We start from the raw sequence: 57671 nt of genomic DNA, 5'->3' as shown, positions 1-57671 counted from the left end.
ACTGGCTTGCCACGCTCGCGTGTGTACCGAGCATGATAAAACCCAACTGGGGTTACCGGAAGTGCAGCTGGGTCTGTTGCCTGGCTCTGGTGGAACGCAGCGTCTGCCGCGTCTGATTGGCGTTGCCAAGGCCTTAGATTTGATGCTGACTGGGCGCAGTGTACGGGCAAAATCAGCGCGTAAAATGGGGTTGGTGGATGATGTGGTTCCGCCGAGTATTTTACTGCAGGCCGCCGCAGAGTTGGCATTGCAACCGAAACCGAAACGCAGTAAACCGGGCGGTGCGATGGGCTGGTTGCTGGAAGGCAACAGCGCGGGGCGCAATCTGGTGTTCAATCAGGCGACCAAGCAAACCTTAAGTAAAACCCGTGGCAATTATCCCGCGCCTGAGAAGATTTTGGATGTGGTGCGGTGTGGCTTAGAAAAGGGCATGGCCGCTGGTTTAGAGGCCGAAGCGCGCGAGTTCGGTGAGCTGGTAATGACCCCAGAGTCTGCCGCACTGCGCTCGATTTTCTTTGCCACCACCGAGATGAAAAAAGAGCGTGAAGCGGGCGCTATGCCGCTGCCGCTCAAGAGTATTGGTGTATTAGGTGGCGGCTTGATGGGCGGCGGGATTGCCTTTGTGACCGCCAGCAAAGCCGGGTTACCGGTGCGCATTAAAGATGTGGCCAGTGCGGGGATTAACCATGCGCTGCGTTACAGCTACGATATTTTGAACAAACGGGTGAAGAAGAAAATCCTGCTGCCTGCGCAGATGCAAAAACAGATGCTGATGCTCTCCGGCGGGCTGGATTACACTGCGTTTGCCGAGCGCGATCTGGTGGTCGAAGCGGTGTTTGAGGATCTGAAACTCAAACAAAAGATGGTGGCGGATGTTGAACAACATTGCCGCGTCGATACCGTGTTTGCCTCCAATACCTCCTCATTGCCGATCGGTCAGATTGCGGCGCAGGCGCAGCGACCTGAAAATGTGATCGGGCTGCATTATTTCAGTCCAGTCGACAAAATGCCGTTGGTGGAAGTGATCCCGCATGCCGGCACGTCGGCGCAGACCATCGCGACCACGGTCGAATTTGCGCGTAAGCAGGGCAAAACCGCCATCGTGGTGGCGGATCAGGCCGGTTTTTATGTTAACCGGATTCTGGCTCCGTACATGAATGAGGCGGCGCGCTGCCTGTTGGCCGGTGACAGTATCGAGCATATTGATGCCGCGCTGATGGATTTTGGCTTCCCTGTAGGCCCGATTACGTTGCTGGATGAAGTGGGCATTGATGTCGGCGCTAAGATTTCGCCTATTTTGCAAGAAGCGCTCGGTGAGCGTTTTGCTGCGCCTGACGCCTTTAGCGCCCTGCTCAAAGATGATCGTAAAGGGCGTAAAAATGGGCGCGGTTTTTACCTGTACGGCAAAAAAATGCGTAAAGGGAAGAAGCTGCCGGATACCTCCGTGTACAAGGTCCTGGGTGTACAGCCGAGTACCAACCAAGATCCACAAGAATTGGCCGAACGCTGTGTGCTGATGATGCTTAATGAAGCGGCACGCTGTTTAGATGAAGGGATTATCCGCAGCCCACGCGATGGGGATATTGGGGCGATTTTCGGTATCGGTTTCCCTCCGTTCTTAGGCGGCCCGTTCCGTTACATGGATCGCATCGGCGCTGCACAGCTGACAACCCGTCTGCAGGAACATGCGAAACGGTTTGGCCAACGCTTTGAACCTTGTGAGCGCTTGTTGCAGATGGCGCAGGGGAATGAGAAATTCTATTCAGAATAATAAGATAACCTCCTTTAAAATCACTCCTTTTGTTAACCAGCCGTAAGGCTGGTTTTTTTATGTCGCCGCCACTGTTATGCTGCCGTTTTTCCCTAGCGGGTTGAGTCAAGCTATGCAAATTTGGGTGGATGCCGATGCGTGTCCAAAAGTGATCAAAGAGATTTTGTTTCGTGCCGCTGAGCGCGTGGGTGTTGCGGTGACCTTAGTGGCCAATCAGCCGTTGGCGGTGCCACCATCACGTTATATTCAAAGTATTCAGGTGGCGGCCGGATTTGATGTGGCCGATAACGAAATTGTGCGCCGTGCACAGGCGGGAGATTTGGTGATCACCGCCGATATTCCGTTGGCCTCGGAAGTGCTGGAGAAAAAAGCGATTGCCTTGAATCCGCGCGGCGAGCTGTATACCAGTGAAAATATCCGTCAGCGTCTGAACATGCGTGATTTTATGGATACCCTACGCGCCAGTGGGATCCAAACCGGCGGGCCGGCGGCCTTTAGCCAACGTGATCGCCAAGCGTTTGCCGGTGAGCTCGATCGTTGGTTAGTCAGCTATCAGCGCAGTTGTCGTTAATACTTTAAGCCGTTAAATCTTTATGCGTTGCGATACCCATAAAGATGCCAAAAGAATGACCGCGCGGTTAACGCGGTCAGAGTCAGCATCTGTGTTGGCGAGCTTGGCGATATTAGTGTTGATATCCGCTACGGCGTTTCCAGCTTGCGGCTTTGGCGCTGGAAGGCGCCCGCATCGGTAATCACATGCTCAACACGCAGTCGCTCTTGGTTTAAGTGCGCTTCGCCGTGGCTGCTCAAGATTAAACGGTCTGCCGTGCGCGGTTTGAGCTGGGTGACGATAAAGCGGATCACCTCGGCACGGGTGAGCGATGCCACCGCATGGGCAATTCGGCGGCGTTGATCGAACGTCCAATCTTTGTTGCCGATACTGACCCAATAACGCTGAGCGCGGGTGCGCAAGTTGGTATCTGGCTCGTTAATTTGAGCCAGCAGCCCTTGTTTACTGGCTTGCCATTGCTGCTCGGTCAGCTCCAGCAATACCAACGGGAAGGCATTGATAAAATCATCAATCGATTCCAGCAAGTGTGTCGGGCCAGCGACCGGTGATTGCACATAAAAAATCAGCCCCGGGAAGCGGTTGAGCGGCAGATTACCTGAGCCGAGCATGTAACCCAATTGCTGGCGAGTGCGCAGCTCATGGAAGAACGTGGCAGACATCAGGTGATTGGTGAAGATAGATAGCGCAATATCTCGCGGCGCGTAGTGCGCAGACTGGTAATACACCAGCAGCGCCGAATCGTGGTGTGCGCAATCGTATTGACGCAGCAGGCTACCGCGGCCTTGAATACTGACCAATTGACGCCGAGTTTCATGGCCCGGATTGCTGTCGGTCAGCAAATGGGTGGTCAGCATCTCGCCCAGTAACCGCGCTTGCGATTCCGGCCAGTCGCCAAACATCAGCATTTCGATGTGCACATGCGAGAACATCTGCTCAACAAAGGGCGGTAACTCAGCCAGCGTCACTTTTTCCAGTTCGGGTAACAGCTTGTTGTACGGCGGATTGTTCGGTTGCAGTAAGCCTGTTAGCTGATTGAACAGTTGGGAAATTGGTTTTTCTTCCGTCACATTCCGCCAGTTACGCAGCAGTTGCTGGCGGATGGTATCGAAACGCTCTTGCCGGAACTCGCGGTGACGAAAGCGATGCAAAATGGTTTGCAGCAGCAGCGGCTGTTTGGCGCTAAAACCGGATAACTGCAATGTCACGCCGCCTTGGTGGGCGTAAATGTTATAGCCGATTCCCGCCAATTCTGCCGGATAGGTCGCTTCAGTCAGCGAATCAATCAGCATCTCAACACACAAACGGGTCAGCGCCACATGTCGCGGCGAGCTGACGGCGTTTAGGCTGTCGATCGCAATATAGATATGCCCTTTAGGTAGTCGAAATTCTGGCTCTTGATAGTGCCACAAGCGAAAACCGGGCTGGTCTTGCAGCAAAGTTGGGTAGGGCTTGTCATCGTGCAACGGTTGCGGTTGCAGATTATCCACCAAATACGGGTTTTCTGGCGGTAAATACAGCGCCGGATTGCTCTGCGGTTGTTGCCACTGAGCCAGCCATTCGGCAGGCAGTGGGCGCACACTGTACGGCGTGAAATACCACTGCGCTTGGCGATCGGTAGGCAGATCGGGGGCGATCAACGTCAGGCGGCAACGATCGGGCTGCATTTGGCTGAGGAAGTGTTGGATCTGCGCTTCATCGAAAGTCTGCATCAGGTAATCGCCACACAGCAGATCTTCTGGTGGATACAAAAACAGATTCATCACCAGATGGCTGACCAAATCCAGCGGTTTACTCGGCTCTTGGAAGTGGAATGCCGTATCCAGCACGCTGCGCTTTTCCGCGTAGCGCCAAGCCTGCAAACCCTGTTGGCGAATCAGATCCAGATACGCAAAAATCTGGCTGACGATCTCTGGCACATGCGCCATCCCTTCTGGGGTGAGCAGTAGGCTAACGCTGAAATCTTTAAAATTGCTGCCGCTGATCCCGCCTCCGGCGGATAAGGTGTTCGCCCAACCTTGGCGTTTGAGCCATGACAGCAGGCTGCCTTGGCCTTCATAGCCGAGCAAATGAGCGATAAAAGAGAGCGGTTTTTGCCGATAAAACTGATCGCAATTGGGTAAACCAAAGGTCAGGGTTAATTTGCGGGTCTCTTTTTTCGGCTTGGCGTGGATCAAAATGCCTAAATCTTGCTCGCGATACAGCGGAGGCAAGATTTCTGGTACCGATGTAGGCTGACACGGAATGGCGCTAAAGCAGTGCTCGGCCAGTTGCTCTAGGCTGTCCAGATCGTGGGCGCTTAAAATGGTTAAGCACATGCGATCGGCGGAGTAATAGCGTTGATAAAAACGCAACAGATCATCGCGCACCGACGCGTGCTCGCGGTCGGCCAGCGTATCGAGAGAGCCGACTGAGAATTTGGCAAATGGGTGCGCGGGATTGACGGTTTCCTTATGCACTTGATACAAGCGCCGCGTGTCATCATTGAGTTTGAGTTTGTACTCGGCATCAATGGCTTGGCGCTCTTTATCCACCAATTCTGGATTGAATAAAGGTTCGGTAAAGAAACCGGCAAAACGCTGCAGCCCTTCCGGCAGATAATCTGGCACTATCTCGAAAAAGTAGTTGGTATGCTCGGTACCGGTCCACGCATTATTGCTGCCGCCGTGGCGGTTGATAAATTGCTGGAACTCTCCCGGATGCGGGTAGCTTTGAGTGCCGAGAAACAGCATATGTTCAAGGAAATGCGCCATTCCCTGACGGTCGATCGGATCATCAAAGTGACCGGCGCGCACCGACAGCGCCGCTGCCGCCCGTGCTGTGGACGGGTCATGGATCAGCAACACACGCAGTTGATTGGCTAATACCAGATGACGGTACTGTTTATGATCGTTCGGGCTTTGATACACGGCGGTGCCTCGTTGTTATCAGATGTATGGACGGCGCTCGTGACAGAGAATGGTCTTTCTGACTCCCATTATGGAGCGGGAATCAGTGTGGTGCAATTTTCTTTAGTCATACCTATATCCGCTCGCCGCAGGCCGCACTTTCACCGGTGAAACGTTTAGTTATTGAACGGATTAAGGCACAATGAGCGGGCAATGACAGGATCCGGTTGGGTTAAATAAGTAAAACAGACCGGATAATGCGATAAAAAACATAACATTACGGTTATCTATGTACATATTTATTATGCGCCACGGTGAGGCGGAATCCCATGCGGCCAGTGATGCTCAGCGTGCGCTGACCCCGCGTGGTCGTCAGGAATCCCGTCTGATGGCGGAATGGCTGAGCGGACAAACCGAAGGTGGCGTAGCAAAGGCATTGGTGAGTCCGTATCTGCGGGCGCAGCAAACCTGGGATACCGTGCGAGCGGTGTTGCCGGTGGCTCAGCCAGAAGAGGTGTGGGATTCGCTGATCCCAGAAGGTAATCCTCAGCCGGCGGCGGATTATCTGACCGCGCTGGCCGCTGATGGGGTGCCAAGCGTGCTGATTGTGTCCCACCTGCCGCTGGTGGGGTATTTGGTGGCCGATTTGTGCCCAGGCACCGTGCCGCCAATGTTTGCAACCTCCGGTGTGGCCTGCATTGAGCTAGATGCCGACACCGGTCATGGCAAGTTGCTGCAAATTATCCAACCAGCCAACTTACTGTAACGCGCACACCACAGCGTCGGGCTTACTGCATGTAAGCCCGTTATTCCTGCGTTTTCTTTGGTTTTTCTCGCATGTCAGCGCCAGTTATTCCACCACATCTAACAGAACCAGCAGCGCGGCATCGCCACCCCATTCTTTAGGAGCTTGATAAAAAGCGCGCACTAGTGGATGTTGCGCCAGCCACAGCGGCGTTTGCCGTTTCAGCACATGGCGACCATAGCCGTGCATCACGCAGGCGCAGGCTACGTGCTCGCGGCGACAGGCAGCCAGCAGCGCGCCGAGCTCTTGTTTGGCTTGTTCTTGCGTTAATCCGTGCAAATCCAAAAACAGCTCCGGCGTAAAATCGCCTCGGCGCAACTGTTTGAGCTCATAATGGCTGACATCCTCGCGCACATAGCGCATAGGGCCTTCTTCGCTCAGACGGGGCTGAAACTCGTCAGAAAAATAGAAGCTGGCATCACGCTGTTCCTGCTGTTCGCGCACCTCTACCCGCTCAGGGCGCTGGATGCGTGGCCGGATTATGGTATCCTGCTTTATCTTTTTCGCCCCCTGAATCGCGTCGCGAAACAGGGTGGTATCGTCTTCGGACAGTGTGTGTTTTTTCTTCATGTGATTGTCTGTGTCTGAACTCATTACGCTAATTATATGGAAATCAGCGGCAGATTATCGCGTTTCGGAGGGTAAATTGGATAAGATTTTTGTCGACGAGGCGGTCAACGAGCTGCATACCATTCAGGATATGCTGCGTTGGACAGTCAGCCGTTTTAATGCTGCCGGATTGTATTACGGTCATGGCACCGATAATCCGTGGGATGAAGCGGTAGCACTGGTGCTGCCGACCCTCTTTTTGCCACTGGATTTCCCTGCAGATATGCGTAACTGCCGTTTGACGCCGAGCGAGCGTCATCGCATCGTCGAGCGCGTGCTGCGCCGCATTAACGATCGCGTGCCGGTGGCATACCTGACCAACAGTGCCTGGTTCTGCGGCATGGAATTTTATGTGGATGAGCGCGTACTGGTCCCACGCTCTCCGATTGGCGAGCTGATCCAAAACCATTTTGATGGCCTGCTGCCACGCGAACCACTGCGTATTTTGGACATGTGCACCGGTAGCGGCTGTATCGCCATTGCGTGCGCCGCCGAGTTCCCCGATGCAGAAGTGGATGCGGTCGACATCTCTACCGATGCCCTGACGGTAGCCGAGCAAAACATCTATGCGCATGCGCTGGAGCAGCGCGTGATCCCGATCCGCTCTGATGTATTCCGCGATCTGCCACAGGACAAATATGACCTGATCGTGACTAACCCGCCGTATGTTGACGCAGAAGATATCGCCGACATGCCGGATGAATATCACCACGAGCCAGCCATCGGCTTGGCTTCGGGTATGGATGGTCTGAAGCTGACCAAGCGCATTTTGGCTGGTGCGCCAGATTATCTGGCCGAAGATGGCGTGCTGATTTGCGAAGTGGGCAACAGCATGGTGCATCTGGAAGCGCAATATCCAGAGATCCCATTCACATGGCTGGAGTTCGAGCACGGTGGTCTGGGCGTATTCATGCTGACGCGTCAGCAGATTGTGGATCATTACCACCACTTTGCGCCGTTTCGTGACTGATTGTTCACGCGATAGCCGCAGCTGATGCGGCAGAAAATGTGCAATTTCCCCTCGGGCAGCCTTGAGCTGCCCGAATTATTTGCGCATTATCAAGGATACTTTTCTTTCCGTCAGCCGAGCAGGCTGCCGGAGCACCGATGAACCAGATAAACACGGATTAACAGATGGCAGGGAACAGTATCGGACAACTTTTCCGCGTGACCACCTTTGGTGAATCGCATGGGCCGGCGCTTGGTTGTATTGTGGACGGCGTACCGCCGGGCATGCAGCTCGACGAAGCGGATTTACAGCATGATCTGGACCGCCGTCGTCCCGGTACGTCGCGTTATACCACGCAGCGTCGCGAGCCGGATCAGGTGCGGATTTTATCCGGCGTGTTTGAAGGGCAAACCACCGGCACCAGCATTGGGCTGCTGATTGAAAACACCGATCAGCGTTCGCAAGATTATTCGGCGATTAAAGAGCAGTTTCGCCCTGGGCATGCCGATTACACCTACCATCACAAATATGGCCTGCGCGATTACCGTGGCGGTGGTCGCTCTTCGGCTCGCGAAACCGCTATGCGCGTAGCGGCGGGCGCGATTGCTAAAAAATACCTGTATGAGCAATTTGGCATTACCGTGCGTGGTTATCTGGCGCAAATGGGCGATGTCAAAGCCGAGAAAATTGATTGGCAAGCCATCGAAGAAAATCCGTTTTTCTGCCCTGATCCAGACAAAATTGAGGCGCTGGATGCACTGATCCGCGATCTGAAAAAAGACGGCGATTCGATTGGTGCCAAAGTTACGGTCGTGGCTGAGCATGTGCCAGTAGGATTAGGGGAGCCGGTGTTTGATCGCTTAGATGCTGATCTGGCGCATGCCCTGATGAGCATCAATGCGGTGAAAGGGGTGGAGATTGGTGATGGCTTTGCGGTGGTGAATCAGCGCGGTAGCGAGCACCGTGATGAAATCACGCCGGAAGGTTTTCTGAGCAATCACGCGGGTGGAATTCTGGGCGGGATCAGCTCCGGTCAGCCGCTGGTAGCGCATTTAGCTCTGAAACCGACCTCCAGTATCACCATTCCGGGGCGTTCGGTGAATACCCGTGGCGAGCCTGTTGAAGTGGTGACTAAAGGCCGCCATGACCCGTGCGTCGGCATTCGGGCGGTGCCAATTGCCGAGGCGATGATGGCGATTGTGCTGCTCGATCACCTGTTGCGCCATCGCGCCCAGTGTGGTGGTGCGCGTACGCCAGCTCCGAGCTGGGATGGCTTACTGGCATGAGTGCGTTATCCCGCTTGGCTGATTATTTAACCCACAGTTATTCAACGGGCAGCGCACTGCTGGTGGCGCTTTGCATGGCCAGTAGCGCACAGGCATCGCCCTGGAGTGAATTCAGTGCACCGGTGGCCGGTGCCCCGCAAGCGGTGGGCGGCTACAGCAATGGCTGCGTGATTGGTGCGCAGCCGCTGCCGCTGCAGGGGAAAGGCTATGAGCTGATCCGCAGTCAGCGGATGCGCTATTTTGGTCATCCGGAGCTGATTGCCTTTGTACAGCGTCTGGCTAAGCACAGCCGTCAGGCTGGGCTACCGAATTTCTGGGTGGGCGATATGGCGATGCCTGCGGGCGGGCGTTTTAGCTCAGGGCATGCCAGTCATCAAAACGGGCTGGATGTGGATATCTGGCTGCGTTTTAGCCGTAGCAAACTTAGCGAGCACGAAAAGCAGTCGCCGCAAGCGGTCAGTCTGGTGGACTTTCCGCGGATGCAGGTAAAAAGTGATTTGTGGCAGCCGGAATATACCGAGCTGATTAAGCTGGCGGCCAGCGATCCGAAAGTGGCGCGGATTTTTGTCAATCCTGCCATCAAGCAGCAGCTGTGCGTGAGTACCGCTGGGCATGAGCGCAGCTGGCTGCGTAAAGTCCGGCCATGGGGAGGGCATGATTATCACATGCATGTGCGCTTAGCGTGTCCGCCTGGTTCGCAAGATTGCCAAGCACAAACTCCGCCGCCGGCCGGTGATGGCTGTGGCGATGAGTTAGCGTCTTGGTTGCAGCCGCCGGTAGTCACGGCGCAAACCGGTAAACCGAAGCTTAGCAAGCCAAAACTGCCGAGCTTACCGCCACCGTTACCCGCAGTTTGTCAGAGTGTCTTACTCAGTCACCAGCCGCTGAAAAATAACGCCAACGATGCGGGTATTGCGGGTAAGAGCGTAATGGGTACAGGAAATAGCGTAACGGTACGTAATACGCAGTAATCGCGCTGTTGATACTCAAGGCGTCGGCCTGCTGTGTGCTCAGAAAACCCAAGCATGAAGCCTTTGCATGACGTGAAGATGCGAAGGGAAAAAGGAAAAAAGGAAAAATAGGAACAGAAAAAGCCCCGCACTCTTATCGAGAACGGGGCTTTTTTATGGCAGAGACGTGTTGCTTAGGTGCTCAGTGCTTATACGTAGAACACCAGTGAGTACACGGTAGAAACCAGCAGCGCGCCCAGCATTGGGATAGCGGTACGCTTAACCAGATCAAACGGTGACACACCGGCTGCACCGGCAACCGCTACGATCACCCCAGTGATTGGGGAAATGGTACGGCCCAGACCTGCAGCCAGCTGCATTGGCAGCAGCATAGAGGCGGACGAGATCCCCACTTTGGCTGCGATATCCGGTACCATTGCCGCGAAGGAGAAGAACGGCGCGTTACCGGAGCCCATCAGGAAGGCCGCCACAGTAATGATGATCACCATCAACACCACCAGATACACTGGAGAGATGTTGGACGCGATAGCGCCGTGGATCACCATATCCAGAATGCCGATAGCTTTCAGACCGTGCGCCAGTGTTTGACCGGCGATGATCAGGCTGACTACGCGAGCAAAGGCTTTACCCATCGCATCGAAGAACACCAGAATGTCTTTAAAGACTTTCTTACCACCAAAGCGGATGCTTTCGACCGCCATCGCAACAGCGAAGCTGATCAGCATCGCGGTAACTACGTCGATTTTAACGGTGGTGATCACCATCTTGCTGAAGGTAAAGATCAGTACCAGAGGGATCATTGGGAACAGGGCATACCACAGCGGTGGAGTCACCAGCTCTTTGGTATCTTCCTCAGTAGCTTCATACGCGACTGGATTTTTCGCTTCACGTAGGTCGAACCAACGCTGTACTACCATGTGCAGCACGGCAATGGTGATCATCGAAGCGATAGCCACTGGGCCTTGGTAAGACAGGAAGTACTCGGTGACTGGCATGTCGGCAATCTTGGCTGCCAGGTTCACGTTACCAGAAGCTGGACCCAGATCCAGACACGCGGTGGTGGCGATAATCGCCGCCGCTGACATACGGCTCACACCCAGACTGGTCATGATTGGGTACATGGTCACCATCAGCAACAGACCCAGACCCGCAGCGCTTGGAATAAAGATATTCAGCAGCTGACCGAGAATATAGCCCATCGCCATAACCAGATACGGGTTACGGATCACAGACAGTGGGCGAGTTGAAATGGCCACCAAGGCGCGCGATGCACCAATGTGATCCATATACTTAGCGAAACCGCCAACCGCCATGATGATCAGGCCCAGATCGGCAACGGTGCTGCCCATCATGCCTTTGATGTAGGTGAAGATATCCAGCCACACAGAACCACTGGATTTAGCTTCTGGCAACGGGGTACCAACACCCAACAAAATTGCCGAAGCGAGTAAAACGATACCTGCGATAAATAAAACCATTTGCGGGTTGTATTTTTTTACGATCAGGTAACCGGTCACTAAAATAACGACTAAACTAATTAGTGCTACCATTGAGACGATGTCCTTGTAACGATAATGATATATTATCGACTATTGATGACCATTTTGTTTTGATAAACAGAGCGATCATTAATAGTCATATATATAACAAGTTATAGAGGGCACTTAATATAAGATGAACAGCACGGCAACGAGACATGGCTTAGCGATGAATCTAAGCGATGAATCACTTCAATAATTAATATTTCTTGTGCTTGTTTGTATTCAAATGCTTGTTTGCTGCGCTTTTGCGCTGCGCGACTTTCTCATAAAGCACTAAATAGCGTCAATCCGCAAACCTAGAGTAACGTGACATTGATCCAATCAACATGGATTAAAAAAGGCACTGCTCACAAAATAGTATTTTTACGCTATGCAAAGATGTGCATTTGTGTCGGAGTATTTTATTTGTGTGATATTAATGGCGATTGATTCATTTATTAAACTTAAAAATAATATCTATTCACGGCGTGAGTTAAATAGTGTGTGAAGCCTCTATTTATAGATTAAGACATAATGTCTTTATGTGAATGTGTCATTATTTTTATGCGAATAATAATAACAAAACAATTATAATTTTATATCTTACAGTAATGTACTAAATTCCGGATCTTGTGCTAGACGCGCTAATCCTTGCCAGACTTTTTCCCCTGCCGGATGTAAACGGCTTTCAAAACGGTATGCATACAGCCACAGCGGTACCGAACAGTGAGTTGGGTGTAATACCTGCAACTGCCCCTGACGCTGCTCTTGGTGCAGCGCATATTGCGGCAACCACGCCACGCCAGCACCTTGCAAGACCAACTGTTTAATCAAATCTGACATCGAGGAAGAAAAGACCGGTTGCAGCTCAACATGCCGCTGTACCGGCGCAATCGCGCGCGCCATATAGCTGCTCGGTGAATAGGCCAACCAAGGCATTGGTATCGGCATGGGCGATGCGGGCAGCTCGCTCTTGTCATCATCCTCAGGCGCGGTGTTGATGGGCGAGCTCCACGGCGCAGGCTGGCGACAAACCAAATGCAAGTGGCTGCGACCTAAACACAGAGATTGATATGGCGCGCTGGACAGATGATCGGCGGCAAAGGCCAGCAGGATATCGCACGCCCCTTCGCGCAAGGTTTCTACTGCATCATCCGCATCTACCGCTTCCACATTGAGCGTTACATTCGGGTGTTCGGCCGCCAGTTTGGGCTGAATATACGGCAGCAGGTGTGTCGCCAGCGAATGCGCCGCCGCGATGCGTACCGTTTGGCCACCAAGCAATGACAGACCGGCTAAACGCCCGATCTCTTCTTCCATCTGATTGAGCAGTGAGCGGGCGGTGGCGTGAAATTGCTTGCCACTGGCGGTCAGCGTCAATGGGTGGGTATCGCGGTTCACCAGTTCGGTATTCAGTGCGTGCTCCAAGGCACGAATGCGGCGACTGAACGCCGGTTGCGTCACGTTACGCAGTGCTGCTGCGGCGGAAAAATTACGCTTTTCGGCTAACACCAGAAAATCATGCAACCACTTGGTTTCAATGTTGGGCAGATGTTCGGCAGACATAGCGCGGGCTCCTGGGTCGGTATTGTCGGGTTCTGTTGCGTGCAGGCCTAATGAGTGCATCGCATCCTGTGCAGCATTGCGTTCAGGATGTATCGCGCATCTCACGGCATGTCATTATCGCGCATCGCGTTATGCTTTTCTTGCATAGCGGCAACAGAATCAGCATTTCATCCCCACTGACGAAACGACTAAGGTGAAAGCCAAGAGCCAGTACGGTTATGTCACACAAGATAGATATAACACACTGATTAAAATGGAGTTCGATAAGTTACAGGGGGTTGTTATGCAACAGCAGCGTGCACGCCGGTTAGGAATTTTAGGTGGCATGGGGCCATTAGCGACCGTCGACTTTATGCGCAAAATTATTCAAAGCACGCCGGCGGGACAGGATCAAGCGCATATCCCAATGGTGGTGGCGAATGTGCCGCAGATCCCCGATCGCACCCAAGCGATCCTCGATGCCGCAGAAGATCCGTTTCCAGCACTGTTACAACTGCTACGGCAGCTGGAGCAGGCTGGCGCCACGTTATTCGTGATCCCGTGCAACACCGCGCATTTTTGGTTTAAGCGATTAACGTACTACTCACGCATCGAGGCGATCAGCATTATTGATTGCGTGGTGGGCGCGATTCGCCGCCGCGGTTTACGTCGTGTCGGGTTGCTGGCCACCACCGCTACGGTGCGCGGTGGATTGTACCAACAGGAATTGCGTCCACTCGGCATTGAGTGCGTGCTACCGGATGCGTTAATGCAGCAAAAAGTGATGCGCGGGATTGCCGCCGTGAAAGCCGGTGATGTGGCGCTTGGTCAGCGTTGCTTGTTTGAGGCTTATCAAGCACTGCGCGAGCAGGGGGCGGAGTCCGTTATCTTGGGCTGCACTGAGATCCCCTTGGCGCTGGAAGCGCATGCCAACGCCCACCCAGAAACAGTGATTGATTCGTTAGCGGAATTAGCGCAAGCCTGCGTGCAGTGGTATCAAGCGCCGCAATTGAGTGAGCTAGCACCGGCACAAGCGTGTGTGGCCTGATGACGTCAGGCTTGTACGTGCCGATGGCTGCAAATACCAATCAATAGCTAACTCAATAATAGCTAAAACAAGAAATGTAAGGATACGACTTTTGATGAACGCTCTGACCCTGATTAAAAATGCCACCTTGTATGCACCTGAATTCCTTGGCCAGCAGGACATTTTACTGGCTGGCGGCAAAGTGGTGCAGATTGCTGCGCACATTGAAACTGGCAGTGTGCCTTGCACCGTCATTGATGCGCAGGGAAAAATCGCTACGCCAGGATTGATTGACCAGCACATTCACCTGATTGGCGGCGGCGGGGAAGGTGGCTTTGCCACTCGCACTCCGGCGGTAACCTTTGGCAAATTGGTGCAAGCGGGTCTGACTACCGTGGTCGGGGTAATGGGCACCGATGGCTCAACGCGATCACCGCGCGATCTGTATGCTAAAGCAATGGGGCTGCGTGCGGAAGGTTTGTCAGTCTACATGCACACCGGCTCCTATCAACTGCCGACCGTTACGGTAACCGGCTCGGTGCGCGACGATCTGATTTTGTTGGCGCCGGTGTTGGGCGTGAAATTAGCAGTTGCCGATCACCGCGGCTCTTTCCCTACTGCACAAGAGATGCTGCGGTTGGTTTCCGATGTGCGTATGGGGGGCATGTTGGCCGGTAAGCGCGGAGTTTTGCATATGCACATGGGCGGATTGGATGCACCATTTGCCGAAATTAACGCTGCACTGGCCGCCGGCATCCCCGCGCATCACTTCTCGCCAACGCACGTTGCGCGTACCCGCGAGTTGATGGATGACGCAATTGCGTTTTGCGCGCAAGGTGGCTACATCGATATCACCAGTGCCGGTTCGTGCGCGTTTGCTTCTCCTGCTGATGCGGTACTCTATGCACTGGAAGCGGGCGCTGCGCCAGAGCGCCTCACTGTCAGCTCTGATGGTAATGGCAGTTTGCCGGTCTTTAATGCGCAAGGCGAGATGGAGCGTATAACCGCCGCCGATGTGTCCGGCAACCTCGATTTGCTGGTCGAACTGGTGCGTCGTGATGTACCGATCACTACCGCACTGCGCCTGATGACCAGTAATGTGGCCGATTCACTGGGACTGCGCAAAGGTCGCCTTGCTACAGGGGAAGATGCTGATGTTTGCCTGTTTAACCCTGATTTTTCTCTGGATACCCTAATTGCTGGCGGACAGGTTTTACTGCAGCACGGTGAGATGCAAGTTACCGCTAATTTTGAATAAATCCTTCGTAACTGCCTGTTTATGCGGCGTCATCGTTTGCGGTGACGCCGTTGTTGCATTGCTGCTCAGCACATAACCCGTTACCATACAGCACTCTCATCCTCTGTCGCAGATTAAGGAAAATACCGTGGAATTGGCTCTGTCGTGGGAAATGCTGCTGCTGTTGCTAGCGGCGGCATCGTTGGCCGGATTTATTGATGCCATTGCCGGCGGCGGAGGATTGCTAACCGTACCGGCATTGTTGGCGGCCGGATTACCGCCCGCGATGGCCTTGGGGACTAACAAGCTGCAAGGCACCGCCGGTTCGTTTTCTGCGACTTGGTATTTTGTCCGGCGTGGCGCGGTGAATCTGTCGGATATCACCTTTATGATCATTTGTACCTTTATTGGCTCGGTCGTGGGCACGATTTTGGTGCAGATGATAGATGCCTCGGTATTGCGCCAAGTGCTGCCATTTTTGATTTTGGCCGTTGGCGGCTATTTCCTGTTTTCACCGCGCGTCGGCGAAACTGACCGCCACAGCCGCATCTCTGCGCGCCTGTTTGCGCTCACCGCCGGTGCGGGGATTGGTTTTTATGATGGCTTTTTTGGGCCGGGCACCGGGTCATTTTTTGCCATCGCGTTTGTCACGTTGCTGGGTTTTAATCTGGCTAAAGCCACCGCGCACACTAAGGTGCTGAACTTCACCTCAAACGTAGCCTCACTGCTGTTCTTTGCTCTGGGGGGCAAAGTGGTGTGGAGTGTCGGTTTGCTGATGATGGTTGGCCAATTTATCGGAGCGCGTCTCGGAGCGCGCATGGTGTTGACCAAAGGCCAGTCCTTTATCCGGCCGATGATTGTGACGGTTTCCCTGCTGATGACCTGTAAAATGGTGTACGACAGTCACGGCACTGAGATTTATCAGTGGTTGTCGGCGCTGGTCGCATGATGCGGCTTGCATGAGTTTGACGGGCGAAAAGAGATAGCGCTGCAAGCGAAGCCGTACAAACGAAGCGTTATAAACAAAGAGTGCCCTCATCAAGCTGCCTAAAAAAATGGCCGGAAGCAGTGTTGCTCCGGCCATTTTTGTGTGTGTTGTTTATAGCTGTGTTGCGGTGTGTTGTTGAAGGCGCGATGGGCGGACGATTACGACTCTTCGCTTTGGGTGTAGTTAAACACCGGTAAGCCTAATTCAAAGTGCATCGCCAGCAAACGGGCCACAAAGCCGCTGCACAGGGTAATCATGGTCACCGCATTGTGATCTAATCCGGTATGTTGCAAGCCGACATACAGCAAACCGGCGGCAAATGAGATCCCCGCATACAACTCTTTTTGGAATACCAGCGGGATCTGATTGCACAGCAGATCACGCAATACCCCGCCAAATGCGCCGGTGATCACTGCGGCAATCACCGCCACTACTGGGCCGTGGTGCATATCCAGCGCCACTTGCGCACCGATGATGGAAAAAACGATCAAACCCAGCGCATCGAGCACCAAGAACACTTTGCGCAGGTGCTTCATGACCGGTGAGATCCACGTCGTGATCACCGCAGCACAGGCCACAATCACAATGTAGTGCGGGTGTTTGACCCAGCCGAGCGGGTAATGGCCGAGCAACATATCACGGATCGAGCCGCCCCCGATGGCAGTCACACTGGCGATGATAATCACACCGAACAGATCCATTTTACGACGACCAGCGGCCAGCGCACCGGTCATGGCTTCAGCGGTGATCCCGATAAGATATAAGATAGTCAGTAACATGGGGAAAGTGGCTCAGTCCATCAGTGAAAACGCGAGTGAGACAACACAGGCCAGCACACAGTATGACGCTTCTTTATTACGCGGCTAACGTTGGCTGCTGGTTGGCGAATGCGCGCTATTTTACTGCTGATTTTTCTTTTGTCGCATTACAAATACTAATCATTTATTGATTGTGTTTTAAATGTGACATTGTGATATCACATAGTAAATGAAGTTGCATACAGCAAAAAATAAGTGCTAATAGCCGATTTATAGAGTTCGTTGCGCGTGATTAGGATAGGTGCTGGGTGTAAATTTTAAAAAATGGTCATTTATAAAAATAATCTATTCTCCTTATCGCGCCCATCTGTTGCTCTGGCTGTGGTAGATGTTATCTATGCATTAGTTTATTTCATTTATTTATGCGCGGCGCGTTCAGAAAAATGAGAGTTTGATCACGCTGCGCAAAGGGCTGCAGCAGGTGGAGTGTGTACGGCGCCAAGATGATGCGCGGCGGTTTCTCTTGAGAAAGAGATAAAAATGCCCTGTGCTGAGTCGTATAGTCGAGCCGTAGATTGCCCTAGCGGCGCATCAGTAATAGCTCGGCGCTCTCTGGAGAGCATACGCAGTTGCTGTTATAGTCTGCGGCAGAATTTTTCGGTAACACTCTGGCAACGAGAATAAATCTGATGATGACGCAATTTGAACAGCGGGTACTGGCCCTGATTGATGAGATGGTTGAGCACGGTACCGATGATGAACTGTTTGCCGGTGGCTATCTGCGTGGACACCTGACGCTAGCGGTTGCCGATGCAGAAGCCGATGGCGTGAGCTCCCTGAGCGAATTGGCGCAGCGCGTGAATGCCAGTTTGGATACGGCGATTGCCAAGGGCGAGTTATCGCCACCGGATCAGGTGTTGGTACGTAATCTGTGGCAGCAGCTGTATCAGCAAGCGGCGGCTTAATCGCACTTCTATCGTCGATATAAACGACGATACCAAATTCTAGACATACAAACGCTAGACATACAAAAGGCGCTACACCCACTTCGAAATGAAGTGCGTGAGAGCGCCTTTTTTGTTGAGGCTAGCGGTATTGGTGAATTAAGTCGCTATTGCTTGCTTCGTCGCCTAGCACACGCGTTTTTATTAGCAGCTAACCACGTGGCTCATTTTGTACCGGCTTGCCTTTGAGCTGTTTACGCACCCAATAACGGTTCGGGTTGAGTACATTTAAGATGTCTCGCTCCAAAGGCAGTGGCTCACCGTTCATTTGCGCCGCTAGCACTTCGGCCAGTAAGGGCGCAGAGGTTAAGCCACGTGAGCCGAGCGCGCCGAGCACAAACAGATCGGGGTAATAAGGTGCATCCTCGACTGGCACCGCGCTGCTTAATTGTGTGGCTAGCTCGGCGTATTGCGCCAGCGTAGCGGCATAATCTGGCAGTGCACCCATCAGTGGCAAGTGATCGCGCGTGGCACAGCGCACGGCGGCGCGCGCATCAGGGATTTCTGGTTGCGGCTCTTGGCTTACGCGTACCTGCTGCGCCCATGCCACAGCAGGCAGACTGCGCTGTAATTTAGCCAGATTTTCTTGCTGGTCACTGTCGCGCAGATCTGTGCTGGTATCCCCGCGGCCATAGGTCGCACCTAAGCAGTGCTGATCGCCGCGGATATTTACCGGCGTCAGATACCCTTCGGCGCACAATACGGTGTTGAGCTGGCTTAAATTAGTGTCGGTGGGGATATGGGAAACCTGCCCACGTACTGGATACACAGGTAAGTGTTCACTTTCGCCAAACTCACTGATGCGATAGCCATTGGCTAGCACAACTACCGCATGGTTGGCCGTGATATTAGTGCGTTGTTCATGAGCATCTACTATTTCCAGCTGTAAATCCCATCCAGTGGCGGTATGTGCCAGATGACGTAGGGTGTGTTGATAGTGAATGCTTAGTCCTTGTTGCTGCAGATGTTGCAACAAGTTGGCGGTTAACTGCGCTGGACACAGCCAGCCACCCAGTGGGTATTCCACCGCCGCAAAACCCAACGGCACTCCGGCGCGCGTTTCAGCACTTTCAGGTGAGTGAATGCTGACCATCGACTCAGGCCACTCGGCTTGTTGCAAGTTAGCTTGTTTGTTGGCGGCAGCCTCATTGTGCGCCAGTTGCAACACGCCGCACCAGCGGTGATCAAAGGCAATACCTTGCGCGTCCAGTGCATCGTAGCGTTGACGCGCAAATTGGAAGGCGTGGGCAAAAAAGCGCGCGAGCGGATCTTTAGCGCCGTTTAACAGCGGATACAACGCACCTTGCCGATTACCGGACGCGCCTTGCGCCGCCTGCGCATCAGCGCAGTACAAGGTGACTTTCGCGCCGCGCTGTAACAAGGCTTGTGCCAGCAGCGCCGAGGCGATGCCACCACCAATGATTGCGACGTCTTGCAGCGAAGAAGCCGCAGGGCGTGCATACCACGGAGCAGGTTCGTTCGGTGTCAGGCTCTGTGCTGGGCGACGGCCACACAGCATTTCGCGCTTGTGGCGAAAACCTTTTAAGCGAGTGATCTCAAATCCAGCCGCTTGCAGGCCGCGGCGCACAAAACCGGCGGCGGTGAAGGTGGCAAATGTACCGCTCCCCGGTTTCGCCATGCGCACCATATGAGCAAACAGCTGCTCATTCCACATGTCTGGGTTTTTAGATGGCGCAAAACCATCGAGGAACCAAGCATCAATTTGTCCCTCATAGTCACGGCCCCAATCGCCAAAGGTCTCATTGACATCACCAAACCACACATCAAGAATGACTCGGCCTTGATCGAGAAGTAAGCGCTGACATCCACTAATCGGCAGTGGCCAGTTTTGTCGCAATTCGGCAGCCATTTCGGCAAGCTTTGGCCAGCTTTGATGCGCGAGCGCCAAGTCAGCCGCCGACAGCGGGAATTTCTCGGTGCTGATAAAATGCAGACGTTTTAGCTGGGAATCTGGGTGATTTCGCTGAAATTCACGAAAAGATTGCCACAAGGTAAGAAAATTCAGCCCCGTACCGAAGCCGGTTTCTGCTACGATAAAGCGATCTGCAGGATGGTGCAGCCAGCGCTCGGGTAACTGATTGCCGCTTAGAAAGACATAGCGGGTCTCTTCCAGTCCGTTTTGATTGGAGAAATAAACGTCATCAAACTCGGCGGACACGGGCGTTCCTTGTTCGTTAAAGCGCAGCGTGGCCTGTTGAATAGAAGATGTATTCACGGCAGGAAATACTCAAAAATGGAACTTGACGGTATTGTAACAGCACCGACCACTTGGCAAAACGCGGAAAGCTGACCACTTGCAGACAACAAAACCGTTAAACTTTGGCCAAATGCAAAGCGTTAAGGATGTTTTAGGCATGAAAAGAGCCGTAATTACAGGATTCGGAATCGTTTCCAGCATTGGTAACAACAAAACAGAAGTTCTGGAATCACTCAAAGCCGGACGCTCCGGGATCACCTTCTCTGAAACGCTGCGCGATATGAATATGCGCAGTCAGGTCTGGGGGGACATCAAACTCGATCTGACCGGGCTGATTGACCGTAAAGTTTTTCGTTTTATGAGCGATGCGTCGGCGTTTGCCTACCTGTCGATGCAAGAAGCGATTGCGGATGCGGGTCTGACTGACGAGATGGTCTCCAATGACCGTACTGGTCTGGTTGTGGGTACCGGTGGTGGTTCACCACGTAACCAAATCGCCGCTGCCGATGCAATGCGCTCGCGTGGCCTGCGCGGTGTGGGTCCGTACATGGTGCCAAAAACCATGACCTCCGGTGTGTCTGCCTGTCTGGCGACCCCGTTTAAGATCCGTGGTATCAACTACTCTATCAGCTCTGCCTGTGCGACTTCCGCGCACTGTATTGGCCACGCGTTGGAACAAATCCAGCTGGGCAAGCAAGACATCGTGTTTGCCGGTGGTGGCGAAGAGCTGGACTGGTCAATGGCGATGGAATTCGACGCCATGGGCGCACTATCTACCAAGTACAACGAAACGCCAGAAAAAGCGTCCCGTACTTATGATGCGGCCCGTGATGGTTTCGTGATCTCTGGCGGCGGCGGTATGGTCGTAGTGGAAGAGCTGGAGCACGCACTGGCGCGTGGTGCGAAGATTTATGCTGAAATCGTTGGCTATGGCGCAACCTCTGATGGTTACGACATGGTAGCGCCGTCAGGTGAAGGCGCGGTGCGCTGCATGAAGATGGCGATGCAAGGCATTGATACCCCAATCGATTATATCAACACCCACGGCACCTCTACGCCGGTCGGTGATGTGAAAGAGCTGGGTGCTATCCAAGAAATGTTTGCTGAAAACTGCCCTGCAATTTCGGCGACCAAGTCGATGACCGGTCACGCACTGGGTGCGGCAGGGGTACACGAGGCTATCTACAGCCTGCTGATGATGGAGCATGGTTTTATTGCGCCAAGCATCAACATCGAGCAGCTGGATGAACAAGCCGCGGGCCTGAATATCATTACCGAAACCACCGAGCGTGAACTGACTACCGTCATGTCCAACAGCTTTGGCTTCGGTGGCACCAATGCCACCTTGGTAATGCGTAAATTCAAGCAATAAGCAAAGTTGGTTAACAGGAGCTGAAGTGTTAGCTCCTCTTTAATTTTCCTTGACGGGTGGCCCGATAATTTCGGGCCTTTTTTATGCCGTTTTTCCGCCCATTTTTTCGCCTGCTGGCCGCTAGCACTGGATGAGGGATCATTTTTTCTTTAGACTGCCTGCCGGTTTTCCCCTTCGCTTGTCAGGATCTTTGCATGTTCAGCGCCTTTAGTTACCAGTGTCCTTTATGTCATCAGCCTTTGCAGTTGTGCCGTGGTGAGCCACGTCGCTGGCAGTGTGCCGCACGTCACCAGTTTGACTGCGCGAAAGAAGGCTATGTCAACTTGATGCCGGTACAGCACAAACATTCGAAAAATCCGGGCGATAACAAAGAGATGATGCAGGCGCGACGCGCGTTTTTGGAAGCCGGCCACTATCAACCGCTGCGCGATAAAGTCGCGGCGTTGTTGCAAGAATCTCTGACTGCGGTGTCAGCATCAGACGCGCATCGAGTACAAGTGTTGGATATCGGCTGTGGTGAAGGTTACTACACGGCGGCGTTGGCCCGTGTGTTGGCCGAGCACGCAATGATTTCCAATAGCGAAACCTTCGCTGGCAGCGCTTCCAATGGCGAAGCGCAGGCGACCGGCCAGGTATTCGGGTTAGATATTTCCAAAGTGGCGGTACGCTATGCGGCCAAGCGCTATCCGAATGTTGAGTTTTGTGTGGCGTCCAGCCACCGTTTGCCGTTTGCTGATGCGTCGTTGGATGCAGTGGTGCGCATTTATGCCCCATGCAAGGCGCAAGAGCTGGCGCGCTGTGTGCGACCGGGTGGGGTGGTGATCACGGTATCACCTGCGCCGCGTCATCTGTATCAGTTAAAAGAGCAGGTGTATGGGGATGTAGTGTTGCATCCATGTCCGGTTGAGACTTTAGACGGTTTTACGCTCGAACAGGATTTGCGTTTGGCCTATCCGATGCGTCTTAGTGCACAGGCGGCGGTGCAACTGCTGCAGATGACGCCGTTCGCTTGGCGCGCGTCGGCGCAGGTGTGGGAGCACTTGGCTGCGCAAAGTGAGTTTGCCTGTGAAACGGACTTTGCGATTCGCATTCATCGCCGCGATCCTGTCATTTGTGATTAATCTCACACCAATCCCATTCCTCTGTTACAATCGCCGTTCACGGTACGCTTCGGTCTGTACCTGATGTCGGTGTCGGCCGCTTGTTGCGGCCGCCCTCTGATTAATGAGTTCAGCCTGACCGACCCTTTTACTGACGGGCGCTGGGCTCAGGAGCATATGTTGTATGTCTGTTGAAAATCTAGAATCGTTTGATTCTCTTGGCCTGTGTGATGAACTGCTGCGCGCGGTAGCCGAGCAGGGTTACACACAACCGACGCCGATTCAGCGTCAGGCCATTCCGGTGGTGCTGCAGGGCCGCGATTTGATGGCCAGTGCCCAAACGGGAACAGGCAAAACCGCAGGTTTTACCCTGCCTCTTTTACAGCGCTTGAGCCAACAGGCTCAGCCTAATGGCCGTCGTCCAGTTAAGGCGTTGATCTTGACGCCTACCCGTGAGCTGGCCGCTCAAGTATGGGAAAACGTACGCGAATATAGCAAATACCTGCCTCTGCGCTCGCTGGTGGTATTCGGTGGTGTGAGCATTAACCCGCAGATGATCAAGCTGCGTGGTGGGGTTGATATTCTGGTTGCCACGCCTGGCCGTCTGTTGGATCTGGTTCAGCAAAACGCCGTTTCTCTGGCAAAAGTGGAAACACTGGTGCTGGATGAAGCTGACCGCATGCTGGATATGGGCTTTATCCACGATATCCGTAAAGTGTTGGCGCTGCTGCCGGCCAAGCGTCAGAACCTGCTGTTCTCCGCGACCTTCTCGGATGAGATCAAAGGTCTGGCAGACAAACTGCTGAAAAACCCACAACTGATTGAAGTGGCTCGCCGTAACACTGCTTCCGAGCAGGTTGAGCAGCGTGTGCACTTTGTCGATCGTAAGCGTAAGCGCGAACTGCTGTCGTTTTTGATTGGCCGCGATCAGTGGCGTCAGGTGCTGGTGTTTACCCGTACCAAGCACGGTGCCAACCATTTGGCCGAGCAGCTGGGTAAAGATGGCATCACCGCTGCAGCGATTCACGGTAACAAGAGTCAAGGTGCGCGTACCCGTGCGCTGGATGACTTTAAAAATGGCCGTGTGCGCGTGCTGGTGGCCACCGATATCGCCGCGCGTGGTCTGGACATTGACCAGCTGCCGTATGTGGTGAACTACGAGCTGCCAAATGTGGCGGAAGACTATGTGCACCGCATTGGCCGTACTGGTCGTGCTGGCTGTGAAGGTCTGGCGTTGTCACTGGTGTGTGTGGATGAACACAAACTGCTGCGTGATATCGAACGTCTGCTGAAAAAAGAGATCCCACGTGAAGCACTGGACGGTTTTGCGCCGGATCCATCCATCAAAGCCGAGCCGATTGCCAATGGCCGTCAGCGCAATGATCGCCGTAATGGCAATCAGGGCGGTAATGGTCGTCGTCAAGGCGGCAATGGCGGTAACGGTGGCAATCGCGGACAAGGTGCACGTGCCGCGGCTGACGGCGCGTCAGAGCGCAGTGGCGAAGGCCGTCCACGTCGTCAGGGTAACCCGAATGCCCGCCGTAACGACAGCGCCCGTACTGGCGAAGGTCGCAGTGAAGGACGCAGCGAGAGCCGTGGTGGCGAAAACCGCGCCCCACGCGCGCCACGTCAGCGTGCGCCGCGTCGTATCGCGGAATAGTTGCATCGTGGAATAAATGTTGAATAAGTCGTCTTGTTCAGGCGTGTGATCAACAATTAGCGCCGAACAGACAACAAAAAAGCCCGTCTCTGAAAAGAGGCGGGCTTTTTTATGCGCGTCAATGTGAGGTCGATAAGTCAATCAGCCATTAGCGTGGCGCTATCTCGAACGGTTGTCCCAGCATTTTTAGCATCGCCATCGCCTGTTTTTGGTGCTCACCGGCAGCGACAAAGCCGCATCGCTTCTGCTCGGCATCCAACTGCCACAAGGTCATCCCTTTGGGATCACTGAGCACGATTTGCTGTGTCCCCACCTCTTCGCTAGCGAGATGACTGGCTAGTGTACCGGCAATTTGCAGCGGTAATAGCGGCGTCTTGACCCGTACCGACTGGGTTGGAATGCGTACGGAGGTTGGCTGACCGAGTAAGGTTTTCGCCAACGCCGAGGCACACAGCAAAATCGGCTGTAAGTAAGCGTAGACTTCCCCTGCAACCTGCGCGCAGTCGCCGAGTGCGAATATGCCTTCCTCCGAGGTCGCCAAATACGCATCGGTGACGATACCGCGGTCAGTCTGCAAACCAGCGAGCTGCGCGAGGGTGATCTCTGGGCGCAGCCCTGCGGTGCACAGGATTTCGGCTGCCTGGTAACGGCTACCGTCACTGAAGGTGATTGCCCACTCACCGCTGTCGCTACGTTGTAGTGTGGTCAGCGTGCAGCCGAGTTTGAAACGCACCCCGTGCTCTTGCATTTGCTGCTGCAAGGCTTGGCTTATTAGCGCCGGCAGTTGGCGCGCCAGCAAGCGCGGCGCAAGATCCGTCATAATCACCTGTTTACCGGCTAAGGCTGCATCCATACCTAGCTCGGTGCCAATCAAGCCACCGCCCACAATCAAGACTGACGGCATCTGTTGCAGACGTGCCGCATGCTGGCGGTAATCCTGCAAGCTGTTGAGGGTCATACAATGTTGAGCGGCATCATCGGGTAGCGGCGGAATAACACTGTGCGCGCCAACGGCCAATACCAGCTTACTGTAGCGTAAGGTGGCGCTCGCCGTGTGCAGCAGATGCTGTTTTGGCTCCAGCGCCGTAACCCGCGTCTGGGTCAGGATCTCGATATTCAGCTCGGCAGCCAGTGTGGCCGCATCCGCGCGTACCATGCTGTCCGCTTCAGTCTGACGCGTGAAAATATGGCTCAGATCTGGCTTATTGTAGTCACAGCCATCATCGGCGGTGATCAGCAGTATCGGTTGCTGGGCGTTTTGGCGGCGCATCGCTTTCACCAATTGCCACGCTGCAAAACCACTCCCGACGATGATGATAGGGGCATCAACCAAGGTAGTGGTGGCCTGTGCCGGTGGCGTAGTCATGTGTAAAGTCGGCATGCAGGTATCTCCTCAGTCTTGCAGCGGATCGAAGACGTCTTTACCCAACCCACAATCAGGGCAGAGGAAATCATCCGGTACCGCATCCCACTCGGTACCGGGGGCGATGTCTTGGTTTGGCTCACCAACGGCGGGATCGTACACCCACTGACACACAGTACAGATCATCTTGCGGCCACTGAGAACGCCGTTTGCGCTGCTCTGACAGGCAGGGCGCAGGGCACTGATCTGCGGTGAGGGCGCGTCTGCGGTGGCGGATACTGCTTCGCTCTCGACTTGGGCCTTAGTCGTGGTTGTCTGCACATTAATCGCAGCAGGTTCAGGAAGGGGGGTTAAGGCCCATTCTTCTGCCAGTTTACGGCCATAGTCGCGGCACAGTTGTAAGATGTTGCTGTCCGGTTTCCATTTGGCTTTCATGCTTTCGCAAGTCATGAAACCGGCATCGGTCAAACGCGCATGAATGCGATCGACCGCGCCGCCGTTCCAGCCATACGAGCCAAAGGCGGCTGCTTTTTTGCTGCGAAAACGCAGGCCTGTGATCTCTTCCAGCATGCCGGCAATTTTCGGCATCATCACATTATTCATGGTCGAGGAGCCGACCAAAATGCCCTTGGAGCAAAAGACTTGCGCCAGAATTTCGTTTTTGTCATGGCGTGAGACATTGAAGATCTTCACGGCGACTCGCGGATCGCGCTCGGAGATCCCTTGTGCGATCGCATCGGCCATCATGCGGGTATTGTTAGACATCGAGTCATAGAACAAGGTGATCTTATCTTCTTGGTATTGATCCGCCCAGCGCAGGTATTGTTCGATGATCTGCACCGGATTGTCGCGCCATACGATCCCGTGCGAGGTGGCGATCATGGTGACCGGCAGATTAAAGCTCAGCACTTCTTGGATTTTGGCCGTGACCAGTTGGCTAAACGGGGTCAGAATATTGGCGTAGTAGCGCAGGCACTGCTCCATCAGCTCGGCTTGGTCGACTTCATCATTAAATAGTCGCTCATCACAGTAGTGTTGACCGAAAGCATCGTTACTGAACAGCACCGCATCACCGGTCAGGTAGGTCATCATGCTGTCAGGCCAGTGCAGCATCGGGGCTTCCACAAATACCAGCGCTTTCCCATTCCCAATATCCAGCGTATCGCCGGTTTTTACGGTGCGAAAATTCCATTCGGGATGGTGGTGATGGCCAGTAATCGAATCGATCGCCGCGCGTGTACAGTAGATCGGGGTATTGGGGATCTCGGCCATCAGCGCGGACAGCGCGCCAGCATGATCTTCTTCCGCGTGGTTGATAACGATGTAATCAATGCTGCGCAGATCGATCTCTTGCTTCAGATTGGCGACAAAAGCATGGCTGAATTTATGATCAACCGTGTCGATCAGGACCGTTTTTTCTTCACGAATGAGGTAGCTGTTGTAGCTCGTCCCTTTGGTGGTTTTGTATTCGGTGCCGTGAAAATCACGCACTTCCCAGTCACGCTGACCAACCCAATGAATATTGTTCTTTAACTGAATGTGCATTGTAGACGGCCTCATTATAAAGTGTATTTAAAATGCATCTTATGTGGCGTATGATATTAAAGATGTATTTATAATGCAACTTATAATCTTGGCCGGACTTTTGATTTGGCAGAGGATTAGGCGGTTCTTGCGCGAGTAATCAATCTGTTAATCATTGATTTTAAAGAAATATAACGAGGGTGACGTGCTTTGTCACAGGATGAAGCAATTATGCATGAACATCTGCGTTATGCTACACGCAGCAAAGGAGATAAGACGATGGTAACGATTCCTGACTATTTTACCTGTCACAAGCAGACCCCATTTTTTAATCGCGATAGCGTACCGGCGGCATTGCTCAGTTGGCATAACACACGTGCTGGGGTGTATGCGCGATTATCGGTGATGCGTGGTGGGATCTGTTTTACCGGTTTTCGCGGTGAAACGCAGGAGATTGAGCGGGAAGTGATTGTGGCAGCAGGGCAGTTTTTGGTCGCGCCGCCGCAGTACTGGCACAAAATTGCCTTACTGACCGACGATACCTGTTTTAATCTGGATTTCTTTTCTGATCCACAACTGCATGACACTACCGAGTAAATCTTAGTGCTACTCTCAGTGTTAAGCCCATATTGGTAAGCGCATCACGTTGGCCTGTCTACGTATCTTGCGGGCAGGCCAACGCCATCATTCCGACGCTTAATCCAAAATGATATGCGGGATGTAGCGCGACAAGTCTTGCGTTACTAAGCTGGCATCTTCACGGATCGCGATCCCCGCTGGCTCATCATCAATCAACCAACTGCCAATTAAGGTGTAGTTATCACCAAATTTGGGCAGTGGATGATAAGCTTGCCAAATCATCCCTTCCTCACCATACGGCCCATCCACCTCGTACACGGTTTTTTGATCCTGCACGATGCTGATGTTGGCGCCTTCACGGGAGAACAGCGGTTTCACCACATAATCTTTCAGCGCACTGCGCGCCGGATCATCGGCAAAATAAGCCGGTAGCAGATTCGGGTGATTCGGGAAACGTTGCCACAGCAGCGGCAATAGCGCCTTGTTGGAGATGATCGATTTCCACATCGGCTCCAGCCATTGTACCTGCGCGCTGGCCAAATGTTCGGCATAGGCTTCGCGGAACATGAACTCCCACGGATAGAGCTTGAACATCCACTCGATAATTTGATCATCGGTATCAGTAAAGCGGCCATCGGCGCTTAAGCCAATCTCTTCGATGAAGACAAATTTGGTATTCAGGCCCGCTTCTTTGGCGCAATCTTCCAGATATTGCACCGTCCCGCGATCTTCCTCAGTATCCTGACAGCAGGCAAAGTGTAGTGTGTGTGGGCTGTGCTGGTTTAACTGATGCAAACGGCGGATCAGCGCTTCTTGCACCAGATTGAACTGATCGGTATCGCGGCGTAGCTGACCGTTGTCGACGTTATCTTCCAGCCATAGCCACTGCCAAAACGCCGTTTCAAACAAGGAAGTCGGCGTATCGGCGTTGTTTTCATACAGCTTGGCCGGTGATTTACCGTCATAAGCCAGATCTAAACGCGAATACAGACTCGGATCGCGCCGTTTCCACGAGTCAGCCACTTGTTGCCACAACGGCTCGGGGATCTGGCAGCGACGCAGCAGCGCTTCATCGCGCACCACTTGATCGACAATCTCCAGACACATCTGGTGCAACTCTTGGGTCGGCTGCTCCAGATCTTGCTCGATCTGTTTGAGGCTGAACTGGTAATAGGCGGTTTCATCCCAATACGGCTCGCCGTACATGGTATGAAAACCAAACCCGAACTCGGCGGCTAACGCGCGCCAGTTCGGGCGTTCTTTACAAGGAACGCGGAACATCAGCCACCCCAGCTGCGACTGCTACTGCCGCTGTAAGAGCTTTTACGGGAAGACGACGATGACCAGCCGCTGCCACCGGAGCTGCTGCTGGAGCGATCATCACGCTTGTCCCAGCTGGATTTGGCTTCCACGGTGGAGCCAAAACCGCCGCGCGACAAGGTGCGCGTTGCCGCTGGCTTTTCCTTCAGCGCATTGTTATCCAGCGTGACATTACGGTTGCTGGTGCCGGCGTTGCCGTAGCTATAACCGGTGGAGGTGGTCCATTTACCGTAATTGGGATTACGTTGATCTTTGGGGATAAACACCGGCACGTTGCTGTAACTTGGGCGGCCACTGTTCATCAATTTACCGAACATATAACCGGCCATCATCGGCATAAACCAGCCGGTGCCCGGTGATTGCACGCACTGTCCGGCACCAAACTCGGCCACACAGTCCGATTCGCTGTTATAGCGCGGCGCGGTTTTCGCCGCTTCGGCCAGTGCGTTCTGGTAAGCGGTTTGACACTCGGCGGCCAAGGTCGGGTTTTGATTAATACATTCCGACAAGTTCTTGAACACTTCGGCGGATACCTGCGGCTGAGCCTCATCGCCACAACCGGCCAGCACCATGCTGCTGACCGCCACGGTCAACGGTGCCAGTTTAAAAGGACGCCAGGTTTTACGTAACTTTTCGCGCAGAATGTTCTGACTGCGTTTCATTCTGCTCTCCTTTAGTAGGTCATACAGGCGGCGTTCAGCAAACCGACGGACACGGACATACCGGCCATCACGATGCCTGCGCCAATTTCATTGTTGTTGATCCGCTCGACAAAGCTTGGCATCAAGCCAAAGCGGACAATCAGGAAGGCGATGATCTGGGCAAACAGCGCCACTATGCCCCAGACAATAAAATCAAATAGGCTGACGGAATTACTGGCGGCACTGGCAATGGCCAAGCTGTAACCGATAAAGGCACCGGCCAGCGTCACCGCCGCTGCAACATTCTTCTGTTCTTTAACCAGCGCCCACTCATCGTAAGGGGTGACGCGCACATAAGCCCACTTAAACACCATCAACATGATGAGCGCAGTAAAAAAGTACAGAGCAAAAGATCCGAGTCCGGCCAGTAACGCCACAGTCATTCTCCTTGGCAGCAGCTGCCTATATGGTAAATCGCACGTCATTTTACGCGGTGAAATGCCGTGCGGGATGTAAACACGTCTTTTCCATCACGCAGGTTTAGGCTGCGTTAATGTACGTCGTGGTAGTGTTAGATTACTTTAAAGTCGGTCGGGGTCAGGTTAATCCCGGTGCTGATCACCAATGCGCGCTCCTGATCGTTGAAGATCAGTTTTTCTTCGGCAGAGATCATCACGAACTCATCCAGCGAATCATTCACATGCCGTTGATACAGCATAATGAATTGATCGGTTTCCGACGGGTACAGGGTACCGGCATTCCAGGTTTTCTCGGTCATGGCGACCGGCCGCTCGTTATGCCACACCTTCTCGAAGGTTTCCCCTTCCAGTGACCATTCGCTGCGCACAATGCCGTTTTGCAGCAAATCATCCCAACTGGCCTGAGTATCGACCGCTTGCGTCTGATAAAAATACCACAATTTGACATCAATGACGTGGCTGTCTTCGGTTCCACCTTGCTGTAAAACCTGAATAAAGCCTTCATCATCGGTGTAAAAACGCAGCAGGCGGCTGCTATCGTCCAGCTTCACTTCACCTACCGCTTGAATAATCTGGCTGCGCGCCGCGCCTTCAAAAATCACATGCGGCTCAATTAAGCGCAGTGCCAGATCATCGAATTCCACCACGCCGCCTAAGCGCAGACCGAGCACTTCTGGTGTGCTGGGCGTAGTCGGTGCTGGCGCGGTTTTCTTTTTGAACCAGTCAAACATAGTCAGTCCTACCTTGATGCTGACAGCTATGGAGTGTTGTTATGCCACAGATGGTGAGCTTGTTATGTTAGCGTCTATTTTTTGCGCTAACGGTTCATGCTAACTACCGCGCTATTCTAGTATAGGTGCGGCATCACACGTTGCGCTGTGTTAAGCCGTTATCTAACGGTATTTAACCGTCAATAAGACAAAACTCCGGCGCACCTGATAGGGATGCCCGGAGTCATAGGAACGTCTCAGCGCAGTCGGTGGCTGCGATTACTGCTTGCGGGCCAGAATGCGGGCCAGTTCATCTTTGGCCGAATTATTGGCGCTGCCGGTGATCCCGGCTTGCTTCAGTTTCGCTTGCAGTGCATCGCCACTTTCTTCGGCATATTGCTCAGCTGCCGCTTCCAGTTTGGCTTGTTGTTCGGCTTGTTTTTGCTTGATGCGATCTAATGATTCTACGGCCGTGCGCATTTTGGAGTTCGCGCCCACATTACGTGCAGAGACCGCCGCTTGTGCTTTTTGCACGGTTTCGGTGGCTTTGACCACATCCACTTGCTGCTCTAATTGACGCAGTTTCTCTTTCGCCTGCGTGATGTTATTACGCAGGGTATCAGCCGAGTGGCTGAACTGATCCAGATAACGCTGCTCGCCTTCTTGCTCATCGCGCAGCTTGCTGACACGCTCGGCGCACTCTAACGCCAGCGCTTCTTCGCCTTTTTCCATTGCGTTGATGGCGTGTTGCTCGTACTCGCTGATGCTTTGTGCCAGCGCTTGCACTTTTTGCTCAGACAGTTTGCGCTTGGCAATGATGCTGGCCAGCGCGCTGTCAGATTGACGCAGCTCTTCTTTGGCTTCACGAATTTCTTGATCCAAAATGCGCAGCGCCTGACTGTCGGCAATGGTTTCAGCCGCTTCGTTCACGCCACCTTTTACGGCGGTAAATAACTTTTTCCAAATACTCATAATGGATAACTCACTGTAAATAATCGTCGTAAAGGTCAATAAATGCGGCGATATTACGGAATAATGTCGCGATTTCCGCATCAATAGCCTCGAATGAGGAGTGGGAGGAGAGCGCCCCGAATGCCGTGTAGTATTCGGTATCGTCAATCCGGTTAATCCCGATACTGGTTAGCGGAAACAGTTTATGTGTACGCAGGATGTAAGCGTCCAGCGCGGCGCAATCTTTGACTTGCGCTGTACTGAACAGCAGGCTTTCCACCAGAATTTGTTCACCGGCAATGGCCAGATAGGCTTCCAGACCTTCATCGTTACGGATCACTAACGTATCGCCCTGCGGCTCGGTATGCCAACCGGCATGTGCTTGCAGGTGCTGAAGTAAATCAGAGAGTTGCCATTGCATCATTAAATCTCCCGTTATTGATGCGGCGAAGGCAGATTTCAGGCTGCCTTCCGGTAACCATCACATGATCGTAGCGTCTATCCCACGCAGTTTTTGGCGTTGCCGTTTGACGGCGCAAAACGATCACAGTCTGGTAGGTATGACACCGATATGGGGGCCAGGTTTCAAATTATCAATGACTTGTAATGCACAATTTCGCATAAGTTGGTCGCAATGATAGGCAACAAGATGCAAGCCTTTGGCCTCTGTCACATTTATTGACATTTAGCACACTGCCAAGTGTGGGCTGGCGCCGGCGCAATCGCTGTCGTGCGTGGTATCATTTATCACAGAAAATCGATGCCGATGGAGTCAGGTCGTGAAAATTGTTGTAGATGAAAACATGCCGTACGCCCGTGAGTTATTCAGTCAGGTTGGACAGGTATTTCCTGTTTCCGGCCGGCCTATGCCGCAGGCTGAATTAGCCGATGCGGATGCGCTGATGGTGCGCTCGGTGACCAAGGTCAATGCTGACTTGCTGCGTGATACCTCGGTTCAGTTTGTGGGCACGGCTACAGCCGGTACCGATCATGTCGATCTGGAGTGGCTGGCTCAGGCCGGAATTGGGTTTTCCTCGGCTCCGGGCTGTAACGCCATTGGCGTGGTGGAGTATGTGATTTCTGCGCTGTTGATTAAAGCCGAGCAAGATGGTTTTCAGCTGCGCGATAAAACGGTCGGGATTGTCGGGGTAGGGAATGTGGGTTCGCGCCTCAATCAGCGCCTGCGCGCGCTGGGTATCCGCACCTTACTGTGTGACCCGCCACGCGCCGAGCGAGAAGGGCTGGATGGATTTGTGACTTTGCCGGAATTGTTGGCACAGTCCGACATCATCACGCTGCACACCCCGCTGATTAAGCGCGGCGCACACCCAACCTTCCACATGATTGACGCTGATGTCTTGGCGGCGCTGCCAGATGACCGCATTTTAGTTAACGCCGGTCGCGGCGGGATCATCGACAATCAAGCATTGTTGAGCGCGCTGCAAAATGGGCGTCGTTGGCATCTGATTATGGATACTTGGGAAAACGAGCCGCAGATTATGCTGCCTTTGCTGCCCTATGTAGCGGTCGCTACCCCGCACATTGCCGGTTATAGCTTGGAAGGCAAAGCGCGCGGTACTGCGCAGGTGTTTGATGCGCTGTGCGAATCGTTAGGTCGCAGTCCACGCGCCGATATTCGTACCTTGTTACCGGTGCCGGATGTGGCGGAAATCCGTCTGCACGGCGCGCTGGATCAAGCCATGCTGACGCGCTTGGTACATCTGGTGTATGACGTGCGCCGCGACGATGCGCCACTGCGCCGTGGCGCGGCCATTGACGGCGAATTTGACCGTCTGCGTAAGTTTTACCCCGAGCGACGCGAGTGGGCATCCCTCACTGTCGTTTGCGATGATGCACAAACCGCAAATTTGCTGCACAATATCGGGTTTTCCAGCCGGGTGGCCTGATTTGTCAGTGACAGAGCAGTACCATGCCGGTATATCGCAATAGAGAATAAAACAGGGCGGAGAGAGTCAGTATGACTGAAGGTTGGAATATCGCAGTATTGGGTGCAACAGGTGCCGTTGGTGAGGCCCTGCTGACGCTGCTGAGTGAGCGCGAGTTTCCGGTGGGTCAGCTGTTTCCTCTGGCCAGCCAGCCGGATGAAGCGGACACCGTTTTGTTCAACGGTAAAAACGTCGCGGTACAGGCAGCCGAGGAGTTTGATTGGGCGCAAGTACAACTGGCATTTTTCGTCGCCTCGCAAGAAGCCAGTGCCCGTTATGCCGATCTGGCGGCGGAGTCTGGCTGTCTGGTAATTGACAGCAGCGGCCTGTTTGCGATGGATCCGTCTGTGCCATTGGTGGTACCGACCGTTAACCCGCACATGCTGAGCGAATACCGCAACCGCAATATTATTGCTGTGGCCGGTGCCGCGGTATGCCAAGCGCTGACCGCCGTGAAACCACTGCTGGAGCAAGCAGTGTTGCAGCGTCTGAATCTGACCAACTTGCAACCGGCTTCCGCGCTCGGTAAGCGCGGTGTTACCGAGCTGGCCGGTCAGGCAACTCGTCTGCTGAACGGTTATCCGGTCGAGCCGGTCTTATTCCCAGCGCAACTGGCGTTTAACTTGTTGCCATGTGCTGCGCGTATGGACAGCGAAGGTGTGGTTAGCGAAGAGCGCCGCGTTGTTGATGAAGTGCGTAAAGTTCTGCAGGATGAAACGCTGCCAGTAGCGGTGCAGTGCGTGCAAGCGCCGGTCTTCTACGGCAACGCGCAAGCGGTGATGCTGGAAACCGATCAAATGCTGAGCCAGCTCGAATGCATCGAGATGCTGCGTGACGTCGAAGGTATCGAGCTGCAAGAAGGCGACGCCTTCCCGACGCCAGTGGGCGATGCTACGCAAAATCCACATTTGACCATCGGCTGCGTGCGCAATGACTACGGTCTGCCGCAAGCGGTGCAGTTCTGGTCAGTGGCAGACAACGTTCAGTTTGGCGGCGCATTAATGGCCGTGCACAGCGCCGAGTTGCTGATCCGCGACTATCTCTGATTTGTCGCTGTAACGCTAAATGTAATCTGCGCTGCATAAATACCACGCGCGGCTGTATTGGCCGGGGTGATTTATGCTAATTATCATGCCGGAGCTGGTGATCTCCGGCATATTTTTTGCTTTAAACTGGGGTCAGTCTGTTACTGACGACGCCAAAGCGTCAAAAAAATATACGGCAATGGCCGCGATATGTGCAGAGCATGTCGAAAACCCAATTTCAGTGCCGGATGGCGTCAAGCTGCCGTCCGGTGATAAGAGCTCCTGAATCTGTTGTTATTGAAGATTGCAGTCAGATATTGCCTGAATAATCTGGCCGGTAACCTCGGTGATTTCAATAAGGACTGGCTTTCGTCTCAGAGGGTATGAGTTGTGACCATGACGAAAATTGCGCGTCTGATAGCGCTGTGGGCAGTGGCCGGTTGCGCCCTGCCGGTGTCAGCGTATCAGATGGAGGTAGTAGGGCCGGACGGAACACCTTCCGCGGCTCAGGGACGCACGGCCATCACCCAGCCGGCACCAGTACGTTCAGCGACCAGCGGCCACACTGCGTCGCGGGGCCGAGTGTACGGCCCGACCAAAGCATCGGAAACATTATGGTCGATCGCCAGTCGTGTCCGCCCGTCGAATCGGGTGTCGGTGCAGCAAACCATCGGGGCGCTGTATCGCCTCAATCCATCGGCTTTTGAATTAGATAATCTGCACGGTCTTAAGCCGGGTAGTCGTCTGCGTTTACCTACGTTGAGCCAAGTTCGGGCGGAAAATACCGCGGCCGTGAATGCGCGCTTAGAGCGAGAAAAGCCAGCGTGGGAGCGTTATAGCCGAGAAAAACAGGCGCGTGAGCGTGCGCAAGCACAAAAAACGCAAGATAAAAAGACTGCGGCACGTAGTAACCCAGTAGCGCCATCGGTCAGCAAACCGCTCGCGACTACCCATGTGGCGGGGAGCAACTCGCCTGAAAATCGTGCATCAACAATTAGTGCGGCCAATACATCATCAGCGGCAAGCAGCGCCAAGAAAATCGCTGCTGTAGCGGCAACGGCCGGTGTGGCCACTGCTGCCGTGCAAGCTGCAACGGCTGAGCCTGATCTGATCACGCCGTTGCCGGCTAATAGCCCCGTTGCGCCAGCAGCACCTGCGGTGACGCCAAGTGTTACGGCGCCAACCAGCCCTGCCTCAACTAACACTGCACCGGTCAGTAATGTGGCGGAGCGATACGCTGCATTAGAAAATGTGCCGGTGCCTGCTGATACTCCAGCGTCGGTGCCAGCCGCTGTCACTAGCGGCACTTCGCTGGCTAGCAGCGCGCCACTGGCGCAGCAAGCGCAGCCGATTGTGCCACTGGCAGTTTCCGCCGGTATGCTGGCCAATACTGAGCAAAAAGAAGCGCAAGCGTTGCCTCTGACTGCCGAGGAGGCCAAGCAGTTACGGCAACAGCTGGTGGATTCGGCCACTGAAATCAGCCGCCTGACCGAAAACAATGTCAGCCTGACTAATCAAGTGAGCGAGCTGCAAATTCGCGTTAAACAGCTGCAAGTTGAGCTGGATAATGAAGCCGCGTTTCGTAAAGAAGCCAGTCAGGCGATGGCTCATGCCGAAGAGCAAGCTAAGGCACTAGAACTGGAGCGGATGAAGAACAAAATGCTGGAAGAGTCATCCGGCTCGCTGATCCAGCAGATGTCACGCAGCTGGCCGCTAGCCATTGGCGTGGGCGTGATCCCGCCGGTGTTGCTGGGGGCATTGCTGTGGTTGCTGTATCGCGTGCGCCAGCGTCGACAAAATGCGCTGCTGTCTCAGGCATTTGAAGAGCATCAGCCTAAAGACTTTGGTGGCGCAGCCGCCTTTGCGCTGGGCAATGATACTCCTGATTTAAGCCGTCCAGATGACATGGAGATGCCGTGGGAAGACACGGATACCTCCGAGCATCCGGCGGAAAATAGCGCGCCTGCGGCCATTGAATTGCCGGAGCCGCCATCGCTGTTTGCATCGCTACCGGGGCTGGATGATGACGATACGCCGGAAGATGATGATGAGGCGCTGCTCAATAGCCGTCGTCGCGACGCCAAGAGCGAGCAAATCAATGAGGATGATTTTGACTTAGCGCATCCAACGGGCAGCACGTCAAGCGCGCCAGAAAGCGCCGAGCTGGCCTCGCTGGTGGACCTAGATCTGGCCCATGACGAAATGTTGGGCGGCGATGAGATTGTCGATGTGATCCTGTCAACGCCATCACTGGTCAACGGTTCGCCACTGGATCAGGATGATGATATCCGTCTGCTGGCCGATATGGATGATGAAGACCCAATATTGTCGCTGAGCGATGAGGATTTGTTTGAGTCACTGAGTCCTGCGGCGAAAGCGGCACCTGTGGCGACGGCGGAAAAATCGCAGAGCGCTGTTGCGCCTGAGCCGGAGACTGAGCCTGCGGTAGCGGCTCCGGCGCCAACAGCACCGGACAACACCGCTCCTGCTCAGCCTCACGGAGCGGATAAACCACCGGTGTCTGCGCAAGCTATCGCCGCCAGTGCATTGGCCGCATCTGTCGCTGCAAAACCGGTCGAGGCTAAATCGGTCGAGGCTAAATCGGTTAAGACAATACCGTCAGCGCCAGTACCATCCGCGGTAGATGATGAGATTGCCAACGCGGATAAGGCTGATGTAGCCGTGCCGCCGAAGCCACAAGCCGCTGCGCAGGCGCCAGAGCAAGCTGCAGCGCTTGCCGGTGCACCGCGTGAGTCTGAGCCGGTCGCGCCAGTCGTTGCTGCAATGCAGCCGGAGGGAGCCGCAGAGCCGAACCTGTCGGAAACCGATACGGCAGCCGACCGCGCGCTAGAGATACCGGCCGCGCCGACAGCCACGGCGGATGACCTTGTTGTTACCGAGATTGCGTCAGATGAGCACAGTACGGAACACAGTCCTGAGCATCGTACCGAATATAATGCCGAGCCTGAGCTGCTGCCTGTCGCCGCTAAGTCCTCCGCCGCTGGGATTGCAGACCTGTTTGATCTAGCCGATGACAGTGACCTGCAATTAGCATCGCCCGTGGCGGCGTCGGATGAGCCTGCGCCACCATTCGCGCAGACCCGCTTGCCTGAGCCGCAGCTGCTGGCGCCAGAGATGCTAGAGACTGATCTGTTGGGCTCGGAACTGCTGACCGATGAAAGCGCGGCTGGGGGGATGGATACTCAGCCAGACGCTCAGCCGGCAACGCCAACATTGAGCGAGCCCGTCGCCGATGACACCGTGCTGCCGACAGAGATGCCTTCTGCCGAGGCAGCCGCTGAATCGGTTGAAGTGGCGGATCTGCCCGATATGGCAGATATGGCATCTGAGCCTGATTCTGAATCAGAACCGTTTCGTTCGGAAACGGAACGAGCCTTGGCTGCAGCGTTAGCCGGAGCGCGTCAGCGTGCACCGCAGACGCCAGAGCCACAGACTCCAGAAGTATCAGAAACAGTGCCAGCCAGTGCGAGTGCGGTTTCTGCGCCGATGGTGGATACGACAGCTTCTGCGTACTCAGCGAGCCTGAACCCGCTGCATGATGAGCTGGACAATACCGCCACCGCCGCGCAGACAGCGCGTTTAAGCGATTACCGCGCGCACGACAGTTTGCTGACACCGGAAGAGCAAAAACAGCTGTTTGCTGAGCAGTTGCTGGATTTGCCGGAGATGACCGAGGCCGATTTTGATTTGTCCGCACCGATGTCCGCGCCCGCCGATGAGTGGCGGATGCCCTTACCGCCAGAGCCTGCCTCTGCTGATGAAGATTGGGCGGCGCAGGATAACCTGATGGACGCTGCGGTACAGGTGACGCCAGAAGAGCGCGATGCTTTTACCCAAAGCTTTGTCGAAGCCGAAGCGCAAGAGACCGAAGCGGACGATGATTTGGTCGGCAAACTGATCTTGGCGCGAGCATATCTGGATATTGATGATCCTGAAGGCGCACAACCGCTGCTAGAATCGGTGCTTAAGCAAGGTAGCGCTGAGCAACAAGCGCAAGCGCGTAAAATGCTGCAGGAAATGGCCTGAAAATCGTCGGATAACGGTGATATCAAGGTAAGAGCCTAAAATACGGTGCTGAGAGGCACCGTATTTTTGTTTATAATATCGCGTTTCTTTTACTGTAAATTTTCGCAGTAAATGCTTGCAGTAGACTCAGTTAATGAAGGTAAGTGGACTATGCGTATAGCGCTGGGCATTGAATATGATGGCAGCCGGTATTTCGGTTGGCAGCGTCAGCAGGAAGTGGACAGCGTACAAGGCCGTCTGGAAAAGGCATTGTCGAAAGTCGCCAATCATCCGGTGGATGTGTTTTGTGCTGGGCGTACCGATGCCGGTGTCCATGGCACCGGTCAGGTGGTTCACTTTGATACCGATGCCGTGCGTAAAGATGTCGCGTGGACGATGGGCGTCAATGCCAACTTGCCGGATGACATTGCCGTGCGTTGGGTGCAGCCAGTCTCTGATGAGTTCCACGCTCGCTTTAGTGCAACGGCGCGCCGTTACCGCTATATCATCTACAACCATCGCTACCGTCCGGCGATTTTGCGTCGCGGTCTGACCCATTACCATTTGCCGCTCGACGAGCAAAAAATGCAGCGCGCTGGGCAATATCTGCTGGGAGAGAATGACTTTACCTCTTTTCGTGCGGTACAGTGCCAGTCGCGTACCCCGTGGCGCAATGTGCACCACTTGAAAGTTACGCGCCAAGGCAACTATGTGATTGTCGATATCAAAGCGAACGCCTTTGTGCATCACATGGTGCGTAATATCGTCGGCAGTTTGCTGGAGGTGGGCGCGGGCAATCAGCCGGAAGAGTGGATTGCATGGCTGCTGGCGGTAAAAGATCGTAATTTGGCGGCAGCAACAGCCAAAGCCGAAGGCCTGTATCTGGTGGAAGTGGATTACCCTGAACACTTTAATCTGCCAAAACCGGCGCCGGGTCCTCTGTTTGTTCTGGATTAGTCTTGTCTTCGGCGCCAGTTCAGTAGCGCTGAAGCCCATGCTAATCAGCACGACATAGAAGCAATAACAATAGATAATTCATAGGCATAGCTAAGTTACAATATAGCTAAGTAATAAAAAAGAGACGCGCAGCGTCATTAGCGCTGCGCTTATTAGCACGGAAGACCAGCAAGGATGTGAGCTATGGGTCTGCTGCAGACCATGTTTGATTTTATACTGCACATTGATGTGCATTTGGCCGCCATGGTAGCCACTTATGGGATTTGGATTTACGCCATCTTATTTCTGATCGTCTTTTGCGAGACCGGATTAGTGGTGACCCCATTTTTGCCGGGCGACTCCTTGCTGTTTGTCGCCGGTACGCTGGCCGCGACCGGACAGATGAATCCCCTACCTTGGTGGCGTTGCTGATTGTGGCGGCCATTTTGGGTGATGCGGTAAATTACAGCATTGGCCGTTTATTCGGGCAGCGTTTATTTAGCAATCCACAGTCACGGATTTTCCGGCAGGCGTACTTAGAGCGCACCCATGCCTTTTATGAACGTCATGGCGGTAAAACGATTATTCTGGCGCGATTTGTACCGATAGTGCGGACATTTGCGCCGTTTGTCGCCGGAATGGGCAAAATGAGTTATCGCCATTTTGCGCTGTTTAATGTGACCGGCGGCATCGTCTGGGTCACCGCATTTGTCTATGCCGGTTACTGGTTTGGCAACATGCCGGTGGTGAAACAAAATTTAGAATTACTGATCCTCGGTATTATTTTTGTATCGGTGCTACCGGGGCTGATTGAGTATTGGCGTCAGCGCCGCCGCAAAAATACGGCAAGCTGAAATCGGGTTGGTCGGGTATGACCAGTTTTTTGTCCACAGTGTTAATCTGTTGTGGTTTAATGTGCGGCATTTCCTGAGCTTACAGTGCGCCAGGCGGTGCCGTTAACACACAAGGTTGAAAGGTCGTCCATGAGCTGGATTGAGCGTATTATCAACAAAACCAATATTGTCTCCTCACGCAAGGCCAGTATTCCTGAAGGCGTGTGGACCAAATGCGACGGTTGTGAACAAGTTCTGTATCGTGCGGAGTTAGAACGCAATCTGGAAGTCTGCCCGAAATGCGGACACCACATGCGTATTACCGCGCGTCGTCGTTTACTGACTCTGCTGGATGAAGGCTCTACCGTTGAATTCGGTGAAGAGCTAGAGCCAAAGGACATCCTGAAGTTCAAGGATTCCAAGCGCTATAAAGATCGTCTGAGCAGCGCACAGAAAGAGACCGGGGAAAAAGATGCACTGGTGGTCATGCAGGGTACCCTGATGGGCATGCCAGTGGTTTGTGCCGCGTTCGAATTCTCCTTTATGGGCGGCTCCATGGCCTCCGTCGTGGGTGCGCGTTTTGTGCGAGCGGTGGAAAAAGCCATTGAGCTGCAAACCCCACTGATCTGCTTCTCTGCCAGTGGTGGTGCGCGCATGCAAGAAGCGCTGTTCTCGCTGATGCAAATGGCGAAAACCAGTGCTGCACTGGCGCGCCTGAGCGAGCTGGGCTTGCCATATATTTCAGTACTGACTGACCCAACCATGGGTGGGGTTTCCGCCAGTCTGGCTATGCTGGGCGACATCAACATCGGTGAGCCAAAAGCACTGATCGGTTTTGCCGGCCCGCGTGTTATCGAACAGACCGTGCGTGAAACGCTGCCTGCGGGCTTCCAGCGCAGTGAATTCCTGCTGGAGAAAGGGGCGATCGACATGATCATCCCTCGCTTGGAAATGCGTCAGCGTTTGGCCGGTTTGCTGGCGAAGATGACCGGGCAGACATCGCCTCTGGTTGTCCCTGCCGAGCGTCCGCAACCGGTGGAGGCTGAGCCGACCGAAACTGCGGCCGAACCAGCAGCCGACGACGAATAAAACGGACTTCATCATTTTCTAACGCGCGGCCTGTGGGCCGCGCCGGATAACAGGCTAATGAACAGCATGAACCGTCCTCAAGCCACGTCGCCTCTGGCCACGTGGCTTTCTTATCTGGAAAGTTTGCACTCCACCACTATCGATCTGGGTTTGGATCGGATCCGTCAGGTCGCCCAGCAACTGGCGTTGCAAAAACCGGCGCCACTGGTGATCACGGTCGCCGGTACCAACGGTAAAGGCACCACCTGCCGCACCTTGGAAATCATCTTGCTGCAAGCCGGTTATCGCGTGGGCGTTTACTCTTCGCCTCACTTGCTGCGCTATACCGAGCGGGTACGCGTTCAAGGTCAAGAGTTGGATGAAGCTTTGCACAGCGCGGCCTTTGACTGGATTGAGTCTGGCCGCGGTGACGTTTCCCTGACCTATTTTGAGTACAGCACACTGTCGGCGTTGAAACTGTTCCGTGATGCCGCGCTGGATGTGGTGATATTGGAAGTCGGCTTAGGCGGACGTTTAGATGCCACTAACTTGGTGGACTGCGATGTGGCGGTGATCACCAGTATCGATCTGGATCATACCGATTGGCTGGGCCATGACCGTGAAACCATTGGCCGTGAAAAGGCCGGGATCTTGCGGGGCGCAAAGCCTGCGGTCGTCGGTGAGCCCGATATGCCAGCCTCCATTGCCACTGTGGCTGCCGAGGTTGGAGCGCAGCTGCTGCGTGTCGGCCATGAATGGAATTACACTCGCCTGCCAAACGTCGATGAAGCGAGCAGTACGCAAAGAGAGTGGCAGTGGCAGTGTGGCACACATCAGTTGACGCATTTACCTATGCCGCAAGTACCACTGGCTAATGCGGCCACCGCGCTGACGGCGCTGCACATGAGTGGTTTAGCGGTAAGCGAAGACGCTATTCGCGCCGGTTTGCAACAAGCCGCCTTGCCGGGGCGTTTCCAGCAAATTCAGGATAAACCGCGCGTGATCTTGGATGTTGCGCATAACCCACATGCGGCGCGCTATTTGGCCGCTCGTCTGCAAGAGCAGCCGAAAATCGGCCGCGTTTATGGCGTGGTCGGCATGTTGGCCGATAAAGACGTGGCAGGCGCGCTCAGCGTGTTGGTGCCGCATATCGACCAGTGGCTTTGCGCGACATTAGAAGGCCCACGTGGTCAAGCGGGTGAGGCGCTGTTAGCCCATTTACCGGCGGATCACGCGCAAGCTTACGACTCGGTGGTTGAGGCGTGGGACAGTGCAATGGCGCAAGCGGATGAACAGGATTTGGTGATTGTGTTTGGCTCGTTTTACACTGTAGCCCATGTCATGGAGGCGCTGGACGCCCGCAATAACCAACCGAGGGACTAACGTGGCCAGTCAGTTTCAAAATCGTTTAGTCGGAGCCATTGTTCTGGTGGCAATCGGAGTCATCGTTCTGCCGGATATTCTGGATACCCAGAAAAAGCATCAGCAGGATTTTGCCGCGATCCCGTTAAAGCCATCTTTGCAGGAGCCGGAGAACTCGCCGGACTTACCGCCAGCGATGAACCAACCGCTGCATCCACTCCCATCAGGACAGCCGGACTTGCCGGCCACCGTGGATCCGATGCAGGGGAATAATTCGGCGCATACCGCCAATAACGGGGCGACAGATGTTGCGCCGCCACCGGTCGCGCCAACCACTACTGCGTCAACAAACACTGCGCCAGCTAAACCGGTGAATCCGCCGGTGGTCAGTAAGCCGCAGCCTGTGAAGCCGGCTAAGCCGGTGGAAGTGGCTAAAGTGCCGGAGAAGGTGGTGGAAAAGGCGCCGGAGAAACCAAAACCGGAGCCGGCACCATCGGGTAAAGCTTACGTGGTACAGCTGGGCGCGCTGAAAAACGCGGACAAGGTGAATGAAATCATCGCCAAGTTACGTTCGTCGGGTTACAAGGCGTATAGCCAACCGTCGCCAGCGGCTGCTGGTCAGTTGAACCGCATCTATGTCGGGCCGGACACCTCGAAAGAGAAATTGGTCTTCGCTTTGGATGATATGCAGCGAATTACCGGCTTGCGCGGCCAGGTTCGTAGCTTCGATCCGGTGCGGCCATAAAAGCCGGTTTTACCGTCAAATTCACATACGCAAACGTTTTCTTTTTCTGTTAGAATGCGCGCGACAGACGCGCCGGGATAAATATGGACTGGGTTGATTACGCAATTTTGGGTGTTATTGGTTTTTCTGCGCTGGTAAGTCTGATCCGCGGGTTTGTGCGGGAAGCACTCTCGTTGGTGACTTGGGTGGTCGCATTTTTCGTCGCCAGTAATTTTTATACCGAACTTGCTCTGTATTTCACCCAGTTCCAAGACCCGATGCTGCGCAACGGGCTGGCTATTGCGGCGCTGTTTGTTGCTACCTTGATTGTGGGTTCAGTGGTGAACTATGTGATTGGTCAGCTAGTGGAAAAGACCGGATTATCCGGTACTGATCGGGTGCTAGGAATTTGTTTCGGGGCGCTGCGCGGGGTGTTGATTATTGCCGCCTTGCTGTTCTTCCTCGACTCCTTTACCGACTTTTCCAAGGCTGAGTGGTGGCAGAAGTCCAGACTGATCCCGCAGTTCGGGATTGTCATTCAGTGGTTTTTTGAATACCTGAAAAACTCATCCAGTTTCCTGCCTAAACTTCCTATGTAGTAATTCCTATGTAGTGATACGGCAGGGGGCACCTGTAGAGGAAATGAGGAAACATGTGCGGTATTGTCGGTATGGTCGGTTTCACCCCGGTCAATCAGTCCATCTATGATGCGTTAACACTGCTTCAGCACCGGGGTCAGGATGCCGCAGGCATCGTGACCATCGATAGCCAGAATGCCTTTCGCTTGCGAAAGGCTAATGGACTGGTCAAGGATGTATTTGAGGCGCGGCATATGCAGCGGCTGCAAGGTAATGTAGGGATTGGCCACGTGCGCTATCCTACCGCCGGCAGCTCCAGCGCCTCCGAAGCACAACCCTTCTACGTAAACTCCCCTTTTGGTATCACTCTGGCGCACAATGGCAACCTCACCAACGCCATTGAACTTAAGCAAAAATTGTTTGAAGTGGCACGTCGCCACGTCAACACCACCTCAGACTCCGAAGTGCTGCTCAACGTACTGGCTAACGAGCTGGATCGCTTTGAGCATTACCCGCTGACCAACCAAGATGTGTTCGCGGCGGTACGCGCGCTGCACCGTCATGTGCGCGGCGCTTACGCCTGTGTGGCGATGATCATTGGTCACGGGATGTTGGCGTTTCGTGACCCGAACGGTATTCGTCCGTTGGTACTAGGCAAACGATTGCTGGATGATGGCCGCACCGAATACATGGTGGCCTCAGAGAGCGTGGCACTGGATGCGGTCGGCTTTGAGTTCGTGCGCGATGTGGCGCCGGGCGAAGCGATTTACATCACCTTTGATGGCGCGCTGTACACTGAGCAGTGCGCGGAGAATCCGCAGATTTGCCCGTGTATTTTCGAGTTTGTCTATTTTGCGCGCCCTGATTCGTTTATCGACAAAATTTCGGTTTATAGCGCCCGCGTGCGCATGGGTCAGCGCCTGGGTGAAAAGATCGCACGGGAGTGGGAAGATCTGGATATCGATGTGGTGATCCCGATCCCTGAGACATCATGTGATATCGCGCTGGAGATCGCGCGGATCTTAGACAAGCCGTACCGTCAGGGCTATGTGAAAAACCGCTATGTTGGCCGTACCTTTATCATGCCCGGACAGCAAATTCGTCGTCAGTCCGTACGGCGTAAGCTGAACGCGATTAAATCCGAGTTTCGCGGTAAAAACGTGTTGCTGGTGGATGACTCCATCGTACGCGGTACCACCTCGGAGCAAATCGTTGAGATGGCGCGCGAAGCCGGGGCTAAGCGGGTGTATTTTGCCTCCGCTGCGCCAGAAATTCGCTTCCCGAACGTGTACGGCATCGATATGCCAAGCCCACACGAGCTGATTGCCTATGGCCGTGAAGTGCCGGAAATCGCGCGGATGATTGGCGCCGATGCGCTGATTTTCCAAGATTTGAGCGATCTGGTAGCCGCGGTACGCGAAGAGAATCCAGAAATTCAGCGCTTTGAAACCTCGGTCTTTAACGGCGTGTATATCACGCAGGATGTTGACCAAGGCTATCTGGAATACCTTGATTCCTTACGTAACGATGATGCCAAGGCGCAGCTGCAAAATACCTCCAGTTTGGAGCTGCATAACGAGCGCTAATATCCGAACGGATTAAGCTGAATATCGCGCCTCACGCCGCATCTCTGACGTTGAGCCTGTTTCCCGTATGGGGAAGCAGGCTTTTTTTATGGTTAGCGCCAAGCCGGGTGAGTTAGCTTGGCGCTAACCAGAGCAGAGCGATCGCTGCTGGTCGGCGCTTTGGCTGCTGTGGTATAACAGCCAAGATTGTTAAGGGGGATGCATGCAATTAAGCACGGTAGCCGCTTATCTGGCGGACCATCAAGTGATGGCGCTGGCGGTACAAGATCATGAAGGTGCATGGAGCGCTCCGGTTTATTACGCCGTGTTGGATGGCGATAAATTGATTTTCCTCTCGCGCCTTGATAGCCGACATGGGCAGGCGTTGCTGCATCATCCACAGGCGGCTTTTAGTATCTATTCCGATGCCTGTCAGTGGACTGAAATCCGCGGCTTGCAGGGGGAAGGGCAAGTACGTTTGTTGCAAGGCGACGCGCGCGATCGTGCCAAGCAGGGCTATCTAGAGCGTTTTGCATTCATCGCCCAAGATCCGCAGCTGTTGCAGTCAATGAACAAAGTCAGCTGGTTTGAGCTAGAGATCAACACGCTGTTGTGGCTGGATAATCAGAATGGGCTGGGGCAGCGAGTGGCCATTGACGTTAAATCAGAGAGATTCAAACAGGTATGGAACGCACGCGTTTAATCGTCGGAATTTCAGGAGCCAGTGGTGCTCAGTACGGCATCCGTTTATTGCAGGTGTTGCAGCCACTCGCGCAGATTGAAACGCACCTGATCATCAGTCAGGCCGCCCGGCGTACGATCGCACTGGAAACCGATTTTTCGCTGCGTGAGGTGACGGCGCTGGCGGATGTGTACCATGATGTGCGCGATATTGCCGCTTCGGTCTCTTCTGGCTCATTTCGTACCGCAGGAATGGTCATTTTGCCGTGCTCGGTAAAAACCTTATCGGGCATAGTGCACAGCTACGCTGATGATTTATTGGTGCGTGCCGCCGATGTGGTGTTAAAAGAGCGTCGTACCTTGGTGTTAGGGGTGCGCGAGACACCGCTGCATCTGGGACATTTGCGCTTGATGACACAAGCGGCAGAGTTAGGCGCAGTGATCATGCCGCCAGTGCCAGCCTTTTATCATCGTCCACAAACCTTGGATGACATTATTGACCAGACCGTTAACCGAGTGCTGGATCAGTTTGCTATTGAGTTACCGCAAGATCTGTTTCGCCGTTGGCAAACGCCGGAATAACCGCACGCTTATCGGGCAGCAGCAAGGTGCTCTCTTGCTGCTGTCTTCACGTTTTTCTCTACGTCTGTCTTCAGCGCTTCCTCACTGACCCCACTTGACTGACCCTAGGTGACCCACCACTCTTGGTGATTAATGAGTCTTTTCCCACTCTTTAGACTGACTGTTCACTTTTTCTGCGCGGCAGTGGCGTGGATACATCCAGAGTGAGCGGTACTTCTCACAGTGATTTAAAGCGTAAGAAAACGTTTGCGGTGAATTTTTGTTCAGTTAATCTGCAATGGCTATACATATTTTCTGTACATGATATTGTGATGCCGCTTTTAGTTTGTCTCTCTAAATTTTTGCGCAATCGTTTACCTAAGGAACTGGTTCATGGCAACGAACCCTTCGTCATCCTCCTCGCGTGAGGACGCAACCCGTAGTGCAATGGATAACTATTTTCTGATTTCCGAGCGTGGTAGTTCGGTTCGTCAGGAGATCATTGCCGGCTTAACCACCTTTCTGGCGATGGTGTACTCCATCATCGTTGTACCAAACATGCTGGGCGCAGCTGGCTTTAATCAGGGCGCGGTATTTATTGCTACCTGTTTGGTTGCGGCTTTCGGCTCTTTGCTGATGGGTCTGTGGGCCAAATTGCCGATGGCGATTGGCTGTGCTATCTCGCTGACTGCATTTACCGCGTTTAGCTTGGTATTGGGACAAAAAATTAGCATCCCTGTAGTGCTGGGGGCGATTTTCTGGATGGGGGTTCTGTTTACCCTGATCAGCGTCACCGGTATTCGTCAGTGGATTTTACGTAACCTGCCGACCGGGATTGCGCACGGTGCGGGCATCGGTATCGGTCTGTTCCTGCTGCTGATTGCGGCGGACAGCGTGCATCTGGTGGTGAAAAATCCTAATGCCGGCCTCCCAGTACAGTTTGGTGAGTTTACCTCTTTCCCTGTGATCATGAGTCTGCTGGGTCTGTCTGCGATTTTTGGTTTGGAGCGTCGCCGCGTACCGGGCGGGATCCTGATGGTGATTATCGCTATCTCCATTTTGGGGCTGATTTTCGATCCGAACGTGAAGTTCAACGGTTTCTTCGCCATGCCAAACCTGTCTAGCGAAGGCGGTGCGTTGATTGGCCAGTTTGATCTGATGGGCGCATTGAGCCCGCTGGTGATCCCGAGTGTATTGGCATTGGTGATGACGGCGGTATTTGATGCCACCGGTACGATTCGTGCGGTAGCCGGTCAAGCTAATCTGCTGAACGAGCGTGGCCACATCATCAATGGTGGTAAAGCGCTGACGGCTGACTCTGTCAGCAGCATTTTCTCCAGCTTTGTGGGCGCGGCACCGGCTGCGGTTTATATCGAATCTGCCGCCGGTACGGCTGCGGGCGGTAAAACCGGTCTGACGGCAACGGTGGTCGGCGTGTTGTTCCTGCTGATGATTTTCTTGTCACCGCTGAGTTACTTAGTGCCATCCTACGCCACGGCGCCGGCGCTGATGTACGTGGGTCTGCTGATGCTGAGCAATGTGGCTAAGCTGGATTTCAGTGACTACGTGGATGCGTTGTCTGGTCTGCTGTGCGCGGTATTTATCGTACTGACCTGTAACATCGTGACCGGTATCATGCTGGGCTTTGCGTCACTGGTGATTGGCCGTATTTTTGCTGGTGAGTTTAAGAAGCTTAACCTTGGTACTGTCATCATCGCCATCGCGTTAGTGGTGTTCTACGCAGGTGGCTGGGCTATCTAAGTCTGTGCTGTCAGTTTGGTGGCCGCATTAAGTTCGCGGCCACTGCGTACCGAGTGCGACGACGGCAATAAGCCGATAAAGCCACACCGTGGCAGTGCGATAGAGTGCCATGCACTTTACCAAGCACAGTCTTTCCAAGCCTTGTCTTAACAAACTTTGTCTTACAAAGTGCCGCGAGTCGAACAATAGATAACAAAAAGGGGCGTACACATCGTGTACGCCCCTTTTTTACGTCATTCACGCACGGCATGAAGACTTCAGATAATATTGCGTTAGGCTGAGTGGATAATGGTCGTTATTCACTGACTTCGTTGGTGGCGTCTTTATACAGCTTGGATAACAAATCTTTGCTGATAAAGAAAACCAACAGCGGCAGGAGCACCAATAATACCAGTACACTGATCCGTGCTAGCCAAAATGGCATTTGGAAATTAAAGACCAGTGCAAAAGTCAGCCATTTGACAGTGTCCCAGATATCAATGAGCAGTGTTTCACTGCTTGTCTGCTTAATCAGGCCCAGCATAAGTACAATCAGAACAAATGCTGCAATGCTTGATACCACAGGAATCCAATACTTTTTCACAAGATGTCCTTGGCCTGTCGAATGTAACACGAGCCGAATTTTAACCCGATTGGCGCACGTAACGCTAAAGTTTTTTTGCAAAATGTTTCCATCGGTTTTGAGATGCGTATCAAACAATAGTTTCATCTGTCAGCGAAGCATGAAAAAAACAATGCAAATTAATGCGTTACGATTGTCTTTTTTATGCTGCATAAAAGAGTTATTTTTATTTATCATACAAATAAAAACGGTTCGCTGTTACGTTTTTATCCTGCTATGGGGTGTCGTCCCGATGTCAAACTGCACGTATTGAGTGCATTGCTTTCTTTTCTTCTCGAGTGGGTTTGGAATTACGTTGAGGTTAGAGTGTGGCAATAATTCCATCCTGAAATAATTTCTATTTTTGTTATCTCCTTATCCTTGAGATTATTTGTTGTGGTTTGTTTTTCGAACCATGCGTATTTCAGTAGTACTGGATAATACCCACGGTGATGCTTTTAGTTTTTTACTCATATACGTCGAGTGTTTATTCATAGAATCTGAAAAATTGTCGATGTATTGGCGACCATGGGAAATTAGCTGCTAATACCATGGTTCTCTTAACAAGAAAGATCAGGAAGTCAGTGGTAAATGATGCAGCAGAGTATGAGTGATATGTATTGCCGAGGTATCCATCTTATCGTTGCGAGAAAGATGATATTTTTTGCGCGTTACAGACACAGAACAAAAATGATTCATGGCTAACATCATCGTTGAAGTTTCAAGTATTTAACCACCACTGGCTATGAATGTGTGCGCATAACTGTTTCAGAAATTCAATGAGTGTTTCTATCGGCAAGTCGGTGTGGAAACCGCGCTCCTGTCTGGATGAAAAATGTACCCGCGGGTGTGCTAAACCTAGCGAATCAGCTAAAAAACGCTTATGATTTCGCCGTTTGATGCACAAAGAAACTGTGCACAAAGAGTTATGTACAAATAAATATGTACAAAAAACGAGGAACAAAGAGCTATGCGCAAAATGCGCAGTTTTTTATGAGGTGACTGTTATGACGAATAAAGTGGAAACCGGTAGAGGTAAAATTCAAGACAACGCGCTCAAAGCACTGGTAACAGGTCCTGTGTTTCAGCAGCGAGTAGAGCGTAATCGTAAAGGGAAAGGCGCTTACCAGCGCAAAGAGAAACATGCGCGTGGTTGGGAGGCCAGCCGTAAATTACACTGAGATGGCAGTGTATTTACGCCTGACCTCCCGATAACACGAATTATGCGCGGGTCATGATAAATTCAGGATGGCCGGTATACATGTTCACTTGTTCACCTTGAATGGTGAAACCATGCTTTTTGTATAAACGCACGGCATCGAAATTTTGCGCGTAGACGCTCAAATGCAGGTCGTCTTGCTGGGCGATCGCATGTTGCAGCAGCTCTGAGCCGATCCCGTTTTGCTGATGTTTGGGATCGACAAACAGCGCCGCCAGTTTATTTTCCAGCAGGCTGTAAAAGCCTTTCACCTCATCGTCCTCACAATAGACCCATGTTGAGGATGCAGGCAGATAGTCATTGCGTACGGTATCAATCTTACTGTGCCAGTAATCCGGCTCGACAAAATCGTGTGCATCAATCGATGCGGCCAGCCACAGATTAATGACGGTATTCATATCGTCGGCAGTAAACGCTCTAATCATCTCGGTCAGGTCCTTTGCTGTGATGGGCATGTTGGCAGTGTAACAAGCTCGCTACGCGTTTTGCTGTGATGGATATCTCGCAACTTAATCGATTCAGCGGCTTTTTATACCAATTCGGAGCAAGAATGCCGGTCAGGTCACAGGATAAAGTGATAGACCGCCGAATGGCGGTCTAGAGAGTGTGAGGAATAGGCAAATCTGTGCTTATTCGGTCGCATATCATCGCCGGCAACATACGCGGTTACGCTGTGCTGGCAGTGAGCGAGTTAGCGCAATTGCTGCTGCGCCCAAGCCAGTCCGCTTTGGTATTCCGCAGGCAGAAGCGGTTGTAACGCTTGCAGCGCCGCACACAGCTGCTGTGGCTCAGGGTGGGTCAAATTGATGTGACCCAGTTTGCGTCCGGCGCGCACTTCTTTGCCGTACCAGTGCAGACGGGCCAGCGGCACGCTTAGCCAGTCAGTATTGAGCGCTGTACCAATCAGATTGATCATCACGGCTGGGGCACTGACGACCGGTGTTGGTAGCGGTAAGTCTTGCAGGGCGCGGACATGCAGCTCGAACTGGCTGGCGGATGCGCCTGCTTGTGTCCAGTGGCCACTGTTGTGTACGCGCGGCGCCAACTCATTGATCAGTAACTGATCGCCCAGCACAAAGCATTCCATCGCCATCACGCCAACATACTCGAGTGCATGCATCAGGCTGCCCAACATCTGCTCGGCTTGGCGCTGCAAATGTGCAGGGATGTGCTCAGGGCGCGCGACGCTAGCGCGCAAGATCCCGTCTTGGTGCAGGTTGCGTGTCAGTGGATAGAACACGCACTGACCATCGCGACTGCGCGCACCGACTAACGATACTTCCGACTCAAACGGGATCATCTGCTCGACAATGCAAGCGCCGTACATCTCGGTTGGGAAACTGTCGGTATTCTGGGAATGGATCCGCCACTGACCGCGGCCGTCATAACCACCGGTGCGGCGTTTGACCATCACGGTGTCGCCCAAACGGGCAAACAGCGCGGTCCAATCGTGCGGCGTGTCGAGGGCTTGCCACGGCGAGGTGGCTAATTGCAGGCTATCGATCAGCTGCTTTTGGGTTTGCCGATCAGCCAGACGCGGGAAGGTGTGTGGATTGACAAAGCCAGGGTGCTGGCTCAGCGCACGGGTCAGTGGGGTATCTGGCCACTGTTCAATCTCGGCGGAGATCACCGCGTTGTCTGGCAACTGCGGTGGGGTGTCATCAAACCCGCACGGTGTAACCGAGATGGCAAGCGGCGCGGCGGCTTGCTGTAGCATGTTGCCGAGTTGGCCGTTACCTAAAACCCAAACCGGTTTCATGCCTCCTCCCGCGGATCGGGGTTATTGAGTACCGCGTCAGTTTGCGCGTCGCGCCAGGCTTGCAGACGCGTGCGCAGTGCTTGATCGTGCAGTGCCAGAATTTGTGCCGCCAGCAAACCGGCATTGGCGGCACCCGCAGTGCCGATAGCGAGCGTGGCAACTGGAATGCCTTTGGGCATTTGTACAATCGACAGCAAGCTGTCTAGCCCGTTTAAGCTGGCGCTTTTGACCGGCACACCCAGTACCGGTAACACGGTTTTTGATGCCAGCATACCTGGCAAGTGGGCAGCACCACCGGCGCCAGCAATGATCACCTGAAAACCCGCGGCAGCAGCGTTACCGGCAAAATCCATCAGTTTATCGGGGGTGCGGTGGGCGGAGATGACTTCGGTGTGAAACGGAATGTCCAGTGCAGTTAAGATATCAGCGGCGGCTTGCATGGTAGCCCAGTCGCTTTTAGAACCCATAACAACAGCAACGTTAGGTTGCATGGTTGAAAACTCCTGTAATCCGGTACTCATTGGGATGCTGACCAGGGTTGTCGCTGGTGTGCGAGGACAACCGCTGCGGGCGGCAAGAATAACATGAACTGCAGATGAGGAAAACGTTTGCGTCACTACGTGCGCAAAACGAAAATGTGTGACGGAGGTCGGATCAGATCGGCAGAAACGGCGTCAACAGTGGGTTTTAAGGGGATTAGCCGTATAATGTGCGTCAGTATGATGGATAACAATAACGAACATAAACAATAATGAGCCAGACCAACAATGAACTTTTTGCCGACATCCGCCCGTATCATGATGCGGAAGTCGCGCCGGTCTTAGCCGGCATCCTCAGTGATGATGAATTTATTCATGCTATCTGCCGTTTTCGCTATCCGCGGTTGTCGCGTTGGGCCGGCTGGTTGCTGAAACCGGTAGTGCGTTATGTACTGCAGCAGCGTGCGCGTAGTATCACCAGCGTGCGGGCGTTCCAGCAAATCGTTGAACGCTATATGCAGCACATGATTGATACCACCACCGATGGTGTGACCTACAGCGGCTTGGAAAATCTCACCCCTGGTGAGTCGTATCTGTTTATCTCCAACCACCGCGATATTGCGATGGATCCAGCGCTGGTAAACTGGGGCTTGTACCACAATGGCCATGATACAGTGCGCATTGCGATCGGCGATAACTTGCTGCGTAAACCGTATGCCTCAGACATTATGCGTCTGAATAAGAGCTTTATCGTGAAGCGTTCGGCCAAAGGCGTGCGTGAGATGTTGGCCGCGTTTACCGAGTTGTCCGCTTATATTCGCCACTCTTTGGATGAGAAGCAGTCGATTTGGATTGCTCAAAAAGAAGGGCGCGCGAAAGACGGTAATGATCAGACAGATCCTGCGATTTTGAAAATGTTCTATATGAACGGCAAAAAGCAACAGATCCCGATGGCGGACTATTTTCGCAGTCTGAATATCGTGCCGGTGGCCATCTCTTATGAATATGATGCCGGCGAAGTGGAGAAGGCGGCGGAGCTGGCGCAAAAGGCGCGCGGTGAGACCTATGTTAAAGCCGAATTCGAAGACTTAGACAGCATTGTGAAAGGGATTGTCGGCTATAAAGGTCGGGTGCAGGTGTCATTTGGCCCGGTGATGCGCGAAGAGATGAACTCACCGGAAGAGTTGGCGGCGTGGATAGACCAGCATATTACTGAGCAATATCATCTGTTCCCGTCCAATTTATTGGCGGCTGGGATCAGCGATGAGATCAGCGTAGAAAAGCAGCAAGAATTTGCGATGCGCATGAGTCAGGTGCCAGCTGAATTGCGTGAGCGAGTAGAGCGTTGTTATGCCTTGCCAGCCTGCAAGCAGCGTGGTTTGCCATTGCCGCCGGAGCCACATGACGAAAGCGCAGCATGAGAAAAGTGCCGCGTGCAGAATAGCGCAATGTAGAACTCGCTAGGCGCAACATCGGAATACGTAGGTAGACATAAAACGGGCTCAATGAGCCCGTTTTGCTTTTCTACTGTTTGGCAGAGATTCGGTGTGCGGACATCACGCTTAGGGCAACGACCGAGTAGTGCTGGCGTGAGCGATAAAACGCGGGGCGGCGCGGGATTTATTGGTCGCGCGGCGCAAAAGGCAGCACGTCGAGGCGCACGCCATCAGGGCTGACACGCAGCATCGAGCCTTGCTGATACCAATCACCTAGCACAATACGCTCGGCGGGCTCGCCATCTAATTGCCAGTGATGGATATATGGGCGATGCGTGTGGCCGTGGATCAACCGGCGCACGCCGGCGCTGCGTAGCGCGTTATCCACGCTACTGGCATTCACATCCATGATGGACGCACTTTTTTGCTGGTTGTGACGGCTGCTTTGTTGGCGCATTTTCGCGCCGATCCGCTGCCGCCAGCTAAGCGGTAAGCGGCGGAACAGCCATTGTAACCACGGCAGATGGACACGCTGACGAAAGCGTTGATAGGCTTCATCGTCGGTGCAGAATGTATCGCCGTGGGCAATCAGTGTCGGGGTGCCGTACAGGTCAATCACGGCAGTTTCCGGCAGCAGGATCATGCGGCAGCGGCGCGCGTAGGCCTCACCGAGCAGAAAGTCTCGGTTGCCATGAATAAAGTACACCGGGATCCCCTGCTGGTGCAGGTGCAAAAAGGCCTCAGCCACTTGCTGCTGCAATGGGGTCTCTTCGTCGTCGCCGATCCAATATTCAAACAGATCGCCTAGCACATACAAGGCATCGGCAGCCGGCGCCTTATGTTGCAGGAAATCCAGCAGGGCCGCCGTGATCTCGGGCTGGGCCTCGCTTAGGTGTAAATCAGCAATAAACAACGTCGTACGCATAATCCGGTTTCATCAACCTGTCTTCACAGGGGAGTTATCAGGTAAAGCTCGAAAGTAACAGGGGGCATTACGCCCCCTGCTTATAATATCGGCAACAGTAACAGAAAAATTACTCGCTGACAGTCACGCTGTTGATGATCACTTCATCACGTGGCACGTCTTGGTGGTAGCCGTAAGAGCCGGTAGACACGCCTTTGATCTTGTCAACCACGTCCATACCTTCAACCACTTCACCGAACACGCAATAACCCCAACCGTCACGGTTTTCCGCGCGGAAGTTCAGGAAATCGTTGTCAGCAACGTTGATGAAGAACTGGGAAGAGGCTGAGTGCGGATCCATAGTACGTGCCATGGCGATGGTGCCACGCTTGTTCTTCAGACCGTTGTTAGCTTCGTTTTTGATGCTGGCTTTGGTCTCTTTCTCAACCATGCCAGGCTCCATGCCGCCGCCTTGGATCATGAAACCGTCGATCACGCGATGGAAAATGGTGTTGTTGTAGAAACCTTCACGGCAGTAGTCTTCAAAGTTCTTGGCAGTGATCGGTGCCTTTTCGTGGTTCAGTTGCAGAACGATGTCGCCGTGGTTGGTGTGCAAAGTGATCATCTGATGCTGTCCTTTGGAGTTATCAGTTTGGCTGTAGCTGGCGTGCTGAACAGACGATATATCTGGATGACACACCGGCCTAGTCCGGTTACGGGCCGCAAATGGCCCGATCAGGCTCGGGATTGTACCCAAATGGCGCGGCCGGGGAAACCGGCATACCGGCTGTACGCTCTAAATGACAGCAGCGAAACGGACCGATCCCACTTTCCAGTATAAGTCAGCTTGCATTGGGGCTGTTTTCTGGGTTCAATACCCTGATTATGCTCATCATCCCACAAGCAAACGGGTATTTATACGATGCTGAAAATTTACAACACGCTGACACGACAAAAAGAAGAATTTAAGCCGATCCATGCAGGAAAGGTTGGCATGTATGTGTGTGGGGTGACCATTTATGATCTCTGTCATATCGGCCATGGCCGCACCTTTGTGGCATTCGATGTGGTGGCGCGTTACTTGCGCTATCTGGGGTACGACCTGACCTTCGTGCGTAACATCACGGATGTGGACGACAAGATCATCAAACGAGCGGCAGAAAACGGTGAGACCTGTGATCAGCTGACCGAGCGTCTGATTGCCGATATGCATGCCGATTTTGATGCGCTGAACATGCAGCGTCCGGATATCGAGCCGCGTGCGACCAAGCATATTGCCGAAATTATCGAAATGGTACAGCGTCTGCTGGATCGTGGTCATGCCTACGTGGCTAGCAACGGCGATGTGATGTTCTCGGTTGATACCTTTAAAGATTACGGCAAGTTATCACGTCAAGATCTGGAGCAGTTGCAAGCCGGTGCACGCGTGGATGTAGATGAAGCCAAACGTAATCCAGTGGATTTCGTGCTGTGGAAGATGTCTAAGCCGGGTGAGCCGAGCTGGACTTCGCCGTGGGGCGCGGGTCGTCCGGGTTGGCACATTGAGTGTTCGGCGATGAACAGCAAGCAGCTGGGCGAGCACTTCGACATTCACGGCGGTGGCTCCGATCTGATGTTCCCGCACCATGAAAACGAAATCGCGCAATCTTGCTGCGCCCATGACACACCGTATGTGAACTACTGGATGCACTCGGGCATGGTGATGGTAGATCGCGAGAAGATGTCCAAATCGCTGGGTAACTTCTTTACCATCCGTGATGTGCTGAACCACTACGATGCGGAAACCGTGCGTTATTTCCTGATGTCTGGTCACTATCGTAGCCAGCTGAACTACAGCGAAGAGAACTTGAAGCAAGCGCGCACTGCGCTGGAGCGTCTGTACACTGCGCTGCGTGGTCTGGATCTGAGTGCGGCACCAGCTGGTGGTGAAGCGTTTGAAGAGCGTTTCCGTACGGCGATGGATGACGATTTCAACACGCCAGAAGCCTATTCCGTGCTGTTTGATATGGCGCGTGAAGTGAACCGCCTGAAAGCCGATGATCTGGCGGCGGCTAACGCTCTGGGGGCGGCACTGCGTCAGTTAGCCGGTGTATTGGGTCTGCTGCAACAAGATCCAGAAGTGTTCTTGCAAGGCGGCGCTAGCGCCGATGATAGCGAAACGGCAGAAATCGAAGCGCTGATCAAAGCGCGTAACGATGCGCGTGCGGCGAAAGATTGGCCGGCGGCAGATGCGGCACGTAACCGTCTGACTGAGATGGGCATTGTGCTGGAAGATGGTCCGCAAGGGACAACATGGCGTCGTGCTTAATCGTAACTGATGCGTTGTCTGCATAAGAAAATAAAAAAAACCGCCGTAAGGCGGTT

The 57671-nt window shown here is 53.6% G+C and carries 50 protein-coding genes and 1 pseudogene (1 of these 51 running past the window's edge); 31 read left to right on the top strand and 20 right to left on the bottom strand.

The window, feature by feature from the left end; translation table 11 throughout:
- Together fadJ and L975_RS08495 are read left to right on the top strand one after the other, a co-directional pair.
- A protein-coding gene (fadJ, locus tag L975_RS08500; protein ID WP_047708125.1) for a fatty acid oxidation complex subunit alpha FadJ crosses the window boundary here: on the top strand, positions 1-1771 show its 3' portion. Its footprint begins 359 nt before the window's first position; only the last 1771 of its 2130 coding nucleotides appear in the window; its start codon lies off the left edge, out of view; it ends in the stop codon at positions 1769-1771.
- A 112-nt stretch (positions 1772-1883) separates the two neighbouring features.
- Complete coding sequence (locus L975_RS08495; RefSeq protein WP_010862152.1) at positions 1884-2342, top strand: YaiI/YqxD family protein; 459 nt, start codon at positions 1884-1886, stop codon at positions 2340-2342.
- Positions 2343-2470: 128 nt separating this feature from the next.
- Here the strand turns inward: L975_RS08495 and L975_RS08490 are convergent, their stop codons facing one another.
- Positions 2471-5248 (bottom strand): insulinase family protein, encoded by a 2778-nt coding sequence (locus L975_RS08490; RefSeq protein ID WP_047708123.1) that lies wholly within the window; start codon positions 5246-5248, stop codon positions 2471-2473.
- Between the two features lie 268 nt (positions 5249-5516).
- Between L975_RS08490 and sixA the strand changes: the two genes are divergently transcribed.
- Positions 5517-5993, top strand: coding sequence for a phosphohistidine phosphatase SixA (gene sixA / locus L975_RS08485; protein ID WP_039046021.1), 477 nt, complete (start codon positions 5517-5519; stop codon positions 5991-5993).
- Between the two features lie 84 nt (positions 5994-6077).
- Here sixA and smrB read toward each other — a convergent pair whose 3' ends face one another.
- Complete coding sequence (gene smrB / locus L975_RS08480) at positions 6078-6602, bottom strand: endonuclease SmrB (RefSeq protein WP_047708121.1); 525 nt, start codon at positions 6600-6602, stop codon at positions 6078-6080.
- A 76-nt stretch (positions 6603-6678) separates the two neighbouring features.
- Between smrB and prmB the strand changes: the two genes are divergently transcribed.
- The 3 genes from prmB to mepA all read left to right on the top strand — a co-directional run bounded on the left by prmB (position 6679) and on the right by mepA (position 9847).
- Entirely contained in the window at positions 6679-7611 is a 933-nt protein-coding gene (prmB, locus tag L975_RS08475; RefSeq protein ID WP_039046023.1) for a 50S ribosomal protein L3 N(5)-glutamine methyltransferase, read from the top strand.
- 164 nt (positions 7612-7775) lie between these two features.
- Positions 7776-8876: a chorismate synthase gene (gene aroC, locus L975_RS08470; RefSeq protein ID WP_039046024.1), complete on the top strand. Its 1101-nt coding sequence runs from the start codon at positions 7776-7778 to the stop codon at positions 8874-8876.
- Between the two features lie 74 nt (positions 8877-8950).
- Complete coding sequence (mepA, locus tag L975_RS08465; RefSeq protein WP_230400798.1) at positions 8951-9847, top strand: penicillin-insensitive murein endopeptidase; 897 nt, start codon at positions 8951-8953, stop codon at positions 9845-9847.
- A 188-nt stretch (positions 9848-10035) separates the two neighbouring features.
- Here mepA and dcuC read toward each other — a convergent pair whose 3' ends face one another.
- Positions 10036-11397 (bottom strand): C4-dicarboxylate transporter DcuC, encoded by a 1362-nt coding sequence (gene dcuC / locus L975_RS08460; protein ID WP_010862145.1) that lies wholly within the window; start codon positions 11395-11397, stop codon positions 10036-10038.
- A 573-nt stretch (positions 11398-11970) separates the two neighbouring features.
- A complete protein-coding gene (locus L975_RS08455; RefSeq protein WP_047708120.1) occupies positions 11971-12933 on the bottom strand; it encodes a LysR substrate-binding domain-containing protein in 963 nt (320 codons plus the stop codon).
- Between the two features lie 283 nt (positions 12934-13216).
- Here L975_RS08455 and L975_RS08450 point away from each other — a divergent pair, with 283 nt between their 5' ends.
- The 3 genes from L975_RS08450 (at position 13217) to L975_RS08440 (ending at position 16125) form a co-directional block, all read left to right on the top strand.
- Positions 13217-13960: an aspartate/glutamate racemase family protein gene (locus tag L975_RS08450; protein WP_047708140.1), complete on the top strand. Its 744-nt coding sequence runs from the start codon at positions 13217-13219 to the stop codon at positions 13958-13960.
- Between the two features lie 94 nt (positions 13961-14054).
- Positions 14055-15197, top strand: a complete 1143-nt coding sequence (gene iadA / locus L975_RS08445) for a beta-aspartyl-peptidase (protein ID WP_047708118.1) — start codon at positions 14055-14057, stop codon at positions 15195-15197.
- Between the two features lie 127 nt (positions 15198-15324).
- Positions 15325-16125 (top strand): TSUP family transporter, encoded by an 801-nt coding sequence (locus L975_RS08440; protein ID WP_255359265.1) that lies wholly within the window; start codon positions 15325-15327, stop codon positions 16123-16125.
- Between the two features lie 197 nt (positions 16126-16322).
- Here L975_RS08440 and L975_RS08435 read toward each other — a convergent pair whose 3' ends face one another.
- Positions 16323-16943, bottom strand: coding sequence for a trimeric intracellular cation channel family protein (locus L975_RS08435; protein WP_010862140.1), 621 nt, complete (start codon positions 16941-16943; stop codon positions 16323-16325).
- 668 nt (positions 16944-17611) lie between these two features.
- Between L975_RS08435 and L975_RS08430 the strand changes: the two genes are divergently transcribed.
- Positions 17612-17887 (top strand): YfcL family protein, encoded by a 276-nt coding sequence (locus L975_RS08430; protein WP_047708117.1) that lies wholly within the window; start codon positions 17612-17614, stop codon positions 17885-17887.
- Between the two features lie 190 nt (positions 17888-18077).
- On the opposite strand, the gene mnmC is transcribed toward L975_RS08430, so the two are convergent.
- Positions 18078-20162, bottom strand: a complete 2085-nt coding sequence (gene mnmC / locus L975_RS08425; protein WP_047708115.1) for a bifunctional tRNA (5-methylaminomethyl-2-thiouridine)(34)-methyltransferase MnmD/FAD-dependent 5-carboxymethylaminomethyl-2-thiouridine(34) oxidoreductase MnmC — start codon at positions 20160-20162, stop codon at positions 18078-18080.
- 139 nt (positions 20163-20301) lie between these two features.
- Between mnmC and fabB the strand changes: the two genes are divergently transcribed.
- From fabB to rhlE, 3 genes are all read left to right on the top strand, one after another.
- Entirely contained in the window at positions 20302-21516 is a 1215-nt protein-coding gene (gene fabB / locus L975_RS08420; RefSeq protein WP_010862137.1) for a beta-ketoacyl-ACP synthase I, read from the top strand.
- Between the two features lie 194 nt (positions 21517-21710).
- Entirely contained in the window at positions 21711-22637 is a 927-nt protein-coding gene (rlmA, locus tag L975_RS08415) for a 23S rRNA (guanine(745)-N(1))-methyltransferase (RefSeq protein WP_039046029.1), read from the top strand.
- Between the two features lie 163 nt (positions 22638-22800).
- The gene (rhlE, locus tag L975_RS08410; protein WP_010862135.1) at positions 22801-24276 is read left to right on the top strand and encodes an ATP-dependent RNA helicase RhlE; all 1476 of its coding nucleotides are present in this window, start codon (positions 22801-22803) and stop codon (positions 24274-24276) included.
- 148 nt (positions 24277-24424) lie between these two features.
- On the opposite strand, the gene norW is transcribed toward rhlE, so the two are convergent.
- A complete protein-coding gene (gene norW / locus L975_RS08405) occupies positions 24425-25657 on the bottom strand; it encodes an NADH:flavorubredoxin reductase NorW (protein WP_052181355.1) in 1233 nt (410 codons plus the stop codon).
- A 12-nt stretch (positions 25658-25669) separates the two neighbouring features.
- Entirely contained in the window at positions 25670-27184 is a 1515-nt protein-coding gene (gene norV / locus L975_RS08400; RefSeq protein WP_047708114.1) for an anaerobic nitric oxide reductase flavorubredoxin, read from the bottom strand.
- A gap of 258 nt (positions 27185-27442) precedes the next feature.
- Between norV and L975_RS08395 the strand changes: the two genes are divergently transcribed.
- Complete coding sequence (locus L975_RS08395; protein WP_039046052.1) at positions 27443-27760, top strand: DUF1971 domain-containing protein; 318 nt, start codon at positions 27443-27445, stop codon at positions 27758-27760.
- Between the two features lie 99 nt (positions 27761-27859).
- Here L975_RS08395 and L975_RS08390 read toward each other — a convergent pair whose 3' ends face one another.
- From L975_RS08390 to L975_RS08365, 6 genes are all read right to left on the bottom strand, one after another.
- Positions 27860-29023: a glutathionylspermidine synthase family protein gene (locus L975_RS08390; protein WP_039046031.1), complete on the bottom strand. Its 1164-nt coding sequence runs from the start codon at positions 29021-29023 to the stop codon at positions 27860-27862.
- On the bottom strand, positions 29023-29724 hold the full coding sequence (locus tag L975_RS08385; RefSeq protein ID WP_064977429.1) for a DUF1190 domain-containing protein: 702 nt from the start codon (positions 29722-29724) through the stop codon (positions 29023-29025). The genes L975_RS08390 and L975_RS08385 overlap by 1 nt, the downstream gene beginning before the upstream one ends.
- Positions 29725-29735: 11 nt before the next feature.
- Positions 29736-30146: a DUF350 domain-containing protein gene (locus L975_RS08380; RefSeq protein WP_010862129.1), complete on the bottom strand. Its 411-nt coding sequence runs from the start codon at positions 30144-30146 to the stop codon at positions 29736-29738.
- Positions 30147-30274: 128 nt separating this feature from the next.
- Positions 30275-30913 (bottom strand): YjfK family protein, encoded by a 639-nt coding sequence (locus L975_RS08375; protein WP_047708112.1) that lies wholly within the window; start codon positions 30911-30913, stop codon positions 30275-30277.
- A 258-nt stretch (positions 30914-31171) separates the two neighbouring features.
- Complete coding sequence (locus L975_RS08370) at positions 31172-31864, bottom strand: PspA/IM30 family protein (protein ID WP_010862127.1); 693 nt, start codon at positions 31862-31864, stop codon at positions 31172-31174.
- Positions 31865-31874: 10 nt separating this feature from the next.
- Positions 31875-32267 carry a DUF2170 family protein gene (locus L975_RS08365; protein WP_207541459.1) on the bottom strand — a complete coding sequence of 131 codons (393 nt, stop codon included), beginning with the start codon at positions 32265-32267 and terminating at the stop codon, positions 31875-31877.
- A gap of 355 nt (positions 32268-32622) precedes the next feature.
- Here L975_RS08365 and pdxB point away from each other — a divergent pair, with 355 nt between their 5' ends.
- From pdxB to L975_RS08295, 14 genes and pseudogenes are all read left to right on the top strand, one after another.
- Complete coding sequence (pdxB, locus tag L975_RS08360; RefSeq protein ID WP_039046033.1) at positions 32623-33750, top strand: 4-phosphoerythronate dehydrogenase PdxB; 1128 nt, start codon at positions 32623-32625, stop codon at positions 33748-33750.
- Between the two features lie 71 nt (positions 33751-33821).
- Positions 33822-34835 carry an aspartate-semialdehyde dehydrogenase gene (locus L975_RS08355; protein WP_010862124.1) on the top strand — a complete coding sequence of 338 codons (1014 nt, stop codon included), beginning with the start codon at positions 33822-33824 and terminating at the stop codon, positions 34833-34835.
- A 73-nt stretch (positions 34836-34908) separates the two neighbouring features.
- Positions 34909-35100, top strand: a complete 192-nt coding sequence (locus L975_RS08350) for a hypothetical protein (protein WP_047708110.1) — start codon at positions 34909-34911, stop codon at positions 35098-35100.
- 110 nt (positions 35101-35210) lie between these two features.
- Positions 35211-38861: a FimV/HubP family polar landmark protein gene (locus L975_RS08345; protein ID WP_047708108.1), complete on the top strand. Its 3651-nt coding sequence runs from the start codon at positions 35211-35213 to the stop codon at positions 38859-38861.
- Positions 38862-39011: 150 nt separating this feature from the next.
- Complete coding sequence (truA, locus tag L975_RS08340; protein WP_010862122.1) at positions 39012-39797, top strand: tRNA pseudouridine(38-40) synthase TruA; 786 nt, start codon at positions 39012-39014, stop codon at positions 39795-39797.
- Positions 39798-39980: 183 nt separating this feature from the next.
- Positions 39981-40630 (top strand): annotated as a pseudogene (locus L975_RS08335) (DedA family protein).
- Positions 40631-40759: 129 nt separating this feature from the next.
- Positions 40760-41698, top strand: a complete 939-nt coding sequence (gene accD / locus L975_RS08330) for an acetyl-CoA carboxylase, carboxyltransferase subunit beta (RefSeq protein ID WP_039046037.1) — start codon at positions 40760-40762, stop codon at positions 41696-41698.
- A gap of 57 nt (positions 41699-41755) precedes the next feature.
- Positions 41756-43060, top strand: coding sequence for a bifunctional tetrahydrofolate synthase/dihydrofolate synthase (gene folC, locus L975_RS08325; RefSeq protein ID WP_047708106.1), 1305 nt, complete (start codon positions 41756-41758; stop codon positions 43058-43060).
- Position 43061: 1 nt separating this feature from the next.
- Positions 43062-43784, top strand: a complete 723-nt coding sequence (gene dedD, locus L975_RS08320) for a cell division protein DedD (RefSeq protein WP_039046039.1) — start codon at positions 43062-43064, stop codon at positions 43782-43784.
- Between the two features lie 83 nt (positions 43785-43867).
- Positions 43868-44362: a colicin V production protein gene (gene cvpA, locus L975_RS08315; protein ID WP_010862117.1), complete on the top strand. Its 495-nt coding sequence runs from the start codon at positions 43868-43870 to the stop codon at positions 44360-44362.
- Positions 44363-44415: 53 nt separating this feature from the next.
- Positions 44416-45927, top strand: a complete 1512-nt coding sequence (gene purF / locus L975_RS08310; RefSeq protein ID WP_010862116.1) for an amidophosphoribosyltransferase — start codon at positions 44416-44418, stop codon at positions 45925-45927.
- A gap of 202 nt (positions 45928-46129) precedes the next feature.
- Positions 46130-46609, top strand: coding sequence for a pyridoxamine 5'-phosphate oxidase family protein (locus tag L975_RS08305; RefSeq protein ID WP_047708105.1), 480 nt, complete (start codon positions 46130-46132; stop codon positions 46607-46609).
- Positions 46591-47169 (top strand): UbiX family flavin prenyltransferase, encoded by a 579-nt coding sequence (locus tag L975_RS08300; protein ID WP_010862114.1) that lies wholly within the window; start codon positions 46591-46593, stop codon positions 47167-47169. Before L975_RS08305 ends, L975_RS08300 begins: the two co-directional genes overlap by 19 nt.
- 426 nt (positions 47170-47595) lie before the next feature.
- Complete coding sequence (locus L975_RS08295; protein ID WP_010862113.1) at positions 47596-48909, top strand: NCS2 family permease; 1314 nt, start codon at positions 47596-47598, stop codon at positions 48907-48909.
- Between the two features lie 295 nt (positions 48910-49204).
- Here the strand turns inward: L975_RS08295 and L975_RS08290 are convergent, their stop codons facing one another.
- Entirely contained in the window at positions 49205-49492 is a 288-nt protein-coding gene (locus L975_RS08290; protein WP_047708104.1) for a hypothetical protein, read from the bottom strand.
- Positions 49493-50517: 1025 nt separating this feature from the next.
- Here L975_RS08290 and L975_RS17650 point away from each other — a divergent pair.
- Entirely contained in the window at positions 50518-50691 is a 174-nt protein-coding gene (locus L975_RS17650) for an alternative ribosome-rescue factor A (protein ID WP_010862111.1), read from the top strand.
- A gap of 40 nt (positions 50692-50731) precedes the next feature.
- Here the strand turns inward: L975_RS17650 and L975_RS08285 are convergent, their stop codons facing one another.
- The 3 genes from L975_RS08285 to purE form a co-directional block, all read right to left on the bottom strand.
- On the bottom strand, positions 50732-51154 hold the full coding sequence (locus tag L975_RS08285; protein ID WP_039046042.1) for an N-acetyltransferase: 423 nt from the start codon (positions 51152-51154) through the stop codon (positions 50732-50734).
- Between the two features lie 266 nt (positions 51155-51420).
- Positions 51421-52488: a 5-(carboxyamino)imidazole ribonucleotide synthase gene (purK, locus tag L975_RS08280; protein WP_047708103.1), complete on the bottom strand. Its 1068-nt coding sequence runs from the start codon at positions 52486-52488 to the stop codon at positions 51421-51423.
- Entirely contained in the window at positions 52485-52979 is a 495-nt protein-coding gene (gene purE / locus L975_RS08275) for a 5-(carboxyamino)imidazole ribonucleotide mutase (protein WP_047708101.1), read from the bottom strand. Before purE ends, purK begins: the two co-directional genes overlap by 4 nt.
- A 260-nt stretch (positions 52980-53239) precedes the next feature.
- Here purE and L975_RS08270 point away from each other — a divergent pair, with 260 nt between their 5' ends.
- Positions 53240-54388, top strand: a complete 1149-nt coding sequence (locus tag L975_RS08270) for a 1-acyl-sn-glycerol-3-phosphate acyltransferase (RefSeq protein ID WP_052181354.1) — start codon at positions 53240-53242, stop codon at positions 54386-54388.
- A 199-nt stretch (positions 54389-54587) separates the two neighbouring features.
- On the opposite strand, the gene lpxH is transcribed toward L975_RS08270, so the two are convergent.
- Both lpxH and ppiB read right to left on the bottom strand, forming a co-directional pair.
- Complete coding sequence (gene lpxH / locus L975_RS08265; protein ID WP_047708099.1) at positions 54588-55328, bottom strand: UDP-2,3-diacylglucosamine diphosphatase; 741 nt, start codon at positions 55326-55328, stop codon at positions 54588-54590.
- A gap of 109 nt (positions 55329-55437) precedes the next feature.
- Positions 55438-55932 (bottom strand): peptidylprolyl isomerase B, encoded by a 495-nt coding sequence (ppiB, locus tag L975_RS08260; RefSeq protein ID WP_010862104.1) that lies wholly within the window; start codon positions 55930-55932, stop codon positions 55438-55440.
- Between the two features lie 297 nt (positions 55933-56229).
- On the opposite strand from ppiB, the gene cysS reads away from it, so the two are divergent.
- Positions 56230-57615: a cysteine--tRNA ligase gene (gene cysS / locus L975_RS08255; protein WP_047708097.1), complete on the top strand. Its 1386-nt coding sequence runs from the start codon at positions 56230-56232 to the stop codon at positions 57613-57615.
- Positions 57616-57671: the final 56 nt, after the last annotated feature.

The sequence above is a fragment of the Plesiomonas sp. ZOR0011 genome, from assembly GCF_000800945.1.
Taxonomy (GTDB): domain Bacteria; phylum Pseudomonadota; class Gammaproteobacteria; order Enterobacterales; family CAMTGL01; genus Plesiomonas; species Plesiomonas shigelloides.
The sequence above is the reverse complement of the archived record's forward strand: the minus strand, read 5'-3'. Positions and strand labels throughout refer to the sequence as shown.

What these genes read in the sequence shown, in the direction of transcription:
- L975_RS08495 (WP_010862152.1), top strand. Translation starts at nt 1,884, where the DNA reads ATGCAAATTTGGGTGGATGCCGATGCGTGTCCAAAAGTGATCAAAGAG.
- sixA (WP_039046021.1), top strand. Translation starts at nt 5,517, where the DNA reads ATGTACATATTTATTATGCGCCACGGTGAGGCGGAATCCCATGCGGCC.
- smrB (WP_047708121.1), bottom strand. Translation starts at nt 6,602, where the DNA reads ATGAAGAAAAAACACACACTGTCCGAAGACGATACCACCCTGTTTCGC.
- aroC (WP_039046024.1), top strand. Translation starts at nt 7,776, where the DNA reads ATGGCAGGGAACAGTATCGGACAACTTTTCCGCGTGACCACCTTTGGT.
- mepA (WP_230400798.1), top strand. Translation starts at nt 8,951, where the DNA reads ATGGCCAGTAGCGCACAGGCATCGCCCTGGAGTGAATTCAGTGCACCG.
- dcuC (WP_010862145.1), bottom strand. Translation starts at nt 11,397, where the DNA reads ATGGTAGCACTAATTAGTTTAGTCGTTATTTTAGTGACCGGTTACCTG.
- L975_RS08455 (WP_047708120.1), bottom strand. Translation starts at nt 12,933, where the DNA reads ATGTCTGCCGAACATCTGCCCAACATTGAAACCAAGTGGTTGCATGAT.
- L975_RS08450 (WP_047708140.1), top strand. Translation starts at nt 13,217, where the DNA reads ATGCAACAGCAGCGTGCACGCCGGTTAGGAATTTTAGGTGGCATGGGG.
- iadA (WP_047708118.1), top strand. Translation starts at nt 14,055, where the DNA reads ATGAACGCTCTGACCCTGATTAAAAATGCCACCTTGTATGCACCTGAA.
- L975_RS08435 (WP_010862140.1), bottom strand. Translation starts at nt 16,943, where the DNA reads ATGTTACTGACTATCTTATATCTTATCGGGATCACCGCTGAAGCCATG.
- L975_RS08430 (WP_047708117.1), top strand. Translation starts at nt 17,612, where the DNA reads ATGATGACGCAATTTGAACAGCGGGTACTGGCCCTGATTGATGAGATG.
- fabB (WP_010862137.1), top strand. Translation starts at nt 20,302, where the DNA reads ATGAAAAGAGCCGTAATTACAGGATTCGGAATCGTTTCCAGCATTGGT.
- rlmA (WP_039046029.1), top strand. Translation starts at nt 21,711, where the DNA reads ATGTTCAGCGCCTTTAGTTACCAGTGTCCTTTATGTCATCAGCCTTTG.
- rhlE (WP_010862135.1), top strand. Translation starts at nt 22,801, where the DNA reads ATGTCTGTTGAAAATCTAGAATCGTTTGATTCTCTTGGCCTGTGTGAT.
- norW (WP_052181355.1), bottom strand. Translation starts at nt 25,657, where the DNA reads ATGCCGACTTTACACATGACTACGCCACCGGCACAGGCCACCACTACC.
- norV (WP_047708114.1), bottom strand. Translation starts at nt 27,184, where the DNA reads ATGCACATTCAGTTAAAGAACAATATTCATTGGGTTGGTCAGCGTGAC.
- L975_RS08395 (WP_039046052.1), top strand. Translation starts at nt 27,443, where the DNA reads ATGGTAACGATTCCTGACTATTTTACCTGTCACAAGCAGACCCCATTT.
- L975_RS08390 (WP_039046031.1), bottom strand. Translation starts at nt 29,023, where the DNA reads ATGTTCCGCGTTCCTTGTAAAGAACGCCCGAACTGGCGCGCGTTAGCC.
- L975_RS08385 (WP_064977429.1), bottom strand. Translation starts at nt 29,724, where the DNA reads ATGAAACGCAGTCAGAACATTCTGCGCGAAAAGTTACGTAAAACCTGG.
- L975_RS08380 (WP_010862129.1), bottom strand. Translation starts at nt 30,146, where the DNA reads ATGACTGTGGCGTTACTGGCCGGACTCGGATCTTTTGCTCTGTACTTT.
- L975_RS08375 (WP_047708112.1), bottom strand. Translation starts at nt 30,913, where the DNA reads ATGTTTGACTGGTTCAAAAAGAAAACCGCGCCAGCACCGACTACGCCC.
- L975_RS08370 (WP_010862127.1), bottom strand. Translation starts at nt 31,864, where the DNA reads ATGAGTATTTGGAAAAAGTTATTTACCGCCGTAAAAGGTGGCGTGAAC.
- L975_RS08365 (WP_207541459.1), bottom strand. Translation starts at nt 32,267, where the DNA reads ATGATGCAATGGCAACTCTCTGATTTACTTCAGCACCTGCAAGCACAT.
- L975_RS08355 (WP_010862124.1), top strand. Translation starts at nt 33,822, where the DNA reads ATGACTGAAGGTTGGAATATCGCAGTATTGGGTGCAACAGGTGCCGTT.
- L975_RS08350 (WP_047708110.1), top strand. Translation starts at nt 34,909, where the DNA reads ATGCTAATTATCATGCCGGAGCTGGTGATCTCCGGCATATTTTTTGCT.
- L975_RS08345 (WP_047708108.1), top strand. Translation starts at nt 35,211, where the DNA reads ATGACGAAAATTGCGCGTCTGATAGCGCTGTGGGCAGTGGCCGGTTGC.
- truA (WP_010862122.1), top strand. Translation starts at nt 39,012, where the DNA reads ATGCGTATAGCGCTGGGCATTGAATATGATGGCAGCCGGTATTTCGGT.
- accD (WP_039046037.1), top strand. Translation starts at nt 40,760, where the DNA reads ATGAGCTGGATTGAGCGTATTATCAACAAAACCAATATTGTCTCCTCA.
- folC (WP_047708106.1), top strand. Translation starts at nt 41,756, where the DNA reads ATGAACAGCATGAACCGTCCTCAAGCCACGTCGCCTCTGGCCACGTGG.
- cvpA (WP_010862117.1), top strand. Translation starts at nt 43,868, where the DNA reads ATGGACTGGGTTGATTACGCAATTTTGGGTGTTATTGGTTTTTCTGCG.
- purF (WP_010862116.1), top strand. Translation starts at nt 44,416, where the DNA reads ATGTGCGGTATTGTCGGTATGGTCGGTTTCACCCCGGTCAATCAGTCC.
- L975_RS08305 (WP_047708105.1), top strand. Translation starts at nt 46,130, where the DNA reads ATGCAATTAAGCACGGTAGCCGCTTATCTGGCGGACCATCAAGTGATG.
- L975_RS08300 (WP_010862114.1), top strand. Translation starts at nt 46,591, where the DNA reads ATGGAACGCACGCGTTTAATCGTCGGAATTTCAGGAGCCAGTGGTGCT.
- L975_RS08295 (WP_010862113.1), top strand. Translation starts at nt 47,596, where the DNA reads ATGGATAACTATTTTCTGATTTCCGAGCGTGGTAGTTCGGTTCGTCAG.
- L975_RS17650 (WP_010862111.1), top strand. Translation starts at nt 50,518, where the DNA reads ATGACGAATAAAGTGGAAACCGGTAGAGGTAAAATTCAAGACAACGCG.
- L975_RS08285 (WP_039046042.1), bottom strand. Translation starts at nt 51,154, where the DNA reads ATGATTAGAGCGTTTACTGCCGACGATATGAATACCGTCATTAATCTG.
- purK (WP_047708103.1), bottom strand. Translation starts at nt 52,488, where the DNA reads ATGAAACCGGTTTGGGTTTTAGGTAACGGCCAACTCGGCAACATGCTA.
- purE (WP_047708101.1), bottom strand. Translation starts at nt 52,979, where the DNA reads ATGCAACCTAACGTTGCTGTTGTTATGGGTTCTAAAAGCGACTGGGCT.
- L975_RS08270 (WP_052181354.1), top strand. Translation starts at nt 53,240, where the DNA reads ATGAGCCAGACCAACAATGAACTTTTTGCCGACATCCGCCCGTATCAT.
- lpxH (WP_047708099.1), bottom strand. Translation starts at nt 55,328, where the DNA reads ATGCGTACGACGTTGTTTATTGCTGATTTACACCTAAGCGAGGCCCAG.
- ppiB (WP_010862104.1), bottom strand. Translation starts at nt 55,932, where the DNA reads ATGATCACTTTGCACACCAACCACGGCGACATCGTTCTGCAACTGAAC.
- cysS (WP_047708097.1), top strand. Translation starts at nt 56,230, where the DNA reads ATGCTGAAAATTTACAACACGCTGACACGACAAAAAGAAGAATTTAAG.